Below are 57,671 nucleotides of genomic sequence, written 5' to 3'. Positions count from 1 at the left end.
GACCGTCGGCCACCACCGCGAACCCAGCGGTGCCCGCGAGCTGGCGGCGGACCATCACCAACACGTTCATGCCGTGCGAGGCCAGGAATTCGATACCGGAGAGGTCCACGACAAGCGCGGATGGCTGCTTGTCCAGGACCTCGAAAAGCCGCTGTTCGAGTTGGGGGGCGGTGATCATGTCGATCACGCCGGCGCAGCTCACCACCACGGTCGATGCATCCCAGTGCTCTGTGACCAGACAGCTGGGGACGTCGTTGTAGGGGGCTGCGGTGTACGGGGTTGCTGTGTCATCGGGACTGTTCACGAAATACCTCGCGGTCCGTACTAGGTGGTCAGCGCATCGACTGGCAGGCGGGGGCTGAGCCAAGCAAGCGATCACGCAAACGACAACATCAGCCTAGCCCCCGGTCGTGTGTCTTGGTAGCCAACCGCAGTCCTTGCAGCTCACCGACGCTTGCGGGCCTTGAGGTAGTCGCCCACCACCGCGGCGCCCAGACCGTCGAGGTCCGGCACCACCACTCGGCCCTGCACCCGGCGGGCCACCTGGTCGATGAATCGTGCCAGCCCGGGATCGCTGCCGAGCCGGAAGATCGTCACCTGCGCATCCAGGCGGGCGATCTCGTCGAGGCCCTTCACCGTGTGCGCGATGGTGCGCGGATGCGGCGGGTAATCGAAGAAGACCTCGACATCGCCTCCGTCCCCCCACTTCTCCAGGTGCGCCGTCGGCTCCCCGTCGGTGACCACCAACACCACCGGCTGGGCGTTGGGGTGCCGGCGCAGGTGCCGCGCGGCCAGCGCCAACGCATGGTGCAGGTTGGTGCCCTGCTCGTAGACGCCGTCGAGGCCGGTCAACTCGGCGGCGGTGACGGTACGCGCGTAGCGGCCGAACGCGATGATCTGCAGCGCATCGGAGCGAAACCGGGTGCTCACCAAATGGTTCAGCGCCAAGGCCGTGCGCTTCATCGGCAGCCACCGGTTCTCCATCACCATCGAGAACGAGGTGTCCACCAGCAGCGCCACCGCAGCCTGGGTGCGGGTCTCGGTTTCGGAGATCTCGACGTCATCGACGCTGATCCGCAGCGGCCCCTCGTCCCGCTCGGCGACCGGAGTTCCAGCGCGTCGCAGCACCGAATTCGTGAGTGTCCGGGTGACGTTCCACGGCTCGGTGTCCCCGAACTCCCACGGCCGGGTCGCACCGGTGAGCTCCCCGGCGGCCCCGGCGCGACGCGTCTCCCGCTCCCCGTTCCGGGACGAGAGCTGTTGGGAGACATCACGTAATGCCGCCTGCCCGAGTTGCCGCATCGCTTTCGGCGACAGCCGCCAGCTGCCGTCGGAACTGCGGTCGAGGAAGCCCTGATTCATCATGGCTTTCTCCAGCTCTGACAGGGTGCGTGCATCTACGGCCGCATCCTCACCGAGCTGGCGGGCCAGCATCTCGAGGTCGACATCCTCCATGGAGGCACCCGCGTACCCCTGCGACAACTGCTCGGCGAGCTGTTCGAGCTCCCCGATGTCGGCAAGCGCCTGCGTGGCCTCCCCCATTCCCATCGGCTGGTCGCCGGAGAACTTCTCCGAGCCGTTCCAGTCTTCCCCGGGTCTTGCGCTCTGCAGGTGAGCGTCGAGCCGGTTCAGAGCATTCATCAGCGACGGCGACCCGAAGGCCTGCTGTGCCAGGGTATCCAGTTCGGCCCGCTGATCGGCGCTGAGACTGTTGCGGAACCGTTGCGCGGCCGCGGACCGCTTGGCCAGGGAGTCCAGCAATTCGTCGATGTTGCGCGGGTTCTCCGGGAAGAACTCCCCGTGGGCCTTCATGAAGTCCTGGAAGTCCTGCGGCGTGTCCTGGCCCTGAGCGTGCTTGTCCAGCAGGTTGTTCAAGTCGTCGAGCATGTCGTTGACCCGCTGGCGGTCCTCGTCGCCGGCGTTCTGCAGCGCCTGTTTCATTCCGGCGAAGCGTTGGTCGAGCATCTCGCGGCCCAACAGGTCGCGGATCTGGTCGTACTTCTGGCGGGCCTCCGGCGAGCGCCACCCGTAGTCGGCGAGCTCCTCGACGGCCTTGGCCGGCGACGGAGACAGCGCATCGAGTTGCAGTTCACCGAATCGGGCGTCATCGTCGAGAGCCCGCGCCAGCTCCTTGCGCTCTGCCAGCACCGCTTCGTCGAGCAGCTTCTTGACCTCCTGCAGGGTTCCGTCAAGGTTGTTGCGGCTCAATAGTTGTCGGCGACGACGGTTGGCCTCGGCGGCCAGTTTGTCGGCACCACGCATCCCCGGGGTACCACGACGGAGCAGCTCGGACAGCGCCCGCCGCGGCGAGGTGCCCTCCATGACGTCCTGGCCGATCTGTTCGAGGGCTTCTCGCAGATCAACCGGAGGCGCCAGCGGATCCGGTCCGCCGGAGTAGCGCAAATACCTCGAGGTGCGTTTAGCCATAGACGGTTTCGCCTTCTCCGGACACCTTGTCGATCCGCTTGGCCAGATACAGCGCCTCCAGCGCAAGTTCGACGGCGGCGGCACGCTGCCCATCGGACTCGGCACCGAGGCGCTCCGAGATGTCTTCGATCACCGGAAGATCCGGCAGCGCGGCCAGCACGTCCTTGGCCGACACCCGTTCCCCGGTGGTCACCGGGGAACCGGATTCGACGGCGGCGACCAGTGCCCCGACATCCAGCCCACCGAGGAGCCGCTGTGCGGTGTCGGCGGTGGCTCGGCGCAGCAGGTGTTCGAGAACCGCCTGCTCACGACCTTCCTCACCGGATTCGAACTCCAGCTTGCCGCGCAGCACGTCGACGATGGTGGCCAGGTCGACCACCCGCGCCACGGGATCCTGTTCGCCCAGGATCGCCGACCGGTGCCGGGCCGAGGCGGCAACCGTCTCCGCGGCCGCGATCGCAAATCGGGCCGACACCCCGGAACGCTGATCCACCGACGTGGATTCGCGTAGGTGCCGGGCGAACCGGGCGATGATCTGCAGCAGGTGATCCGGCACCTCCGCCGACAGGTGCGCCTCCTGTGCGATCACACCGACCTCGGCATCGAGTTCCAGTGGGTAGTGGGTGCGGATCTCGGCGCCGAAGCGGTCCTTGAGCGGGGTGATGATGCGGCCGCGGTTGGTGTAGTCCTCCGGGTTGGCGCTGGCCACCACCACCACATCCAGTGGTAGCCGCAGGGTGTACCCGCGGACCTGGATATCGCGCTCCTCCATCACGTTGAGCATCGCCACCTGGATACGTTCGGCGAGGTCGGGCAGTTCGTTGATCGCCACGACACCGCGGTGCGCACGCGGTACCAGTCCGTAGGCAATGGTCTCCGGGTCCCCCAGGCTGCGGCCCTCGGCCACCTTGACCGGGTCGATGTCACCCACCAGGTCGGCGACGCTGGTGTCCGGGGTGGCGAGCTTCTCGGTGTAGCGCTCGTCGCGGTGCCGCCAGCTGATCGGCAGGTCGTCACCGGATTCGGCGGCCCGCCGGATCGACTCCGGGGTGATGGGCGAATACGGGTGCTCACCGAGCTCCGAACCGGCGATCACCGGGGTCCATTCGTCGAGCAGGCCCGTCAACGACCGCAGCAGCCGCGTCTTGCCCTGGCCGCGCTCACCCAACAACACAAAATCGTGTCCGGCGATCAGTGCCCGCTCGACCTGCGGTAACACCGTGTCGTCGAACCCGACGATGCCCGGCCACACCGTCTCGGCGGTGTCACCGGCGGCCAGGCGCGCCAGCAGGTTCTCGCGGATCTCCTGTTTGACACCGCGTTCCTGATGACCGGAAGCGCGTAGCTCGCCGAGGGTGCGGGGCAGATCGTTGGGTGATGTCACAGCCTCCACGCTACGACTGCGGTGTCGAACCGGCAGGGCTCCCTGCAACAAATCGGCACCGATACGCGTCGGGCTGAACCGGGAATGCGGGGTCGGGGCTGCATTAGAATCCCGGCAAGGGTTTGCTGGAGGGGGGACGCCGTGCCGAAGAACCTGCGGGTGGACATTCCGGGGCTGCACCCGGCCAGTGCTGGTGTCAGCGACGAGCAGTCGACGTTGACGGCACAGCACGGCAGGGTCGTCAGTGCGCTCCAGTGCGCCCACTCCGGTTGGATCGGCTCGTCGGCGGCCGCGTTGACGGAGCTGACCAGCAGTTGGGAGCGCGCCTCTTCCCGGCAGGGCACCCGGATCCGACGGCATGCCGGCGATATCGGGGTCGCAGCGCAGCTGTTCAGCTACCTGGAGCAGCGGCACGCGGCGAGGTTACGTGCGGTATACGAACAGGCCCAGCAGCACAGCCGGTGAGTCGTCTCAGCCTGGATGACATCGATCGCTGGGACCCCGGCGCCATCGATCAGGTCTTCGGCGAGGCGATGCGGCGCGCCACCGAAACCCGGCGCTCCGGTGCCCAGATCGGCCGGCTGACCACATTCGCCGACTGGGACGGTGATGCCGCCGATGCCGCCAGGGACTCTGCACACCGGATCGTGCTGGACCTGTCCGCACACGCCGATGCTTGCGAAGCCGTTGCCGCCGCGGCAGAGTCGGCGGTCGGCAAAGTGCAGACGGTCAAGTCTCGCCTGGCGCAGATCCGTTCCGAGCTGCAGTTCGGCATCACCATCGACAACACCACCAATGCCGTTGCGCCGCCCCCCGATGTGGCGTCGCGACCGAACGCCCGAGTCATCCAGCTGCTGGTCGACGATCTGCAGCGGATGGTGGATCAGCTGATCGACGACGCCGAGCTGGCCGATGACGACCTGGCCGCCGCCATCCGCGCCGCCACCGGCACCGTGTCCCCCGAGCAGGTCACCGACCAGCTCGACGGGGGCCCGGTTTCGGTGCCGTTTCCGCCTGCTTCCGGCGACCCGACAGTGGTGAACCAGTGGTGGGATTCGATGAGTCCGCAGCAGCAGGCCACCGCGGTGGACAAGTTCGGTTCGCTGCTGGGCAATGTCGACGGGATCCCCGCCGCGGTGCGCTCCGACATCAACATCGGCCGGCTCGAGAGTGAGATCGCCAAGCAAGAAGCCCTGGCGGCGGCGCGAAAGTTCGCGCCCAGCGGCCTTCCCGACGCGCAGACCGCCCTGCAGGTGCAACGGGCACGCGGGCGGCTCGAGGATCTGCGGGCTGTCCAGGCGGCGCTGAGCACCAGCCCGGATACCGGTCTGTTGCTGCTGGATCTCACCTCCAACGACAAACGGGTGCTGGCGGCGACGTATGTGGGCGATGTGGACAACGCCGAGCACGTCAGCGTCACCGCACCGGGGATGAACTCGACGGTGCGGGGATCCATCGTGGGGATGACCGAGGAGGCGGCCGCGTTACGCGGACAGGCCATGGACCTCAACGGCGGGCAGGAGGTCGCCAGCATTGCCTGGATCGGTTATGAGACTCCGGGATTGAATCTCGACGTCGCCGATGACGACCTCGCCACGGCGGGTGCACTGGATCTCAACCAGCTCTATCGTGGCTTGAACGCCACCACCAATGTCGGCGATCAGCACCTGACGGCCCTCGGCCATTCCTATGGTTCGCTGACCACCAGCCTGGCTCTGCAGCACGGCCAGGCGGGTGTCGACGACGTGGTGTTGTACGGCTCCCCGGGCGGTTTCCTGGACAACGCCGCCGAATTGGGGGTGGCACCGGGACACGGGTACTTCATGGTCGCCGAAGACGACGTGGTTGCCATCGAGATCGCCGCCCTGGGTCGGTTCGGTGGTCAACTGCAGGACGTGCCGGGGCTGGTACCGCTGTCCACCGAGGGCGCTTTCGAAGTGGCTGTCGACCCGGAAACCGGTGTGTCCCGCCAGATCTGGCACGAAGGTGCCACCGGCCATTCCGAGTACCCGCGGTTCGGCAGCAACGGCGAATTACGCACCCCGGGGCACAACATGGCCGCCGTGGTGGGCGGTGTGCCCGCAGCGGTCATCGGCGGTCCGCCCGAGCCGCAGACCATCGACGGGCCGTACGGGCCCATCCGCAATCCGAACTACCACTCATGAGAGGACTTGCTGCCATGCTGCAACGGACCGTGACCCTGGCTGTTGTTCTCGGGGTCACACTCGGCGCTGCCGGTTGTCTCGACGCCCGCGATGTCGACCCTGCCGCCCGGCCGGACGAGTCCGAGCTCAACCGGCTGCAGGAGATCGTCAACGCCCGCCCCGACATGGAGACGGTGCAGGCGCACCTGCGGGACATCCAGGCCCGGGTGCAACAGGCGATCACCCGCGTCGCTCCGGCGGTGATGCTGCCCGCGACACCGCGTGACGATCCGGCACAGCCACCGCCGGGTCGGCTGGAGAAATGTGTCGATCCGTTCACCCACAGCATCGGCCGTCGCTACCGCTCCGGCGAATTCGTCAGTATCGGAGGCGGTTTCACCGATGCACAGTGGCAACAGCTGGTGGCCGAACTGACAGTGACATTCGAAGCCGCCGGCTTCATCTACGACTCGGCGAGGTATGCGCCTCCCGCACCCGATCATCGCAACGCTTCACAATTCCGCGAGGACGGTGTCCGGATCGAATTGCTCGGGTCACTGCGCCCCGACGGGCCTGTTGTGTTCGGCTACGAGATCGAATGCAATCTTCCTGGCGCGTGGCGCACCAGCACTCCGCCGGAAGAGCTCCGGCTGAATCTGGGCCCCGGTTCGCACTACCCGTATCTCTATGGCGACGGCCGCACCGACGCGTGACCGGTCCCCCTGAGTTGTCCCGGACTGTCAGCCCCCGGCGGGGGCCAGCATCTGGAATCCACCGAGGATCTGCTCGGTGTCACTTTGATACTGGGCGTCGAGAGGATCATCGGTCTGGCTGGTGACCGTCACGGCGTAGGTGCGACCCGAGGCGTGCATGACCGCGATCAGAACCTGCGCCGGCAACGGGCCCAGGTTGCCCATCTGCGGAGTGGTGTACCGGATCAACTCGGCCGGCAGCCCGCACTGCAATTGCTGGGTGACGGTCAGATCGGTGGCGCCGAAGCCCATCTCGAGCGACTCTCGCTGCGCCTCGAAGACCACTGTCGGGTCCTCCATCCCGGCCTTGCTCTCCAGGGTGACCACCACGGTGGGGGCAAATTCTTCGCTGGCCAGGTCGATGTTTGTCATCGTGAAGCGAAACAGGTCGCTGTCCATCTCGGTGAACCGATCCCACCCGTCGGGCTGCGGGATCCGAAGCACCGGCTCGTCGTCGTCGACGGGTTCGATCTCGACCAGTGGTGCACCCACCGGCGTGCAGTTGGAGGCGTCGGCGCCGGCGGCCACGTCGGACTGCCCGGCGATCAACTCGGCGGAGGCCACCGGCTCCGCCTCGACGTACCGGGTGCACGACACGGTGAGTGCGCACGCTGTCAGCAGGAGTGCCACGCGGGCCGCGATCAACACGACTCAACCTTAGCGGTCCAGTGCTGCGTCACGGACGGTCACTCCGCGTCGGCCCCGGTTTTCTCCGATGTTCGGATGTCGTCGACGACGGCGTGTCGCCATGATCCGGGCACATGGGCGTCGTTGCACCCGGGCGCCACACGAGCCGAACCGAAGTCCGCTACGCGGGCACGGCCGCAAGACGGCCGCAAGTCGGTTGGCGGCTGCAGCGCTGCCGGTCCGTCATTGCAGGCAGACTCACGGCCGGACCGCCAGTGCCTCGATCTCCACCAGCGCCTCTTCCTCCACCAGACCGCCGATGATCAGCAGGGTGTTCGGTGGGTACACACCGGACGGGTAGATTTCGGCGAACTTGTCGATACGCCCCTTCATGAACTCCGGGATCATCTCACGGCCAACAACATACGTCCGGAATCCGATGACATGCTCGAAGCCCAGACCGGCGGCGGCCAGCGCCACACCCAGATTGTCGAACGCGATCTCGACCTGCTCGGCACCGTCGGAGGTGGTGAAGGCGCCGGCGCTGTCGGCACCCATCTGTCCGGCGACCACCACGATTTCACCGGGCGTCCCGATTCCCAGGGTGGAGTAGTTCCCGAACTTGGGCAGCGGGGCATCCTGGTAGCTGATCACAATGACTTCCTCTACTTGCTGGTGGTTTTCGAAGTTCAGACGGCGTAGCGGACAGCGCCGGTGCCGCAGATCCGCGTGTGCGATACCGAAAGTTCATCCACCACAGTCAGTTTCATACTTCTGTCTTGATCGTGTTGGACAGTAGCCCCACGCCGGCGATCTCGACCTCGACGACGTCGCCGTCGGTCAGGAACTGCGGCGGTGTCCGTTTGAAACCGACACCCGCGGGCGTGCCGCTGACAATGATGTCGCCCGGCAGCAGCGGGGTGACCGCCGAGATCTCCTCGATCAACTGCGGGATGTCGAAGATCAGATCGCGCGTGAACGCGTGCTGCTTCACCACACCGTTGACCCGGCAGGTGAGCTCGATATCGGGGTCGACGCCGATGGTGTCGCGATCGACGATGCCGGGTCCGATGGGAGTCGAGGCCGGTGCATTCTTACCGAGAGTCCACTGGACGTGCCGCACCTGGCGGTCACGTACCGAGATGTCGTTGACGACGGTGTAGCCGGCCACCACGTCCCAGGCCTCCTTCCGGGAGATTGTTCGAGCCGGCGCGCCGATCACGACGCCGAGCTCTGCTTCCCAGTCGAACTCCGTCGACAGCGACTGCGGCAGCAGCAGAACGTCATTCGGGCCGGTGATGGTGCTCAGATCCTTGAGGAACACCACGGGCGCCTCCGGCACATCGGCCAGGAAGACGTCCTTGGATTCCTGCTGATGATCGAGGTAGTTGATGCCGATGCAGAAGATCCGGCTCGACGGCAGCACCGGCGGCAGCAGAGTGATCTCACTGCTGGACAGCCTGCCGACATGGGCATCGGTGATGCGCTCGGCCAGGCCGGCCGCCAGCAGGACGAGGGCGTCGCGCAGCGACCAGTCCAGCCCGACGATCTCCTCATCATCCAGATAGCCGCACCTCGTCGTGCCTTGATGGACGTACTGGACCAACTGCACCGACCCCTCCTTCACGCTTGTCTACTGGTCGAAAAACTTCTCCTCGCCGACCACCTGCACAGGGCCAACCAATCTGCAACCAATCCCGGCCAATCGGGCTGGAAGGGTTCAGTCTCGCCCGGAAGCCAATCACGCATGTTCGCGTGGGACCATCGATCGCTGCTGTTGACTTAGTTACCCAGTTACATGGGACAGCCGGACACGGCGCGACGCCGCTTCCTGGGCCGCCAGCACGCACGCCCGAGCCATGATCTCCTGCTTTGCCGCGGCCGCCGAGCGCCCCCGCAGCGGCGCCGAGTCCACAGCGTGCCGCACCGGCATCGCCCCGACCGCCACCGTCACTGTCGCGGCCAGCCGTTGCCGCAACTCCTCACTGGACCCGTCGTGCGGAGGGCACAACACCACAGCCGTGGCACCCACCGACTCGACGAGTTCGGGTGCGGCGCCCGGATCGAGTTCACAGCCAAGCAGCGCGCCGGTGCCCGCGTCCCGGACCAGCCACCCAAAAGCCGTTCCATAGTGGAGTTTCTGCAGGTAGACGCGAGAGGTATTGCGCTCGCCGCGAGCCGCGCGGAGCAGCTCACCGAGCAGCACTTCGAAGGGCTCAACGCCGAGGCGGGCCCGCGCGCGAGTGACCGCACCCCGGGACGGCAGCTGACGAGCCAGGCCCCGCCCGGTAGCCGCTGGCAGCGTCGCCCACAACAATGCCGTCACCTCGTCATAACCTGCCGAGGGATCCATCGCGGCGGCCAGAACGTGGTAGCAGGTGACCCACGGGGGCAGGCTGCGGACCCGCTGCCCGGTTCGCTCGCAGCGGTGCAACACATCTTCGACCATTGACACCGGCACAACGTCCACCAGCGCCGCCATGGCCAGCCGCTGGACCAGGGTTGCACCCACGGACTGCTCCTTAAGTCACCAGAGAGACTGCGCTGTCAGAGCAGATTTTACGCACGCGTTACCGGGTCCACATTGGTTGCGATTGGTTGCTCACGGTCCACACTTCGGTCACTACGCCCGATGGGTCGCGATTGGTTACATTGAGGCGCGAACAGATCGATCTTGTTCTCCAGGGGGGCCTCCGTTGCACGAAGGATCCGCGCAACCCGTCGGCGACCGGGATCTGCGACGTCTCATCGATGAGTACGTCCTGGTGGCTGCATCTCAGGACGGCGGACGCGTTCCCGCTGAGCGGCACATCGCCGAGCAACTCGGACGTTCACGTACCCAGGTGCGTCGCATCATGGCGCAGCTCGAGACTGAAGGCCGCGTCACCAGGGAAGTCGGCCGCGGGACGTTCGTGACATCGGCCAGCACCTCGGCCGACCGTTTCGGCGCCTCGTTCACCCCGGCGGCGATCATGACCGCATCCATGGTGTTCGAACCCGAAGTCGTCTCGCTGGCGGCGCTGGCGGCCACCGAAGAGGATTTTGCCGAGCTGCACCGTTGCCTCGAACGCGGCGAGACTGCTTCCGATTACGAATCCTTCGAGCAGTGGGACATCTCGCTGCATCGTGCTTTCGCCAGGGCCACTCACAACAGTCAGATCCTGGCGATGGTCGACGTACTGAACTCCACCCGCAACAACCCGGTGTGGGGCCGGCTCAAGAAAGACGGGTTCACACCGGAGAACCGAGAGATCATCCAGCGTGAGCACCACGAGATCGTCGCCGCGCTCGTCGACCGCGACCGGCGCCGGGCGGCCACCGCGATGACCGAGCACTTACGTTTTGTCCGCACGGTGGTGACGGGGCAATGACGACCGCAGTCGAAAGGTACCTCCAGGAGCAGATCTCCTCGGGCGAGCTGGCACCGGGCAGCCAGGTGCCGACCGAACGCGCGCTGGCCACCCTGTTGGGGCGCAGCCGCTACGACGTGCGTAGGCAGCTCGGCGCCCTGGAAAGCCAGGGCCGGGTCACCAGAGAGGTGGGCCGCGGCACGTTCCTCACCGGATCCTCCGCTGCACCGCCAGGTGGAGCCATCCGTGGCCCGGCCAACCTGAGCCCGCTGGACCTCATCGCCGCCAGGGCCGCCTGGGAGCCGAACCTGATGACATTGGTGGCCGTGGCGGCCACCACCGACGATTTCACCGAGATCCGCCGCTGTCTGCAAGCCGGTGAGGCCGCCCACACTCCCGAGGAGTTCCAGCTCTGGGACATGGCATTTCACCGCGCGCTGGCATTGGCCGCGCACAATGCCGTGGTCGCGGCGCTCAACGACATGGTGGAGAGCGGCCGACGCCAACTCGCGGGCAGCGGCCTCGACAAGCGCCACCACACCATCGAGAATCGCGCCACCTGCCAGGTTGAGCACCGCGAGATCGCCGACGCCATCTTCGACCGCGATCCCGTGCGTAGCCAGGCCGCCATGCGCACTCATCTCCAGACGGTGCGCAGGCAGCTGCTACCCGAAGTGTCCTAGTGGGCGAAATGCCTTGCGCCGGTGAGGTACAGCGTGATGCCGGCCTTCGCCGCCGCCTCGGTCACGAGGTCGTCTCGCATCGAACCGCCCGGGTGCACGATCGCCCGCACCCCGGCGGCCGTCAGCGTCTCCAGTCCGTCCGGGAAGGGGAAGAACGCGTCGGAGGCGGCCACCGCTCCCTGAACCTTCTCACCGCCGCGTTCGACGGCCAGCCGGGCGGCATCCACGCGATTCACCTGGCCCATACCAACTCCCACGGTGGCGCCGTCTTTGGCGACCACGATGGCATTGGACTTGACGGCCCGGCAGGCCCGCCACGCGAACGCCAGATCGGCCAGGGTGGCAGCATCGGCGGCGTCGCCGGTGGCCAGCGTCCAGTTGGCCGGATTGTCCCCTTCGGCGTTCAGCGCGTCCCGCTGCTGCACCAACAGGCCACCACTGATCTGCCGGAACTCGGTACCACCGGCCCCCGGTTCGGAAGCCACCAGCACCCGGATGTTCTTCTTACGCGAAAGCACCTCCACCGCACCTTCTTCGAAGGCCGGGGCGATGATGACCTCGGTGAAGATGTCGGCCACGGTCTCTGCCATCTCCACGCTGACCGTGGTGTTGGTCGCGATCACCCCGCCGAAAGCGCTGAGCGGGTCACATTCGTGGGCCTTGCGGTGCGCGTCGGCCACCGACACTGCGGAGATGGCGATACCGCACGGGTTGGCATGTTTGATGATCGCCACACAGATCTCGTCGTGGTCGAAGGCCGCCCGCCACGCCGCATCGGCATCGGTGAAGTTGTTGTAGGACATCTCTTTACCGTGCAACTGGTCGGCCTGCGCCAGACCGGGCCAACCGCCGTCGTCCAGGTACAGCGCCGCCTGCTGGTGCGGGTTCTCCCCGTAGCGCAGCACTGACTTACGCCGCCAGGTGCCGCCGTACCACTGCGGTAGCGCGGCCTGCTCGGCATCGCTTTCGGGCGCCAGCACATCGCCCATCCAGGTGGCCACCGCGACGTCGTACTCAGCGGTGTGCCGGAAAGCCAACGACGCCAGCGTTTTCCGCTCAGCCAAGGTAAAGCCGCCGGATCGCACCGCTGCCAGCACTCCGTCATATCCCAGCGGGTTGACCACCACTGCGACGCTGGGATGGTTCTTGGCTGCGGCGCGCACCATCGACGGTCCGCCGATGTCGATCTGCTCGACACATTCGTCCTCGCTCGCGCCGGAGGAGACCGTCTCACTGAACGGGTAGAGGTTGACCACCACCAGCTCGAACGCCTCGACGCCGAGTTCCTGCAGTGCCGCAACGTGTTCGGGTTTGCGCAGGTCGGCGAGCAAGCCGGCATGCACCCGCGGGTGCAGTGTCTTGACGCGGCCGTCGAGCACCTCCGGGAAGCCGGTGACTTCCTCCACAGGGGTGACGGGGATACCGGCAGCCGCAATGGTCTTTGCTGTGGAGCCGGTGGAGACGATGGCGACGCCCGCCTCGTGTAGCCCACGAGCCAGGTCAGCCAGTCCGGTCTTGTCGTACACACTGATCAACGCCCGCCGGATCGGCTTACGCTCGCTCATGGGTGGTTCATCTCCTTCATCCGAAGGTGGCCGTGCGGCCACTCCAGGTCATACCGCGGGTAGCTGCCGCGGCCAGCACATCGACGAGCAAGCGTCGTTCGACGACCTTGATTCGTTCGTGCAGGGTCTGTTCGGTGTCATCGTCGGTGACGGTGACGGCCTCCTGGGCCAGGATCGGGCCGGTATCCATGCCCGCGTCGACAACGTGCACCGTGCACCCGGTCACGCGCACCCCGTACTCGAGGGCGTCGGGCACGGCGTGTGCGCCGGGGAACGACGGCAGCAGCGCCGGGTGGGTGTTGACCACCCGCCCCGGGAAACGGGCCAGGAACCGGGGTCCCAGGATCTTCATGAATCCGGCCGACACCACCAGGTCAGGCGAGTGGGCCGTGGTGGCAGCGGTGATCGCCGCATCCCAGGCGGCCCGATCCGGATGGTCTCGCAATGGCACCAGGTAGGCGGGGATCCCGGCAGCTGCGGCGATCTCGGCGGCGCGACAGTCACGGTCCACTCCGACGGCCACGACCCTTGCCGGATAGTCGCCGACGGCTGCGTCGAGCAACGATGCCAGCAGCGACCCGGTTCCAGAAGCCAGCACGACCAGTCGGGCCGGTGCGCTGGGTGGCACGTGAAGGGGTTGCTGCACGCGACGAGCTTAGTCGGTCTCAGTCGGTCGGTTTGCGCTGCGCGTCCCCACCGTAGACATCGTTGTCGGCGTCCAGGAGATCCTCGGCATCTGGAAGCTCCGCCAGTGCTTCGTAGTCCACCTCGATGGGTTCGTAAGCGGGTTCGGGTTCGTAAGCGGGTTCGGGCTCGGGTTGCCGGGGCTCACCGAGTCCAGGTTCGGCGGTCACCTTGGTTTCGGGCACCGAACCGGGTTCGGGTTCGGGCAGGATCAGCGGAGCTGTCGGCGACTCCGCGATCTCGTCGCTGGGTTCGGCCAGGGTGCCCCCCTCCGGCACGACATCTCCTACCGGCTCGGGATCGTCCACCGGTGTGGCAACAGCCTTGACCGGTTTGGGCGGTCGCAGCACGCCGCCGGTCATCACCACCGTCACCCCGCCGACAGTCACGAACCACAGGAAAACCGCAGGCCCGAACGTCGTCTGATCCACACCGACGGCGCCGAAGTTGCCCAGCCGTCCGCCGCCGGCTTCCCCCAGCAGCGCCATGACTGCGGCCGCCAGCAAGGAGGCCGCCACCAGTCGCGTCATTGCGGGCCGTAACGGCAGTGGCATGCGCGCGCACTGCTGACCGACCACCACCGCCGCGGTGGCGCCGATGATCAGCAGCGCCACCCACACCGGCCCCAGTGGGGGTGTCGGCGCCGCGGCCAGGATGGGCACGGCCGGGATGTCCCCGCCGAACACGGTGAACGAGCTGAAGGTGGCGAATCCGACATGTGCACTGGAGCCCACCGCCATGGCGCAGGCCCCGACAATCACGTTCGGCACGTACAGGATCGACAGCACCGCCAAGCTCAGCTGCCCGAACATCGAATCGGTGATGCCGAACAGCTCGTGCATGGTGCCCCAGTTGACCACCAGCGCCACGGCGGTCGCTGCAGCCGACAGCCCGAACAGGGTCAGTATGCCCGCAGCCGCGGCACGTACCGATCCGGCCAACCAGTCCGGTAGCGGTGACCGCGCCAGTACCCGGCGACCGGCCTTGGAGCCGACGCCCACGACGGCGCCGACGGCATGCACCACCAGCACATTCAGGAAGGCATGGCCCGCGCTCGGGGTCTGCAGCTGGGTCAGCACCGAGGCGGCGTCGTGCACCACCGCCAGCGCCAGCGCGGCGATCAGCAGCGGACCGCCGATCGCCGACGCAATCACCCAGCGGATGACAAAAAACGAGGCGCGTGGCGAGGTGGCCCGCGCCGTGGTGCGTGCGGTCCCCCAGACCATCAGGAGTGCGGGCAGCAACGGCAGGACGCCGAGTTCTCGTCCGCCGATGAGAATCGGCACCTGGTGTACACCCAGCCAGATACTGGCGATGGCGCCGAAGGCGCCGGTCATATCGCTGTTGGCGATCAGGAGCTGGACGAGCACCACCGCCGCGATGATGACCAGTGCGACCAGCGCCGGACCGAATGCGACCCTGATCAGGTCACGTGCTTGGCGTGCTCCCGCCGTGCGGTTGTCCTGCATTCACGTCAGCCCACCGCAGCGTTGTATCCCGGCTGCGGCGGTACCGGACTCAGGACTGAGTCGAACCGGACGAGGGATCCGACTGCTGGGTCTGCGGCTGCTGACCCGGCGTCGGCGCGGAGTGTTGTCCCGATGATCCGACCGCGGGAGGCGGACTGAAGCTCGGGAACCCGGTCGGGGGCGTCGGCGGGCCGCTCTCCTGGCCGAAGCCACCCACGGGTCCGGTCGGGTAGGACCCGTACTGCGAGGGGTAGCCGGGGCGGGGTCCCAGCGGGCCTTGGCTGCCTTGCGGGCCGACCGGCTGCTGCGGAGCCTGCTGGTAGTAGCCCCCGGGAGGGCCGTACTGACCGAACTGCGGCTGGTCGTACTTGGGCCGCGGAGCGGGTGCGCTGAGCACGCCGGACTCCAGCAGTAGTGCACCGATGGCGACAATGGCCTGCAGCACGGCGAAGGCCAGCACCAACCAGGCGGCCCAGCCGGTGGTCACGTAATTGGACGTGTTGAACAGCTGGCTCACGACCACCAGCACACCCAACACCGAGAGGATCGCCACGACGGCGAGGTACCCCTTGGCTTTGGGCAGCAGGCCGACAGCCGCCAGCAGCGCCGCCAACAGTGTGGCCAGGGTGAGGAACACCCCGCCGCCGCTGGTGGCTTCGATACTGATCGGGCCCAGCTCGGCGCTGGAGGTGAAGACCGGTCCGAAACTCGACAGGTAGGCAAGCAGCCCCAGCACCACCACCGCGGCCGACAGATACTGCGGCAGCCTGCTCGGTCCCGGGTCGGACACCTGAGCGAACGACTGGGTGGGAGATCCGTAGGAACCGGGCGGCGGCGCGGACGGGAAACCGCCGGCGCCGGGTGCATTACCGGGTGGGTTGCCTGGGGGGTAGGTCATGACCTCTCCTGTGTCGTTGGGCGCCACAGCGGTGGCGCTTACGTCGGACCCCCTGTGGGTCCCCGCTTCATGGACTAGGCCGACGAACACCTGCCTCGGATTCCGAGACGCGGATTCGTGTCATCCACGCTAGCGCACCCAGCTGCGCACTCGCGTCAGGCGCCGACGGACACGAGGGCCGGCGGTCCGCTCACCTCGCTGTCTGCGGCTTCGATCTCCCGAACCAGCGGCAGTACCCGCGCCCCGAAGTACTCGATCTCCTCCTGGAAGTGCAGGAACCCACCGAGGATGAGGTCGACGCCACGCTTGCGATAGGCGGCGATCCGCTCGGCGATCTGCTCCGGTGTGCCGATCAGTTGGGTGCGGAAACCGTCGTTGTACTGGACCAGATCCTCGAATGTGGAATCGGCCCACATTCCCACCTTGTCTCCGGTGGATGCCCCGGCCTGCCGCACGGCGCCGGCGAAGCCCTCCACTGCCGGCCGGTTTGCCTTTTCGATGATCTCGCGGAGAACGTCCTTCGCCTCTTTTTCGGTGTCGCGGGCAATGATGAATCCATTGAGGCCGATCTTGACCTCGCGGCCCACCGTCCGGGCGTGGTCGCGGACATCGGTGATCTGCTCGGTGATGCCGTCGAAGTCCTTGCCGTTGGAGAAGTACCAGTCCGAGTACAGGCCACCGTTGCGGCGGGCCGCCGTGGAATTGCCGCCCTGGAAGATCTCCGGGTTGGGCCGCGCCGCGGTGTTCACCGGCTTCGGTTTGAGGGTGAAGTCGTGGATCCGGTAGAAGTCGCCCCGGAAGTCGACGTCGTCCTCGGTCCAGATCTTGCGCAGCACCTGGAGGAACTCGGCGCTGCGGCGGTACCTCTCATCGTGTTCGAGCCAAGGCTCGCCGAGGTGGGTGAACTCGTCTTTGAACCAGCCTGAGACCACATTGACGGCAAACCTGCCGTTACTGAGCTGGTCGGCCGTCGCGCCGAGTTTGGCCAGGACCGCCGGCTGCCACAGCCCCGGGTGCACTGCGGCGATGACCTTGAGTTTCTCGGTGGCCAACAGCAGCGCCAGGGAGAAACTGGTGGACTCGTGCTGGTATTCGGCGCCGTAGCTGGCCTCGTAGCGGACCTGACTGAGGGCGTATTCAAAGCCGTTGTTCTCCGCGGTCTGCGCCAGTTTCTTGTTGTACTCGTAGTTCCAGTCGGTGCGCTGGTCGATATCGCTGGTCACCAGGCCGCCGCTGACATTGGGCACCCAGTAGGCGAACGACACGTTCCGGGCGATGTGTTCAGTCGTCATGGGCCGATCACACCGCCGACGGCCGTGCTGGTCACTGGTTTAACTCGCGATGCTTTCTTTGTCGGGCCGCCGGTTCGACCGGCACCTCGGATCGGGTGCCTCCCTTGCCCTCGCGACTAGAACACGTTCTAATTCCATGTATGGACTTCGGGCTAGTACTTTTCACCAGCGATCGTGGCATCTCCCCCGCGGCGGCAGCCAAGCTCGCCGATGACCACGGCTTCACCACCTTCTACGTACCCGAACACACCCACATCCCCATCAAGAGGCAAGCCGCCCACCCCACCACCGGCGACGAGTCGCTGCCTGATGACCGCTATATGCGCACCCTGGATCCGTGGGTGTCGCTGGGCGCCGCCAGCGCCGTTACCAGTCGGGTGCGGTTGTCGACGGCGGTGGCGCTGCCGGTCGAGCACGACCCGATCACCCTGGCCAAGTCGATCGCCACCCTCGATCACCTGTCCGGTGGGCGTGTCAGCCTGGGCGTCGGATTCGGTTGGAACACCGACGAACTCGCCGACCACAACGTACCGCCGGGCCGGCGACGGACCATGTTGCGCGAGTACCTCGAAGCGATGCGGGCGTTGTGGACGCAGGAGGAAGCCGAATTCGACGGCGAGTTCGTGAAGTTCGGGCCCAGCTGGGCCTGGCCCAAGCCGGTGCAGTCACACATCCCGGTGCTCGTCGGCGCGGCGGGCACCGAGAAGAACTTCAAGTGGATCGCCCGCAGCGCGGACGGCTGGATCACCACGCCCCGCGACTTCGACATCGACGAGCCCGTCAAGCTGCTGCAGGACACCTGGGCGGCAGCCGATCGCGACGGGGCCCCGCAGATCGTGGCGCTGGACTTCAAACCGGTACCCGAGAAGCTGGCGCACTGGCGCGAGCTCGGCGTCACCGAGGTGCTGTTCGGCCTGCCCGACAAGCCCGAAGCCGAAGTCGGCGCCTACGTGGAGCGCCTGGCCGGAAAGCTCAGCACTCTGGTCTAGATACCTTCGCCGAGCGAGCGCGTCTGTACGCCGCCACGCCGGGTTGTGCGTACAGATCTGTGCGCTCGCCGGGTTTGCGAATGCTCGCCCGTCGCCGAATGCAACAATCCGCCACCGCCCTAGGCGGTCGCGGCACTCAACACCGCTCGGTTGCCATTCCCGGTGGACCGCACGGCAATACGCGCACCCAGCGGGTCGCCGTCACTCATCAACGCCACCAACGCCTGATCCTCGGTGGTGGCCATGAACCGCGATCCGTCGGACTCCAACCGGCCGACGATGATCCCGGTCCGCACCGGCCAGTCGTAGCGCACCGAGTAGGTCTCGACGACTCCGAGCCCGTCGACGACCTTGGTCACCGGCACCTCGGGCAATTCGGTGATCTGCGTGTTGAGTTCGTCGCTACGGCTGGTACGCCACTCGACCGGCGAGGTGGAGTAGATGCCCACCGAGTACTTGCTCATGATGCCGCCGTTGGCGCCGATGAACCCGAATTGCCCAGGCTTGTCGCGCATCTCGGCCACCGTTTCCGCAATGCCGTGCAGCGAGTAGCTGTTACCCGGGCCGCCGAAGTAGGGCAGACCGCCGGTGAGCGTCAGTCCACGCGGGTCGTCGCCGGCGATTCCCAGGGCATCGCAGATCACGAACACCGGGAACGGGAAGCAGCTGTACAGGTCGAAGGTGGAGATGTCGTCGACGCCGATACCCGCCACTCGCAGACCCTCCTGCGCCGCGAGTACCGCGGCCGGACTGGCCCCGAGATCGGCCCGCGACAGCAACGCCTGTTCCACCAGGTCGGCGTGCCCGTGCAGGTACACCCACCTCTCCTCGGGCACACCGAGCCTGCGGGCTGCACCCACCGACATCAGTACCGTGGCGGCGCCCTGATTCACGGTGTCCCGGGCAACCAGCAGTCGCGGGTACGGATCGCAGACCATCCGATTCTCGGGCGTCACCGTCTCGATCTCGGCAACAGACCGCTCCACCGGCGATGACGAGAACGGGTTCTTGGCAGCCACTTTCGACATCGGCGCGAACAGCTCGGCCATCTGGTGCCGGTAGTCGGCGACACCGAGGCCCAGCCGCGCGCGGCGGGCGTTGTCCAGCAGTCCGTACTGCACCGACGCCCCGGTCAAGCCGTGCGTCACGGTGTATTCGTCGATATAGCGGTGGATCTGGTGGCCGCGGTCCTCGAGTTGCCCGTCGATGTGCTCGGTGAAGTCCGGTTTGTCGTCGCGCCCGGCGAAATAGCGTGCGGTGGATCCGGGTTCGGAGCCGATCACCATGGCGACGTCGATCTCGCCGGCCGCGATGGCCGAGGCGAACTCGGTGACCACCTTCTGCGATCCATGACCCCCCACGGGCTCGAGGACCACGCGGGCCGGGTCGGCACCCAGGCGGCGCATCACCGAGCGTGGATAGTTGTTGGATTTGCCCAGCACGGCGGGCATGGGCCCGGAGATCTCGAACTGCCGTAACCCCACGACCACGTCCACCGCGCGGGCCACGTCGCTCACCGACGCCCCGGTGTCGGCCAGTGCGGCCCGCGCCGCCTCGGTTGCCAGGTCCACCGCCGACATCCCCCGGTATCCGGGGTCATCGATGCGCTCGGTGAACTGGCCGACGCCAACGATGACGGGGGTGCGCGGGTCGACCGGCATGCATGCCTCCTGAGGTAACTACTTTGAGAGGCTAATAGAACGCGTTCTCGTTTGGCCAACCGAACTGCCAGGCTGACGTACACGGCACATGACGTACATCGATATTGACGTACATCAGATCTGGCGTACGGTTGGGATGTGGCCTGGCCGGTACGTCCCATGTCCCTGGTGGTGGGCGGCATCGTCAAACCCGACGACGTCGTAGGCCGCTACCGCGACGCAGCGGCCGTGCTGGCGGCGCTACCGCACAGCGGCGCCGTCCTGATCGGCGACCGTCGCCACGGCAAGACCTCCCTGGCCCGCATGGTGGCCCACCAGGTGCGCAACACCGGCGCATTGGTGGGTGCGGCCAGTGCGGAACGCGGCACCTATGCCGACTTCGTGTCGGCGCTGGCGGCCGAACTGGCCCGATTCGAACCCAGCTGGAGCCAGGAACTGGCCAAACTCCGCGTCTCGCTCAATGCGGGACCGATGACCATCGAACGGGAAGCCCGCGCCGCCACCGCCTTGGACGAGTTGCTGCGCCAGGCCGTGGACCGCGCAAACGGACGCCAGGTCGTCTTGTTCATCGACGAGGTGACGGTGCTGGCCCGCAGGCTCGAACGGGTGCAGAGCGGAACCGGCGACGACTTCCTGCGCACCCTGCGCCGCTTCCGTCAGGAGTACGGCGGCAGCGTTGCCACGGTGCTCTCCGGATCCATCGGCTTCCATCACGTCTCCGTCGACGCGCCCAGCACCGTCAATGACATCCGGAAGATCACCGTGGGCCCCATCCGAGCGGATCACGCCGCCTTCCTGGCCGAATGCCTGCTGCTGGGAATCGGCGTCTACCCACCGGAGGCCCACCGGGTGGCACCGGCAGTCGCCGAATCCGCCGAAGGCGTTCCCTACTACATCCAGCATCTGGTGCTTGCCCTACAGGACCACTACCTGCGCGACGGCCGCCTGCCACCGGCCGACCAGATCCCCGACCTGGTGACCGCCGCCGTCGAGGACCTCAACGACCCCTGGGACCTCCGGCATTACCGGGACCGGCTGCACAACTACTACGGGCCGGACGCCGACGCCATCGCAGGCGTGCTCGACATCTATGCCCACGCCGTTGCGCCGCTGACCGTCGACAACACCTTGATGCTGCTGAGCAACGAAGGCAGCCCCATCCGCGATCGTCATCAGTTGGTCTATCTGATCGAACGCCTGGAACTCGACCACTATCTGGTGCGCGACGGCCTGCCGAACGGGGGAGCCGATCACTTTGCCTCCCCGCTGATCCAACGCGCCTGGCGAGCGATGCGGCGATGACAACGCCGGTGTTCACACCCGCGGCGCTGACCCCTGCGGAACTCGACGCCCTCACGGTCGGACGCGAGGCGCTGTTCACGAAGTTGGTGCGCCGGATCGTCGGCGCCGCCCGGGACGGCTCCCGACCGCACACCCTGCTCGTTGCACCCAGAGGTGGCGGCAAGACCCACACGCTGCACGTCGCGGTGAACCGCGCACTCGCCGATCCCGAAACCGCCAAAAATGTTCTGCCGGTGTTCATTCCCGAAGATGCTCTGGCAATCGGCTCTTACCTGGACATGCTGGTCGAGATCGCCAGGGTGATCGGCATCGCGCAGCCCGCCCAGGCGATGCGCCGCGACAAGGACGCCATCGGCATCGAGCAAGCCATCCTGGCCGTTGCCGCAGATCGCATGGTGCTGCTGGCGATCGAGAACCTGGACCGGGTGTTCGACAGCTTGGGCTCCGACGGTCAGGGCAATCTGCGAGCCTGGGTCGAAACATCAACGTCGGTGACACTTTTGGCCAGCAGCCCGGCTCTGTTCCCGGGAGTGTCATCGCGGTCGTTCCCGTGGTACGGGTCATTCATGGTGGAGACGCTGCCCGACCTCGAACTGCCCGACGCCGTGGCCATTGTCGCGGCCGCTGCCCGCAGGCGTGGCGCCAACGATCTCGCGGCATATATCGAATCACCCACCGGCGCACGCTCTCTGGATGCCATCCGGAGAATCGTTGGCGGCGTACCACGCCAATGGCACCAGCTGGCGCAGTTCGCCGACGTCGCCACACTCGAGGCGGTCACGCCCGCCGTCGACGCACTACTGGACAGCCTGGTCCCGAACTACCAGCGTCAACTGGGAGAGCTGTCGCCCGGCGAGCAGCGCCTGGTCGTGGAGCTCTCCCGCACGGATCGGCCCCGCACCGTCAGCGATCTGGCGGCCGCCGTCGGGGTCTCGAATCAGTCGGCGGCAACAGCGCTGGGCAGGCTCTCCGCATCGCGATGGGTGACGTCGGCGAAGAACGCCAACGACCGCCGCTCCACCTGGTATGACCTCACCGATCCGCTCCTGCGGCAGGTGTTGAAGCACCGCGACCGCTGAGTCGGCGCCCACCGCCGCTTGACGCATTTGTCACTCAGTGACACAGTGGAATTGTCACTGAGTGACACCAGACAACGCGCAACCGCCCACCCGGCCCCCGATGCCGAAAGGCCCCTGTGTCCACCACCACCAACAGCGCCATCACTGCACCCCAACGTATTTCTGTCGAAGAGTTCTTCAATCCGCCCGAGCGGGCGGGCGCCACCATCTCCGCGGACGGCACCCGGATCGCGTACCTGGCCCCGTGGCGCAACCGCCTCAACATCTGGGTTCAAGATGTAGACGGAAAGACCGAACCGCACTGTGTCACCGCCGACGAGACCCGCAGCGTGTACATCTACAGCTGGACCCACGACTCACGCCACCTGCTCTACATGCAGGACAGTGGCGGCGACGAGCACTATCACGTCTACCGCGTCGACCTCGACGACCCGGATGCCACCGCCGTCGACCTCACGCCGTTCCCCAACACCCGCGCATCCTATGAACTACTCACTGCGCGCCCCGGCAAGGCCGTCGTGCAGCACAACGCCCGCAACGAAGAACTGTTCGACGCATTCGAACTCGACATCGCCTCGGGCGAACTGACGTTGCTTGCCGAGAACCCGGGCAACGTCCTCAATTGGATCGCCGGTCCGGGTGGCCACTTGTTCACCAATACGCTGACGGCCGCCGGGGATGTCGAGATCTCCCAATGGGATCCGGCCACCAAGTCGACACGCCCCATCAAGGCGTACGACGGGCGCGACTACCCACTGGGCATCCATCCGGTCGTCCCCACCCCCGACGGCACCGGAATCTGGCTGGGCTCCTACGACGGCAGCGACCGCCTCCGGCTGGTACGCCTAGATGTGGCGACCGGCACCGAGACCGAGGTGGACAGCCATCCCACCTTCGACCTGGCCGCGCAGATCATGCTGCCGTCTCCGTTCATCGTCAGCGAGCAGACCGGCGAACTGATCGGCGCCCGCTATTACGGTGAGCGACAGGTGATTCACCCACTGGCCCCCGATTTCGCGGCCGTGCTGGCCGCACTGACCAACCTGTCCGATGGTGACCTGTCCACGATCTCCACCGATGAGAGCGGACAGCGCTGGGTCGTCAGCTTCAACCACGACCGCGAACCCGGCGTCACGTACTTCTACGACCACGCGACGGGTACCAGCAGGCTACTGTTCCGGCCGTACCCGAATCTGGATCCGGCGACGCTGGCCTCGATGACCCCGGTGACCTTCGAGTCACGCGACGGCCTGGACCTGCACGGCTATCTGACACTGCCGATCGGACAGGAGCCGGCCGGCCTGCCGCTGGTGCTCCTGGTCCACGGTGGGCCGTGGGCTCGCGATTGCTGGGGCTACCAGCCCGAGGTTCAGTTGCTGGCCAACCGCGGATATGCGGTGCTACAGGTCAACTTTCGCGGGTCCACCGGCTACGGCAAGGCCTTCACGAAGGCGGCGATCGGTGAGTTCGCCGGCAAGATGCATGACGACCTGATCGACGCGACAGACTGGGCCGTCGAGCAGGGGTACGCCGACCGCGGCCGGGTGGCCATTTTCGGCGGCTCCTACGGTGGTTACGCCGCACTCGTCGGCGTCACGTTCACCCCGGACGTCTTCGCCGCCGCCATCGACTACGTCGGGGTCTCCAGCCTGCCCAACTTCATGCGCACGCTGCCGAATGTGGGCCGCCGATTCCTGGCCACCAACTGGCATCTCTACGTCGGCGACCCGGAAGATCCGGCACAGGAAGCCGACATGCTGGCCCGCTCCCCCATCACGAAGGTCGACCAGATCCGCACGCCGCTGTTGGTTGTCCAGGGCGCCAACGACTCTCGGGTGGTACAGGCCGAATCCGACAACATGGTCGCGGCGCTGCGCGCCCGCGGCGTCGAGGTCGAGTACCTGGTGAAAGAAGACGAGGGCCACGGATTCGTCAACCCGGACAACAGCATCGACATGTACCACACTGTCGAACGCTTCCTGGCCCAGCACCTCTGATCCCCAAACGCGAAAAGCCCCTGGAATCGCAGTGATCCCAGGGGGCTTTCGTGCGCTTGGAGTTACAAGCCCGCGAGCAGCTCGCGCGCCTTGGCAGCGGTCTCGGAAGGCGTCTTACCGACGGCCACCCCGGCCGCTTCGAGGGCCTCCTGCTTGCCCGCGGCGGTGCCCGCACCGTCGGAGACGATGGCGCCGGCGTGGCCCATGGTCTTGCCTTCGGGAGCGGTGAAGCCCGCGACGTAGCCGACGACCGGCTTGGTGACGTTGGCCTTGATGTAGGCCGCGGCCTTCTCCTCGGCGTCGCCACCGATCTCACCGATCATCACGATCAGCTTGGTCTCGGGATCCTTCTCGAACGCCTCGATGGCGTCGATGTGGGTGGTGCCGATGACCGGGTCGCCGCCGATGCCGATGGCGGTGGAGAAGCCGAGATCGCGCAGCTCGTACATCATCTGGTAGGTCAGGGTGCCGGACTTGGAGACCAGACCGATCGGGCCCTTGCCGGTGATGTTGTTCGGCGTGATGCCGACCAGTGATTCACCGGGGGTGATGATGCCGGGGCAGTTCGGGCCGATGATGCGGGTCTTCTCGCCCTTTTCGACGTTGTAGGCCCACGCAAACGCGCTGTCCTGCACCGGGATTCCCTCGGTGATGACTACCAGCAGCGGGATTTCGGCGTCGATGGCCTCGATGATGGCGTCCTTGGAGAACGCCGGCGGCACGAAGGCGATCGACACGTCGGCGCCGGTTTCCTTCATGGCCTCGGCCACGCTGGCGAACACCGGCAGTTCGACGTCGTTGCCGTCCTTGTCTTTGTGCGAGACGGTGGTGCCGGCCTTGCGGGCGTTCACGCCGCCGACGACCTGGGTGCCGGCCTTGAGCATCAGCGCGGTGTGCTTGGTGCCTTCACCGCCGGTGATGCCCTGGACGATGACCTTGCTGTCCTTGTTCAGGAAGATAGACATTTGTGTTGGCTCCCTTACTTGTTGGCCAGCTCGGCGGCCTTGTCGGCCCCGGAGTCCATGGTTTCGGCCTGTACGACCAGTGGATGGTTGGCCTCGGCCAGGATGCGACGGCCTTCTTCGACGTTGTTGCCGTCGAGTCGCACCACCAGCGGCTTGTTGGCCTCGTCGCCGAGGATCTGCAGCGCCTTGACGATGCCGTTGGCCACTGCGTCGCAGGAGGTGATGCCGCCGAAGACGTTGACGAACACGCTCTTGACCTGGCTGTCGTTCAGGATCACGTCCAGCCCGTTGGCCATCACCTCGGCCGATGCGCCGCCGCCGATGTCCAGGAAGTTGGCGGGCTTGACGCCGCCGTGCTTCTCACCGGCGTAGGCTACGACGTCCAGCGTGGACATGACCAGACCGGCGCCGTTACCGATGATGCCGACCTCGCCGTCGAGCTTGACGTAGTTGAGGTCGTTCTCCTTGGCTTTGAGCTCCAGAGGATCGGTGGCGTCCTTGTCCTCGAACTCCTCGTGGCCCGGCTGACGGAAGTCGGCGTTGGCATCGAGGGTGACCTTGCCGTCGAGAGCCAAGATCTGGTCATCGGGCGTACGGACCAGCGGGTTGACCTCCACCAGGGTGGCGTCCTCGCCGATGAACACCTCCCACAGCTTCTGGATGGTGACCGCGGCGGCGTCGAGCACCTCGGCGGGCAGATGGCCCTGCTCGGCGATCTCACGGGCGAAGGCCAGGTCGACACCCTTGACGGCGTCGACGGGGACCTTGGCGAGACGCTCGGGCTTGGTGGCGGCCACTTCTTCGATCTCCATGCCGCCCTCGACCGAGCACATCGCCAGGTAGGTGCGGTTGGAGCGGTCGAGCAGGAAGGAGATGTAGTACTCCTCGGCGATGTCGCTGGCTTCAGCGACGAGAAGCTTCTTGACGACGTGGCCCTTGATGTCGAGGCCCAGGATGTTCTGCGCGTGGGTGAACGCGTCTTCGGGGGTGGCCGCGTATTTCACGCCGCCGGCCTTACCGCGCCCGCCGACCTTCACCTGCGCCTTGACCATCACAGGTTTGCCGATTTCCTCGGCGATGGCCTTGGCATCCTCGGCGGAGTCGGTCACCCGTCCGGGGGTGGTCGGCACGTTGTGCTTGGCGAACAGCTCTTTCGCTTGATACTCGAAAAGATCCATGTGGCTCACTGTCTATCTGCCGGAAGTGGCGGCGTCGTATTTTCACAACACTGGTCGGTTTCTCAGGTCACGCCCGGGGGCGACTTTATCCACCCGAATGGCCCGTGTTACCACCGCATGCCGATCATGTGGCAGATGTCACCGATGGGCTCCGGGTGATACAACTCACAATCTGAGATGGATTCCGCGGTTGGGTTGCCACTTGTATTGGAATTTGGTTAACGTCTCCTGGTCCAGGTAACGCTTTGGTCACGACTAGAGGGACGTTTCAGGTTGGCGCGACACCGCTCGGCAGCATCTCCCATCAGCGGAGAGCCGACAAGCGACCGCGAGTTCTCTCGTTTCTCACGCCGTTCCGGTGATGAGTTCGGGAACGCCAACGAGGTCACCGATATCGTTCCCTTCAATGAATTCGGTAGCCTCGACGCCTTGGACTTCAAGAGCAGTGCGTTCGACGATCCGTTCAGTGCCGAGGCCGATGTGCTGTACGCACCCGAACTCGACGATCTGCACGACATCGACGACATCACGCCGGTCCGGCTGGCACGGCGCACCGACCTCGACGACGTAGAGCTGGCACAGCTCGCGCACCAGGTCGATTCGGTGTACGACCCCGACATCACCGAGGTCATCCCGCGCGCCGGTCAGCACCGCAAGCCGGCGGCCAGCGCACTCAAGGGCCGGGTGATGATCGCCGCGATGGCCGCAGGCGCCGCCGCGGCCGCCGCACACTCGGCGGTGAACCCGTCGGAAACCAGTTCCACCGAAGCAGTGCTGGCCGCAGACCAATCTGCGCTCAACGGCGGCCTGAACAATGCGCCGCAGGGCATGCAGGTGGTCAGCGTCAATCCGCTCGCCCGCACGTCGGCACACTCCGAGGAACTCGCCAAGGGTGCCGCCTTCGCCCAGGAGCGCGCCGAGCGTGAAGCTCGCCTGCAGCGCCCACTGTTCGTCAAACCCACTCAGGGCATTTTCACCTCCGGTTACGGCTACCGCTGGGGCGCGCTGCACGGTGGTGTCGACATCGCCAACGCCATCGGCACTCCGATCTATGCCGTCTCCGACGGTGTGGTGGTCGAGGTCGGCCCCACCGCGGGTTACGGCGCGCTGGTCAAGCTGCGGCACTTCGACGGCACCGTCACCCTGTACGGCCACATCAACAGCTGGAATGTCAGCGTCGGTCAGCGGGTGTTCGCCGGGGACCAGATCGCCACCATCGGCAACCGCGGCAACTCGACCGGCCCGCACCTGCATCTCGAGGTTCTGCTCAACGGCACCGACCGGATCGATCCGGTGCCGTGGCTGGCCACCCGCGGTATCAGCGTCGGCGCCTACTCCGGCTGACCTGGTGTCAGGTCAGGACCCCTCGCAAGACTCATCCGAGCACACCCGGATCATCCGGCGCGCACCTGCAACACCCTCTCGGCCGACGGCTCCGCCCGCCGAGGACACCCGCACCGGCATCATCAGGCGCACTCCCACGGGGTCGATCCCCATCCAGCACGATCCCCGCACCACCCATATCCCGACTCCGGCGGAGGCGCCGACGGGTTTCATCCCGGCACCTGCCGCACCACCTCCGCCTCCGACTAGCCCACGGCCCGCGGCGCCTGCGACTCCCCCCGAAGCACCACCCGCCGAGGCCCCCACCGGGCTCATAGCGGCGGCACCGGCCGCTGCGGCGGGCTCCTCGGCGCACAGTGCCATCGCGGCCTGTGTGGTCGCCATCCTCAGCGGGTGGGCCGTGTCGGTGGTGGCCACCAACCTGATCACCGGGTGGTGGCAGACGGACCGGTTGTTCTGCCTCGGCGTCGGCTTCCTGACGTTTGTGTTCGCCGCCTCGACCGTCGCCGGGGTGATCACCATGCTGCTGCGCCGCGCCGTCGGCCGCTATCTGATCGCCACCGGCGCCGTGGTGGCCCTGCTGACGTTCGGGGCGGTGTTCATCGCCGGCGCGAAGATCCCGTGGCCGGTGTATCTGATCCCGGCGCTGCCGGTGGCCAGTGTCTTGTTAGCATTCCTGCCGGCCACGCGGCGCTGGACCCGCCTGCCCTGAGGCACCGACGCGTGCCTCGTCGCGGATATCTGCACTCGCGGAGAAATCTCCGCCCGGACGGCGAGGTGGCAGTGTGCTCACAGCGTTGTTCGGCAGGACGTCCAGCATTTTGGACCGGGAAGCCCTGCTGGAGCTGCTGCTCCCCTGCCTCGGCTTCGGTCTCGCCGCCGGCGCCCTGCTGGTCTCGTCGCACGGATGGGCGCAAACGCGTGACTCGCGGCGTCCCTACCCTCGTCCGACTGGGGGCTGGCAGCCGCCGCCTACATCCTTTTTGTCGTCGTCTTCGGCACGCAGGTCAGCAATCTCGTCAAGCTCTGGGAAGGCTACTGGTGGCCGCGGCGTCTGCGTGATCGCGGCGTCCGGCGTGAACTGCGGCGCCGCGCATCGATCCTGGCGAATCCCGCGGACGGCCCCACCCGCGCGGCGCACGAATTCCCCACTCGCGACGCCGATTTCCTCTCGACCCGATTCGGCAACGCCCTGCGGCAGCCGCCACCTACGGCCGCGAGCAGTACAGGTTCCAGAACACCGTGTTCTGGGTGCGGCTCTACCTGACGTTGCCCGAGGCCACCCGCGCCATCATCGACGGAGCCCGTCGTACCATCGACCATTTTGTCGTCATCGCCACGCTGTCGACGTTGACGTCGGTGTTTGCGGTGGCACTGGCGATATTCGGCTCCCTCGGCCCGGCCGTGTGGATTCCGACGGCGTGCGGGTTCGCACTGTTGGCGTTCATCACCTACCGCTCCGGTGTGTCCGCCGCGCTCACCGTCGGCGACCTGGTTCGCTCGGCGATCGACCTGCACCGGCGCAAACTGCTGACCGAGTTGCATCTGGTGTTGCCTCCGAGCACCGCCGACGAGAAGGAGGTCTGGGACCTGCTCGCCAAGCATCAGCTCGGGCATTCGCCGTCCGCCGCGGAGTACGTAGTGCTCCGCTTTGACAGTGATCCCGGCGCGAGCTGACGAACAGCACGGCAGCAGCGCGACCGGGACTCGACCCGGCGCTGCGGCCCAGGCGTCGCAGCCCACCGGTGACTTTAGGCACCGGAGAAACCAACTTAGGCCCCTTGCGTCTGAGGACGGCGTAATCCCTCCGACCCTCGCGAGGAAACAGAACGAAACACGTGCCTGGTTTTATCGTTCTTCTTCGGTTGGACAATCATCAGAGCGAGGTCGAACGATTTCCGTACCAGCACCACCCCCAGGGATCCGTCCTGAGACGCTTTTCCAGCGTCGCCGGCAAACTCCGACGCGGGCCAACAATTCGCTGCGCCGGACCTATGACCTGCTCCGCTCCTCGTTGCAGTCCAGCAACGGCAGCGTCGCTTTGGTCGAGGGTGAACTCACTGACGCTTTGTCGGCGAGCCGCAACACCGTGCGAGCAGCCCTGCAGCAACTGGCCAGGGACGGGCTGGTGACCCGCAGCCCGAAACGCGGGACCTATTCCGCGGAGCAGATGGTGATCGCGGTCAACGAGCTGCTACCGGTCAGCGAGTTCAGTTCTGATACCAGCATCCCCACCGAACTGCGGATGCTGGAGCAGCAGATCATCACCTGCCCCCCGATGGTAGGACGGCGGTTGAGCCTGCTCGCCGACGAATGGGTGCTGATGATCGAGGCACTGGTGTTGCAGGCAGACGTACCGCTGGGGCTGATGGTGACCTACATTCCGGTCGGCCCGGACCGGCCCGACGAGATCGTGGTCGACGAGGCCGACCCCATCGTGTATCTGGAGAAGCGCCTCGGGGTGCGCATCGCGAGCAGTGACCTGACGATCGGAGCAACGGCCGCCGACAAACAGTCCGCGCAGCTGATCGGGGTCGACCCGGGATCGCCCATGATGTATGTCGAAGAACTTGTCCGAGATGCCCAGGGCAGCGCACTGGCGCTGGACCAGTTCAGGTTTCGCAGCGATCGCGTGGCTTTCCGGGCCGACGCGCAGCGGTCGGCCTGAAATTCACACCGAGACCCGCGGATCGGCGACTGCCTGTACCACATCCACCATCAAGTTGGCCACCACATACATCACCCCGACCACCATCGTCACACCTGCAATGGTGTTGAAATCACCCTTGGTGATGGCCTGGGCAAAGTACGCGCCAATGCCCGGGCGGGCGAAGATCATCTCCACCAGGATGCTGCTACCGACAAGGCCGGCAAGTTGCAGACCCATCAGCGCCAGCACCGGGCTCAACGAGTTGCGCAGGCAGTGCCGGAACAGGATGCTCTTCTCTCCCAGCCCTTTGACCCGTGCAGTTCGGGTGTGGTCAGCGGCCATGGTCGTCTCCAGACTGCTGCGCAACACCCGGCCGATGGCCGCGGCCGGTGCTAACGCCACGCAGAACGCCGGCAGCACCAAATGCCGGAGATCGTCGAAGAAGACGTCCAGACGACCGGCCAGCAGGCTGTCGATCAGCAGAAAGCCGGTGGGACCGGTCGGAGGATCGTAGAACGCCGTCTGCCCAGCCACCGGGAGCACACCCAACCACCGGTAGAAGACCAACATCGCCAGCAGACACGCCAGGTACACCGGTAGCGACGCGCCGCTCATCATCAGCACCCGCAGCACGCCAGAACCGCGCCAGCGCGCGGCAGTGGCCAGACCCATCAGAAACCCCAGGGCGACCATGATCACCACGGCCACTGCCATCAGTTCCAATGTCACGGGGAGGAATCGGCCGATGTCGGCCGCGACGGGGGTGCGAGTGACTGTGGACTCACCCAGATCGCCGCGCAGAGCCCTACCCAGATAGTCCAGGAACTGGACGGGCAGCGGCTTGTCCAGGCCGAGTTGCTGGCGGGCAGCCTCGTACACTTCCGGAGTTGCCTTGCCGCCCACATATGCAGCCACCGGGTCCACCGGCGACACCTTCTGCAGCACAAAAACCGCAAGAACCAGGGTCAGCAGTACCGGAACAGCGCCGGCGAGGCGACGCCCGAACGTCAAGAACATCTGTCAGTCTCCTCTGCGAATCAACGATCGCGAATCTGGTCCCGCAGCGCGTCCCCGGCGAAATTGCTCACCAGGGCGATGAGCGTGACCGCCAGCGCCGGCAGAATCGAAATCCACCATGCGGAAAAGACATTCGTGAGCCCTTGCGCACTCATGGCACCGAGCTCCGGTGCCGGCTGCGGCGCACCCAACCCCAAAAACGACAGAATCGCCACCATCAGCACCACCGCCGCCACGTCGAGGCTGGCGGCGACGATGGCGACGGGAAACGCGCCGGGGAGCAGGTGCCGGCGCAGCCGCCGGCAGAACCCGACGCCGGCGAGCCTGGCGGCGTCCACGTGCGGCGAGGCCCGCAGCCGCCGGACCTCTGCACGTACGATTCGCGCGTAGAACGGCCACCAGACGATCGCGACCCCGATCAACGTGTGCCCGTAGGACGGGCCGAGGGCGGCCACCACCGCGATCGCGAGGATGGGTCCCGGCAACGCCAGGAACACGTCGGTGATCCGCATCAGAACGCTGTCGACGAACCCACCAACGGCTCCAGCCACCAGCCCCACCAAGCCGCCGATGACGAGTCCCGAGGCCACCACCGCAACCGCACCCCACCACGTCGAGGTCATGCCCACCAGGACGCGACTGAAGACGTCGCGACCCACGGTGTCGGTGCCGAACCAGTTGACGGCGTTCGGCGGGGTCAGCGGGGTGCCCGCCGGAGTCAGTGGATCGAACGGCGCTAGCCAGGGCGCCGCCGACGCAATCACGACCAGCAGGCCCAGCGAGCTGAACGCAATCGCACTCGGCAACGACGCCGAGCGCACGCACACGCCGGGCCGCAGACGCGATCCCGGCAAAGCGGCGGCTCTCAGATACGGTTCGGCGACGGCCATGTCCTAGAACTCGCGCAGGTTGTCACGCAGCGTGGATTGGGTGTATTCGGTGCGAACCAGTCCCCGTCGCTGCAGCTCCGGAACCAGACCATCGGTGATCGAGCTGATGTAGCGCCGGTTGAGATCCCACCCCGATTTCATGATCAGGAAGCCGTCGCCACCGATCTGCTCAGCCGCGACAGCCATCTTCTCCGCGACTTGCTCGGCGGTACCGATGATTTCGATACCCGTTCTGGCGAAGGCCACTGCCAGCTCTCGCAGGGTCTTGCGCCCGGGCGTGCCGTCACCGCGCATGAAGTGTTCGAGGGACCCCCGTTCGCCGTTTGTGGTGAGGTCTTCAGGCAGCGGCTCGTCCCAGTTGAACTGCTTGAAGTCGATTTCGGTGTTGGAGGACATGTTCACCAGTGTCTTTTCGATATAGGCGTCGGTGCTGATCAGCCGATCGAACTCGGCATGCGCCTCGGCCTCGGTGGAACCGATCACCGGGGAGACGCAGAACATCAGTTTGATGTCATCGGGGTTTCGGCCCAGGGCCGCCGCCCGGGCCCGGATATCGTCACGATAGCCCTTCATGCCTTCGACGCCGGTGCCCATCGCCACGATCGCGTCTGCGGCGCCGGCGGCGAACTCCCGGCCGCGGGGTGAGGCCCCGGCCTGCAGGATCGTCGGGCGATGCTGAGGGGACGGAATCGTGTTGAGTGGGCCGCGGGACTTGAAGTACTTGCCCACGAAATCGATGGTGTGCACCTTCTTGTAGTCCACATAGGTGTGCGAGTCACGGTCGAAGACAACGGAATCCGGCTCCCAGGAATCCCAGAGCGAGGTGACGAGGTCGAAGTACTCGTCGGCCCGGTCGTAACGCTCGTCGTGCTCGTGCAGCTTGTCCATGCCGAAGTTCTGCGCCGCGCGGTCCTCTGCGGAGGACACGATGTTCCAGCCGAACCTGCCACCCGACATCGAGTCCACCGTGGAGGCCAGCCGGGCCAGCAGGTATGGCGGGTAAAAGCTGGTCGACATGGTGGCCACCACACCGAGGTTCTTGGTGTGTGATGCGACCTTGATGGCCAACGGCACCGGGTCGTGCTTCGGCGCGAACGCGGAGTTCTTCAGAGACCCTTCCATGGTGCCGCCATAGGCATCGGCCACCATCACAGTGTCCTCAATCATCATGAAGTCGAAGCAGGCCCGCTCCATGCTCTTGGCCATATCCACGTAAAAGTCACCGGTTGCCCAGGTCCGATGATCGGGCGATGTCCATTCCGTATCCCATTCCGGAGGTGTGAAATTCATGAACCAGCCGAGATGAAACTTTTTTGCCATTACTTCTCCACTCCTTTGTCTTTTCCAGAACTCATATCGATCTCGTCCCGCGGAATTGCGGTTCCGGTCGTCCAGAGCGCCAACTCCGGAACCGCCGCCAGCAGCGATCGGGTGTATTCGTGCTGTGGAGCGGTGATAACAGCTTCGGTATCGCCGGATTCGATGATTTGGCCCTGACGCATCACCGCGATCCGATCGGAGAGAAAGCGAGCGGCTGCCAAGTCGTGTGTGACAAACATGATCGCCATGCCGAGGCGCCGGCGCAGGTCCTGCAGCAGGTTGAGGACCGACGCCGCCAAAGGCGCATCGAGGGCCGAGGTGGGCTCGTCACAGAGCAGCAGCTGCGGGGGCACCACGATAGCGCGTGCGATGCCAACCCGCTGCCGCTGCCCACCCGAGAGGACACCGGCCCTGATGTCGGCGACATCAGGTGGCAGACCCACCAGACGTAGTGTCTCGACTACCTTTTCGCGTCGCTCGGACCTCCCCGAGATCCCGGCCAGACGTTCGCCCACCAGTTCTCCGACCGTCAACCAGGGGGTCAGTGACGCACCGGCGTCCTGGAACACCATCTGAGGTCCGGGCCCACGGTCGATGTCACCGTGGTCCGGTGCCATCAGCCCGGCCACCACCCGCAGCAGCGTCGACTTGCCCGAACCCGATTCCCCCACCACAGCCAGTGCGGAACCCTGGGCGATGTCGAGGATGATGTTGTCCAGCGCCCGCAGTGACTGCTTCTTGAACCATCCGGTGGCGAGGGAGAACTCTTTGTCTACGCTGTTCACTCGCAGCGCCGGCCGACTCGGCTTCACATCAAGAAGTGGGGCGAAGCCGCCACCGGGACCGTCGTTGCGCACTTCTGACACCGCATCCGGTATCACGCAGGCGGCCAGCCGGTCCGGTTCACCGGCCGACACCAGTGCCGGCACAGCATGGTCGCAGGCGTCCCCCGCAGCCGTGCACCGCGGCGCGAACGCGCAGCCCGCCGGTTCCGCTCGAGGATCCGGCGGCGAGCCTCGAAGGGTCGGGATACGTTGGCCCCTCGGAAGATCCAGACGCAGCCTGGCGCCGAGTAGGCCGGCTGTGTAGGGATGCGCGGGTGCGCCCACCACCGCAGCGGCAGGACCGATTTCGACCAGCCGTCCGCCGTACATGACCGCCACCCGATCGGCGATCTGGGAGGCCACGCCGATGTCGTGTGTGACCAGGATGAACGACGTCTTCAGTTCGTCGCACAGAGCCCGGATCAGCGCCAGTACCTGCGCCTGCACCGTCACGTCGAGAGCGGTCGTTGGCTCGTCGGCGATCACCAGGTCCGGCGTCCCGGCCACCGCCATCGCGATCATCACCCGCTGGCGCAGACCGCCCGAGAGTTCATGCGGATACGCACCCATCCGGCTGGCCGGGTCCGGCACGCCGGCCAACTCGAGCAGCCGCAGCGCCTGCTCCCTCGAGCCCGCCGCCTCGACCACCTGGCGACCTACCCGCATCGTCGGATTCAGCGAAGTCATCGGATCCTGGAACACCGCTCCCAGGTGAGCCTTCCGGGTGGCACGCCGAACGTGGTCAGGGGCTGACACCATGTCGATGCCGCATACCTCGGCCCGGCCCGTGATCTTGGGCATCGGGTCGCCGGAAAGCAGACCTAACAACGCCATACCGAGAACGCTCTTGCCCGAGCCCGACTCGCCTACCACGGCCAGGATCTCCCCAGTACCCACGTCCAGCGACACTCCCCGCAGCGAGTGCACCGACTGTCCGCCCCGTTCGAAAGTCACTGTCAGACCTTCTATCCGGACACGTGGATGCTCCTCCGGTACCGCCACTGTCGGAGGCGCGCTAGGCGCCGGCAGCATCGGCTGTCGTCAGCTTGCTGGCATCCACGACGATCGGGTAGTACGAGTCCTGCTCGATCCCCGTGATGCTCTTGGCCGCCACGATGGGTGCCGGCGTGGCACACAGCGGAACCCAGATCGCCTCGTCGATGATCCGGCGCGTGATGTCGGCGTACACCGCGTTCATCTCCTCGGGCGTCCGCTGCTGGGTGGCCTTGTCCATCAGCGCATCGATATCGGGGTATGAGTAGCTGAACAGATTCAGCGGCTTGGCGTCGGTGTGCAGGAGGATCCGCAGAAGCGTGTCCAGGTGCAGCGCGTCACCGCCCAGCCAGGCCACCATCATGTCGGGCCTGCTGGCCTGGGGCTGATTCACCAGGTCGAAGACCTGTGCCGTCGGAATCTGTCGCACCGTCGCCTCGAATCCCAATGCTGCCAGCTGAGTCTGGAGCAGTTCAGCCATCTGCATCACCGGCGCGCCACCCTCGGCCACCGCACCGAGGTCGACGTTCTTGTCCGGCAAAGCGGCGACCAGAGCTTTCAGCGGTTCGGTGTCGACGCCGGCGGCCCAGGGGACTTCAACCAGTTCCGGCGGGAACATCTCCTCGTACCACATCGCCTTATACGGCTCCACCAGACCGCCGAAAGCGGTGTCGACGATGGTGGTGCGGTCCACCGCGGACAGGAACGCCTGTCGTAACGCCTTGTCGGCAAAGATCTCTCGGTTCGGGTTGAGCCAGATAGCGTTCCCGCTGCCGCCGACCGTCACGGGCACGTTGAACTGGTCGTTGTCCTGATATGCCAGCACATCCGGAATCAGGAGCCCCTTGGTGACCATCTCGAACGCTCCCTGGTCGAGCTGCAGCTTCTGGCTGGCCACATCGGGGACGATCTGGATCCGGATGGCTTCGAACGTCACCTCTCCGCCCCAGTAGTCGTCGAACCGCTCGAGCAGATAATGGCTGCCCGGCACGAACTCAGAGATCACGTATGGTCCGGTGCCGGCATCGTGGGTCTTGAGCCATTCCTGGGCGAATGGGTCTCCGCCCCCGGCGTTTTCGGTCACAGCCGCCGGGCTGACGGCGAACGGGTGCCACGGACACGCCATGTAGTGCAGGAACGCGTTGTTGGGCGCATCAAGAGTGACAACGAACGTAGTCGGGTCGGGCGCTTCCATATTGACCACGCCGGCCACCATGTAGGCCGGTCCTTCGTTGATCTCCTTGCGACGTTGGAACGACTTCACCCACGCCTCGGCGTCGGCGACGGAGCCGTCATGGAACTTCACGCCCGGCTTGAGCTTGAACGTATAGGTCAGCAAATCCGGCGAGATCTCCCAGGAATCAGCCAGTCTCGGAATGATCTCCGCCGAACCGGGACGGTACTGAGCCAGGCCCTCGTATACCGCATTCATCAGCTGAGCGCCCTCGCCCTCATACATGATGTCGGGATCGGGCACCTGCATATCCGCCAGGAACGGCATCCGCAGTATCAGAGTGTCACCTGAGGCCGACGTGGCGGCATTGCCCCCACAGGCCGCCAGCAGCGAGGTGAGACCGATACCGCCTGCACCCCATGCCGCAGCCTTGAGGAAGGTCCGGCGACTGGCCGTCACCGCTGGAAGAGATGGTGCGGATACTTCATCTGTCACGTCGTGCTCCTGTTGCTCGGCGCCGCGCTGGGGGTAGCTGAGTCACGGCGGCATCGACATGGCTCAAGGAAGTAAATCAGAATGAAAGCAGATTCTCGCGAAACGTGCTGTGCTCGTATCCATCTCGAATGACACCGCGCCGACGCAGCGCAGGCGCCAGTCCGTCGGCGATCTCTGCGATCTTGGTACGGCGAGTCGAGCCGTACACCAGGAACCCATCACCGCCGACCTCCTGCATCAGCTCATCCATCTGCGCTGCGACCGAGTCGCTGGAACCGATCAAGTCATAGCCATACTTGTTGGGGCGAGTCAGCATCTGCCGCAAGGTGATGTCTCCGGCACCTTCGAGCAGAGCCTTCATCGACGTTGTCTCACCGTTGCCGAGGATCTCCGGGATTGGAGCGTCCAGATCATATTTGCCGTAGTCGACCTCTCCTCCACTGACATAACTCATCAACCAGAGTTGACGCACCAGCCCGTCATCGGAGACTCGGACCGCCTCTTCCCTGCGGTGGGTGTCAAAGGCCTGCTCGTCGTCTTCGCCCAGGTACACCTGGCACATGAAGAAGATCTTGAACTTGTCGGGGTCACGCCCGTAGCCGCGCAGCCGCCGGTGCATGTCCTCACGAATTTCTTTCATACCCTCGGGCGTATTCGCCAGGGCCAGCATCATATCGGCGCTTCGAGCTGCCAGGTCCCTACCCGGAACCGAGTTTCCGGCCTGCGCCACCACAGGCCGACGCTGTGGCCCGGGAACCGTGCTCAGCGGCCCCCGTGTCTTGAAGTACTTACCGTCGAAATCGACCGTGTGCACCTTTGTATGGTCGGCGTACATCGGTGTCTGCTCATCGAGGACCAAGGCATCAGGTTCCCAGGACTCCCACAGCGCGCCAACGGCATCGATCCATTCCTCGGCCATCGCGTATCTTTCGGCGTGCGCCATGTGCGCGTCGTAGCCGAAGTTCTGTGCCACCCGATGGCTCACGGACGTCACCATATTGAACCCGAACCGGCCCTCGGTGAGGTGGTCGAGGGTGGCGCCGAGCCGGGCAGCCAGGAAAGGATGGTATTGGATCGTCGAGATGGTCGCGACAACCCCGATGTGCCTGGATTGATGAGTCAACAACGGAACCAATGGCATTGGGTCGTTCTTGGGGGCCATGATGCCGTACTTCAGCGACGCCTCCATGGAGCCGCCCAGGGTGTCCTCGATCATCGCAGTGTCCTCGATGAACAGCGCGTCGAACCCGGCCCGCTCCAGCGACCGCGTCAAGTCGACGTAAAGATCCGGGCGTGCCCACTCCGTCTTGTTGACTCCGGCGTAGTGGCCGTACCAATGCGAGATCGAATAGCCGTTGAGAAACCAAGCTAGGTGGAACATCACACTCCTGAAGACGCCGAGCGACAACGTGCCCGATCCGATGAATGACAATTTCCTGAACACGGTTGCACGAACAGACGGCTGAGACCTCCGTCGCTGGCCAGCCGTCGTGTCCAACGCTTCGGCAGAGCAGATGACGACGTCGACATTCATCGGTCCGCTGAGTTCAATCACCACACTCGTCCGCCTCACGTCCGTCCCCGTGCACCAGTTTTGGTGACGCCTGGCAATGCAAACGCGGAAGTGTTGCGGGCGTGTCTCGTACTCCGCAACACCGCTTTACGCCACGTGCACAATGGAAACCTGCACTTCAGAGGTGGCAGCACAGCCCAGCGCGCCAGCTATGCCGGCTTGCTGGCGGACGGCCGACCTGTCTGCGCCGACGTCAGTGCGCGTTGTTGTCAGCACAACCGGCCCACAAGTCGAAGCAGGCTAGGCAGGGCTCACGGCGATCCATGAAGCGATGAGTGGACGCATAATCTGGACTACTGACCAAATTTGAGCGGAGGGTCAACGGACTCCACCGAGACAGGGGCCGTCTGACAAAGTAACGCGGACCGGCGTTGTCCAATCGGACCAGTCGAAACTCGCTGCTTCAGGTGTCGGAACACACTAGCCGGGCGGCGCAATACGGAGGCCACATCCGGGACAAATTCCAGACATCAATCGGCGCTTGACTTCTCGGTGTTCCATCCACTTTGTGAGAGGAAGGTACTCCGCATGCACGTCATGGTAGTCGCGGGCAATCCCAAGCCGCAGTCACGGACACTGCAGGCGGCCCGGCTCGTTGCCGAGTCGTTGACACCCGAAGCGACGATCACCGAGGTCGATGTGGTGACACTTGGCCCGGGCCTGCTCGGCTGGGGGAATGCCACCGTACGAGCGGCGGTGGACGCAGTATCGGGAACTGACCTGGCGGTCTTTGCCAGTCCAACGTTCAAAGCCACCTACACCGGCATCATGAAACTATTCCTCGACCAGTTTGCAACGGGGGACGGACTGCGTGACGTCGTGGCGGTGCCGCTGATGCTCGGAGCCGGACCTACGCACGCCATGGCGCCCGATCTACTGTTGCGGCCTGTGCTGTCCGAGCTGGGGGCGGTGTGTCCGTCCACCGGACTGTATTTGCAGGAGTCGACATTCACAACCGACGGGAAGATCGGGAAATTCGTCGAACGGTGGGGTGAAGCCCTGCGCCACAACATCCGACGGGTGCGTTCATGACAACACCATCAAGCACAACCATGACCTCTCATGATCTACGAACCGCGTTCGGGCACTTCCCAAGTGGCGTGGTAGCCATCTGCGCAGATGTTGGCGGGTCCCGCACAGGGATGGCTGCGAGTACCTTCATCGCGGTGTCACTGGAACCCGCGCTGGTGGGATTCTGCGTACAGAACACATCGACAACGTGGCCATGCCTGCGGGACGCAAATCGCCTGGGCATCAGCGTCCTCAGCGAACGGCACGACATCGCGGCCCGTACCCTGGCTGCCAAGACAGGTAATCGGTTCGCCGGTATCGAAACGGAGACCACCCTGACCGGTGCGGTGTTCGTGCGCGGCGCGAGTGTCTGGCTGGAAACCTCGATTGCCGACGAGGTGCCCGCCGGCGATCACATGTTCGTCATGATGGCAGTCCACGGCATCACCATTGGCACCGACTGCGAGCCAATTGTGTTTCACCGAAGCTCTTTCCGACGCCTGCTCGCCGAGGGACGGCAATGACGGCCGAGATCGCCCAGGCCTTGACAGCGCTGCGCGAAGGCAGTCCGATTTTGGTCGTCGACGACGCCGACCGCGAGAACGAGGGCGATGTGGTGATGGCCGCGGCTACCACCACGCCCGAGTGGGTGGCGTGGACAATCCGTAACTCCTCGGGGCTGCTGTGCGCACCGGTCACCGCCGCACACACCCAGCGCTTCGCCTTGCCCCAGATGGTGGCCGCCAACCAGGATAGCCGCCGAACGGCCTACACAGTCAGCGTGGACGCAACAGACGGCGTGACGACGGGGATCAGCGCACGCGACCGGAGCACGACGCTGCGGACACTGGCGGACCCGGGGGCAACCGCACAGGACCTGATCCGGCCCGGCCACGTGTTTCCGCTGCTGGCGCGACCGGGCGGGGTCCTGGAGCGACCCGGCCACACCGAGGCTGCGGTGGACCTGTGCCGGCTGGCCGGCGTCGAACCCGTCGCCGCGATCGCGGAGCTGGTCACCGACTCGGGTTCGATGATGCGGAGCCCGGAGATCGTGACCCTCGGACAACGAATGCAGCTGCCGGTGCTACGGATAGACCACCTAATCGGGTACCGACGCACTCATCCGCACCTTCTGCCCGATACGCCGTCGGCGCGCGTTCGCCGATCCGGTGAGAGCACGATCATCACCGCCGCCGGCTCTTTCCACGTGATCGCCTATCTGGATCTGAACACCGGGGCCGAACACCTCGCACTGGTGCGCAACCCCGGCGGATCGCGCAGCACCGAGTCGCCATTAGTCCGGGTTCACTCGGAATGCCTTACCGGCGAATCCTTTCGGTCGTATCGATGTGAATGCGGACCTCAACTCGACGCCGCACTGGCGAAAGTCGCCGCACATGGCGGCGTGGTGGTGTACTTGCGTGGCCACGAAGGCCGTGGCATCGGGTTGCAGAAGAAGATCGCCGCATACCACCTTCAAGATCGGGGCCTAGACACGGTCGAGGCCAATGTGCGACTAGGCGAACCCGTTGACGCCCGCGAATACGGCGCTGCTGCCGCAATTCTCGTCGACCTGGAAATCGATTCAGTGCAGCTGATGACCAACAACCCGGACAAGGTGGCGGGACTCGAGACCGGCGGCGTAAAGGTTGCGCGCCGGCTCCCACTGGTGGTTGGAGCACGACCGGAGAACCTCGAATACCTCGCAGTAAAGCGTGAACGTCTGGGACACCTGTTGCCACGGTGCAGCATCTCGTGAACAGCACGCCAGCGAGTACACGTCCTGGTGATCCAGCGGCGTGGCGTACGGCGTCTTTCTACCGCTGTGTTCTGAGCATGTTTACAGCTTGCTGATCGGGGCGTGGTTGTGCATCAACTTGACCCGGCCGGAACTGCCGAAGTCGATGAGCGACATCGCGGATTCACCGACACCGTTGACCTCTTCGACCCGCCCCAGTCCGTACTTGTCGTGGGTGACGCGGTCCCCGGGTTCCAGCGTGATCAGTTGACGGTTCCGTGCCGGGGCGCCACGACCGGGTGCCGGGCGCGGTGTCCCGAACCGGCCGGCCCCGCTGACCGGCGCGCTCGGCGCCGACGTCGCCTCCGTCCGTCGCCAGTCGATCAGTTCCTGCGGAATCTCCCGCAGGAAGCGTGATTCCGGGTTGAGCATCGGCTGCCCCCATGAGGAACGCACCTTCGCCCGGCTCAGGTACAGCCGCTGCCGGGCGCGGGTGATTCCCACGTAGGCCAGCCGCCGCTCTTCGGACAGTTCGGTCGGATCCCCGAGCGCCCGCATGTGCGGGAACATGCCGTCCTCCCATCCGGTGACGTACACCACCGGGAACTCCAGGCCTTTGGCGGTGTGCAGCGTCATCATCGTGACCACACCCGCGCCCTCTTCCGGGATCTGATCGCTGTCGGCCACCAGGGACACCCGCTCGAGGAACTCGGCGAGCAGCCCGGTTTCGGGAATGTCTTCATCGATGGGCTCGGCGCTGTCATCGGCGGCGCGCTGGGCCGCAGCGTTGGCCCGGTCGATGCTGAATTCGTGTGCGACGCTGACGAGTTCATTCAGGTTGTCCAGGCGTGCCTGATCCTGGGGATCGCTGGAGGCTTCCAGCTCACTGCGGTATCCGGTGCGGTCGAGCACCTGCTCCACCAGGTCACCGAGCTCGTCGCCCAGCTTGGCCCGCAGCCCGCCGAGCAGCTGGATGAACGACGCGATCGCCTTCTCCGAGCGCGTGTTCAGCATCGGGACCTTGCCTTCGGCGGCGGCTTGCAACGAATCGTTGAAGCCGGTGCCGGTGTTCTCGGCGTAGACGGCGACACAGGCTTCAGCGCGATCGCCGATACCTCGGCGTGGGGTGTTGAGGATGCGCCGCATGCTCACCGTGTCTCCCGGATTGTCGAGCACCCTCAGGTAGGCGACGATGTCCCGGATCTCCTTGCGCTCGTAGAAGCGCACTCCCCCAACCACTTTGTACGGAATACCGGCTCGGATGAACACTTCTTCGAGCGCACGGGAGGAGTTGTTGGTGCGGTAGAACACCGCGACGTCGTTGTACGAGATCTCGCCCCGGTCGGCCAGCGAGTCGATCTCCTGCGCGACGAACCGGGCCTCGTCGTGTTCGTTGTCGGCGACATAGCCGACGATCAACTCGCCTTCACCGGAATCCGTCCACAGCCGCTTCTCGCGACGGCCGGCATTACGCGAGATCACCGAGTTGGCCGCGTTCAGGATGGTCTGGGTGGAGCGGTAATTCTGTTCCAGCAGGATCGTCGTGGCGTTCGGGTAGTCGCGCTCGAAGTCCTCGATATTGCGGATGGTCGCGCCGCGGAACGCATAGATCGACTGGTCGGCGTCACCGACCACACAGAGCTCACCGGGGGTGACCCCGTCGCTCTCGGGCAGGTCGTGGCCGACGAGTTCGCGGACCAGCATGTACTGCGCATGGTTGGTGTCCTGGTACTCGTCGACCAGGATGTGCCGGAATCTGCGCCGGTAGTACTGCGCGATCTGCGGGAACGCCTGCAGTACCGCCACCGTCTCGCCGATCAGGTCGTCGAAGTCCAGCGCGTTGGCCGAGCGCAGCCGCCGCTGGTACTCGCCGTACACCGAGGCGACGGTGCGGGTCATGTCGTCGGCCGACTCGTCGAGGGCGGCAACCGCGCTGTCCGGGTCGATCAGCTCGTTCTTCAGGTTGGAGATCGCGGTGGCCAGCAGCCGCGGGGTGTAGCGCTTGGTGTCCAGGCCCATGTCCTTGCCGATCATCATGAGCAGCCGGCGCGAATCGTCGGCGTCATAGATCGAGAAGTTGGAGTTCAGCCCGGGCAGCAGTGACGCCTGATTGCGCAGGATCCGGACGCAGGTGGAGTGGAACGTCGAAACCCACATCGACTTTGCCCGGGGACCGACGAGGTCGACCACCCGCTCCCGCATCTCGGCGGCCGCCTTGTTGGTGAAGGTGATGGCCAGGATCTGTCCGACCCCGACGTCGCGGGCGGCCAGCAGGTAGGCGATTCGGCGGGTCAGCACTGCCGTCTTGCCGGACCCCGCACCGGCGACGATCAGCAGCGGCGTCCCCTCGTGCAGCACCGCCTGGCGTTGCTGCGGGTTGAGGCCATCGAGGAGCTGATCAGTTTCGGTTAGCGTGCTCATATCGTGATCAAACTTACCGCTGGGCGCAGACACTTTGCGCCCGTGTAGCGGTTAGTGGCACACTCGATCCGTGCTCAATGCGTGGCGTCGATTTTTTTACGGGTACCGGATCACGGTGCCCGGCGCTTAGTCATTCCTGAGCCCCGTGGTCCGAATCCGGATCCGGGGCTCTTTTGTTGCGTGAGGCCCGGGAGCGGATGAGACCAGAACCCACCAGCAGCGAGAATGCGGAGCAAGACATGAGTACCGAAACTCGAGTTCAATCCGAGGCCACCGCCGAGGACATCGACGAGCTGCGCCTCGAGATCGACCGTTTGGACGCCGAGATCCTGGCCGCCATCACCCGTCGCACCGAGGTTTCCAAGATCATCGGCAAAGCGCGGATGGCCTCCGGCGGCACCCGCCTGGTGCACAGCCGTGAGATGAAGGTCATCGAGCGTTTCAGCAGCCTCGGCCCCGAGGGCAAAGACCTGGCCATGCTGCTGCTGCGCATGGGCCGCGGCCGCCTCGGTCACTGAACAGTCTGGTCACCGAGCCGTCTGGTCATCGGGGCCGTCTTCTCAGAAGGTCGAGTGGACGCGCCGTCCCAGCCTCATTTCGAGAGCGCCTCGATCAGCCACGGCGCCAGCCATTCGACCGCCTGCGGGGTGGGATGCACCCCGTCGCTGCGCAGCCGGATTCCGTCGACCCGGTTGGTGTACGCGCCGCCCGGCCCCAGCTTCTTGTTCAGGTCCAGCACCGTGACGTTGGGTCGCTTCTCGGCGACCTCACGCAGCAGCGTGTTCCACTGGTTGGTGCGTGCCGGCCGGTCCTCGGGATACAGGCTGCCGTCGGAGCGTTCGGCGCGCCGACTGTAAGGCGCCGTGGTGACGACGACGTGCGCGCCGGTTGATCCCAGGATGTCCAGCGCACGATTGAGTTCGCCGCGCAGGTAGGTGTCGTAATCGTCGTCGCCGACGTGCGTCCACTCCCCGTCGTGCATGCGGTCGACGGTCTCCCAACGGCCGATCATCAACAGCACCGAGTCGGGACGCGAATGCTGGATGCGTTGGGTCCAGCGGCTCGGCCAGGTGTCGCACTCCGGCTTCTGGTTGAGCTCTTGGCCCGTCGCCCGGTAGGGGCCGCCGCGGGCGATTCCGCAACCGATGGTCGTGTAGTCGGCCATCCGCAGCTCAGGTGTCGGCGGGAAGTAGCGCATCAACGTCCAGGCGACCGAATCCCCGAAGACAGCGGTGCTGGGTGTCCCGGGTTCGGCGGCATCGGGTCCCACCACCACCGGAATCTCGGGCATCACCATCGCCGCCGACGCAATGTCCAGGGGTTCGTCGACCGGCACCGGATCCACCCGGACCACTGTCACCGTCACCACGGCCGCCGTCGCCGCTGTCGCCGCCGCGAAGCGCAACATCGGCACCGCAGCGGGGCGCCACCGCTGGACGGGCTGCTCGATCAGCCACCAGGAGGCCGCCGCCAAGGCCAGGGTGACCACGCACCGCACGGTGAACAGTGACCATCCCGTCCAGCCGGTGCGCTCGCCGTTGAGGATGCCGAACACCGGCCAGTGCCAGAGGTACACGCCGTAGGAGATGGTCCCCAACCACACCAGTGGGGGCAATGCCAGCACCCGCGCCACCGGTCCGGCTTGATCGAGTGCCACCGGCACCACCACCAGGATCGCCCCGACCGCCACGATGACCAGCAGCCCGGAGCGGAAGTCGTCGACGCTCCCGCTGGCCCGATGCGCCGCGAAGGCCAGCACCGCGACCCCGGCCAACGACACCCCGCGAGCTGCCCACCGGATCCAACGTGACCGGATCACGTTGCCTCCGGCGGTCACCGACGACCAGTCGCGCACCAGCAGCGCGGCCGCCGCCGCACCGAGCAGCAGGGCCTGCACCCGGGTGTCGGTGCCAAAATAGACGCGGTTCAGAGTTTGTTCGGAGACCAGCAGCACCGCCGCGGTCGCCGAGGCTGCGGCGCCGGTGATCGCGAGCACAAACACCGACAGGCGCACCGCCCGCAGGCTCGGCGCTCCACGGCGGAGCGCCAGCACCGTCAGCGGCACCGCGACGATCAGCAGCGGCCAGACGAGGTAGAACTGTTCCTCCACCCCCAGCGACCACATGTGCTGCAGGGGCGACGCCGGACTGCCCTGCGAGAAGTAGTCGGTGCCCTGGGCGACAAACGCCCAGTTGGCCATCCACAGGAAAGCGGCGACGGCCTCCTCGCGCAGCCCGGTGATTGCGCCGGCCGGGAACAACTGCCGGAAGACCAGTACCGCCGACACCACCACCAGCAGGGCCGGTAACAACCGGCGGAAGCGACGAATCCAGAAGTCACGCAAGCTGATGCGCCCGGTACGTCCAAGTTCGTCGAGCAGCAGCGAGGTGATCAGGAAACCGCTGAGCACAAAGAACATGTCGACGCCGAGGAATCCGCCGGGCACGCCGGGGACGCCGCCGTGTTCGGCGAGCACCAGAACCACCGCGATGGCCCGGATGCCGTCGAGCGCAGGGATGGATCGGCGGCCCGGCATCCGGCGGGACATCCCGGTGGCGACCCATCGGCGAGGCCCACCGACGCGAACAGGCGCCGCAGTCACCTCATGACCTCCCATGTCGATCCGCGCGGGAGTCTATGAGCTCTGCGGCGTCCGATCCGTGAGGCGCGCGGCAGTTCCCCCCGTGCGGGCCGCGGCGAGCGGACACAGTGCGGGCTACCGGCGCGGGCATGGAGGCTAGAGCAGAGCTTCGGCGAGGGCCTGCCAGTGCGGCGCAGCGGAACCCCCAGCGGGAGTCCCTATCACCTGGATTGCTACGTGGTCCGCACCCGCGTCGACGTGGTGACGCAGTTTCTCCACGATGGTGTCCACGTCCCCCCAGAACACGAGGTCGTCGACGAGCCGATCGCTGCCGCCGTGACCGATCTCGTCGTCCGAGTAGCCCAGCCGCCGGAACTTCGCGACGTTGAACGGCTGGTTGAGGTACGGCTGCAGATGTTCCCGCGCGAGCGCGCGGGCTGCATCGGCGTCGGTTTCGAACAGCACGGCGTGCTCCACGCCCAGGAAGCGATCTGGACCGAGAATGTCGCGCGCTTGCGCGGTGTGCGCGGTGTTGACGTGATAGGTGTGCGCGCCCTGTGAGCGTTGCCGTGCCAGGCGCAGCATCTCGGGTCCGTAGGCGGCCAGGATCCGGCGTACCGGAGAGCGGGGGCTCGGGTTCGGGGTGCTCAGGCCGTCGAGCTCGTCGAGGTATTCCCCCATCGCCGCGAGCGGTTTGACCTCGCCGCGCCGGCCACCGCCGTAACCGAGCCCCACCACATGACGGCCGGGGTAGGCGTCGGCCAGAAGCACCGACGCCCCGTGGGTCCACAGAGCGTCGCGGGACCAGATCTGGGCTATCCCATTGACGACGTTGAGACGCCGGGTGGTTGCCAGCAGGAAACCGGCGTGGGTGAAGGCGTCGCGGCCGAGCAGTTCCGGAATCCAGACCGTCTTCCACCCCTGGGCCTCGATCGCTTGAACACTGTCCCGGATAGCGCTGGCCGGCTGAGATTCGAAGTCGAAGGTCCACACCCCGAAGGTCCCGAGATCACGTTCATCGATAACGCCCATGTGTGTTGTCCTTCCTTGCCTCCGGCTGTCAAATCTAAGTATCGCGATTTGTCGATATGTGTCAATCCGGGCGATCGGCGAACTCGGCGTACACGTAGGCGTTGCGCGGCTGCGCGACAAACGGGGATGAAGCCAGCGTCTGCAGAAACGCCTGCCCGAGCGGCGGCCATTCGCTGCGCGTGTAGACCGAGAGTTCGCGCGCCAGAGGCCGTTTGAGCTGACGCACCAGATGTCCGAGATCGCCGGGCACGACGTTGCTGGGCAGGATCGTCGGCCCCAGCCCACACGCGGCGAGGCGGGCCAACGCCTCGATCTGAGAGGTGTGCACTGCCGGCAACGGTGCAAACCCAGCGTCCCGGCAAACACCGTCGACGAGAGGGGCCATGCCCGCGGTGGCGTCGGGCAGCACCCAGCGACGATCTTCCAGAGTTGCCAGATCGACCCGCCCCTCCTGCGCCAGAACCGGGTCATCCTCGGGGAACAGCACGACAAACTCCTCCCATCCCAGCGTCACGATCGGGCCGTCCCACCGGTGGGGCGTCGGCCCGATGGCGAGGTCGGCAACGCCGGCGCGGACCGCATCCTCCATCACCCGACGGTGGCGATACTCGTGCAGGTCGACCAACACGTGCGGGTGTTGCTGGCGCAATGCGCGGATACATCGCGGCAGGAGCCCGATCGCAATGGACAGCAGGGCTGCGATCTCCAACCGCCCGGCCTCGACGTCGTTCGCCATGAGGGCCGCCCGCCGGGCCCGCTCGGCGTTGAGTGTCGTGGCCCTGGCCCCCGGCAGAAACGCCCGGCCCGCGGGCGTCAGACGGACGCCCCGGGGCAATCGTTCGATGAGCGCGCCGCCCAGTTCGGATTCCAGAGCGGCCACCTGCTTGGACAAGCTCGGTTGCGCCACAAACAGACGCTGCGCGGCGCGGGTGAAGCTGCCCTCCTCGACCACGGCAACGAAGTACTGCAATTGGCGAAGGTTCACGACACTCCCATAGATAGCGGCTATGACAAACATGAAAAACAGGTATTGGACAGAATGCCACCTCCGCGGCCAGAGTGATGCACATCTCACAACCGCTAGCCCAGGAGAAGTCCGTGCCCTACATCAATCACGTGGCTCTGCCCGTCGATGACGTCGAGAAAAGCAGTGCGTTCTACGTGGACTGGTTCGATGCGCGGATCATCCCGTCGCCGAAATTCCCGGTTCCCGTCGCCTGGTTACTGGTGGGAAAAATCCAGATACACCTCGTACAGCACGCTTCCACCGCGTCAACGGCATATCACTTCGCGATCACTGTCGACGATCGAGACGCCTTCGAGCGGCTGTACTGGCGAGCAGAACGTGAAGGCCTCATCGACACCGACACGTTCCCGCACCACATCTTCGTGCTGCCTGGTGGCGAAGTGCAGATGTGGATCCGCGATGTGGCCGGCAACGTCATCGAGGTGGACTACCCGCACATCGCCGATCTGGATCCACGGATCGCCGGCACGACACGGCGCTGGGCCCAAGACTGCGAGCTCACCGAGTGGAACCGGCAGGCGTCGCTGTTTCGCCCAGAGCAGGCGGGCATTGCTCTCACCGGCGCGCTCGCGTCGCATTCCGTCGCCGACCACAACGCCGCGCCGGAGAGCTCCACGAGCGCGACGGTGGGGTCGTGATCGCCGGAGGACGCCGCCGGCTGCTGGCGGGCGCGGCGACCGCGGTCCTCACCATCACCGCCACGGCGTGCAGCGGCAGTGATCAGTCAGCCACCGAGACCGGTGACGGCGGCTCCACGAGCGCGGAATATCTGGCGCTGGCCGAACGCATCACGCAGGACGCCACCGCCGGCGTCGTGTACGCGCCGGGAAACGGGTTCACCCCAGGCAGCGAGCTCACCCCGATGCAAACCTGGATGGGGCCGACCGAGACTCCCCCGCTGCCGGCGTCGGCCCACATCGCCTTCGTCTCGTGCGGCGCGACCGTGTGCAACGAGACAGCTCAGGCTGGCGCCAGCCTCGCCGAACATGCCGGATTCGACGCCACCCTGGTCAACATCAACGGGTCGGCGGACATCGCGAACATCAATCAGGCGATGGCGAGCGCGATCGCGCTACGGCCGGACGCCATCATCGCTGTCTGCGTCACCGCGACCCAGGTGTCCGACAAGCTCGAAGCGGCCCGCGCGTCGGGAATCGTGACCGTCTCCACCTGTGATCCCACACCAACCGGCGGTCACGGGCAGTTCGATGCGGCCGCCGACTATGCGAACGGTCTTTCCGCCGAGCTGCTCGGCTGGGGCATTGTCGCCGACACCGAGGGGAAAGCCGACGTCGTTGCGATACGCGACGAGGCGTTTCCCGCGGTTGTGCGCAAGATCGACAACCTCACCCGGGTGATCGAAGACTGCGCCGGTTGCAAGGTCAGCACCGCAACATGGCAGATCACCGACGCGAACAACTCCGCAACTGCCGCAAACATCTTGGGCAGCATCATCAACGCGAACCCGACGATGAACACCTTGGTGCTGCCCTACTCGGTGGGCGCCTTCTCCGCTGTCCAAGCCGTCGCGAGTTCGGGTCGCGACATCAAGATCTATGCCGACGACCTGGATGCCGTGAATCAGCAATTGCTCGCCGATGGCTCACTGACGATGGTGAGCTCGGTCGACCCGAAACTGGCGATGTACCAGAGCGTTGATCAGGTGATTCGGGGATTGGCCGGGACCCCGTATGTCGAACCCGCCGATCTTCCCTACCTGGCCCACCTCTACTCCTCGGAGGATCCACCGACGACGGGCGTGGGCGCATTTCAGAGCTTCTTCGACTACGAATCCGTCTACGCCGACCTGTGGGGCACCCAGTGACCACGGGTCGGTCACCCCTGTCGCTGCCGAGTGCCGTGTCTCCGACCGAGGTTCACCCGGTACTCGAGGTACGAGACCTGCAAAAGGTCTATGGCGGCACCGCCGCGCTCTCGGGTGTGAACCTTCGAATCGCTCCGGGGGAAGTCCACGCTCTACTCGGCGAGAACGGAGCAGGCAAGTCGACCCTGGTGAAGATCCTGGCCGCGGTAGAACACGAGGATGGCGGTGAAATCCTGCTGGGTGGAGCTCACGCCCCCGGCCGCCGCACACCACGGTTCATGACCGATCAGGGCGTAGTGTTCATCCACCAGGATCTGGGGCTCGTGGAAACGATGTCGATCGCGGAGAATATCGCTGCATATGCAGGATATCCGTTGGGCCGCACCGGTATCCGGTGGACCCGGACTCGCGATTTGGCGCGCACCGCGCTGGCTAAACTCGACGTGGACCTCAACCCGGACACTCCGGTCGCAGAGTTGTCGATCGCCGAACAGGCAACCGTCGCCATCGCCCGCGCGCTCGTCCTGGACGCGCGACTCATCGTGTTGGACGAGCCGACCGCCAGCCTTGCCGCCGGGGAAGCCAGCCGGCTGCTGGAGATTCTCCGGACGCTGCGAAACACCGGGCTTTCCTGCCTGCTTGTCACCCATCGCCTAGATGAGGTCCTCTCGCACTGCGACCAGGTCACCGTCCTACGCAACGGAACGTTGGCATGTTCACGCCCGGTCGCCGGACTGACCCAGGCCGCACTCATCGAGATGATCGTCGGCCACGTCCCCGAGATGCCGGCCCGCGCTTCCGGCAAGACCAGTGAGGCCGCCCGTCTGTCGATCGCGAATCTCAGCGGTCCGGGTTTCAACGACGTCACTTTTGATGTCTCTCATGGGGAGATCGTCGCCGTCACCGGCTTCGCCGACGGTGGCCACCTGGCGGTTCTCGCCAGTCTCTACGGCGCCCAGCACCACAACAGCGGTCGGATTTCACTCGACAACCGTGACTACACGCCAGTGAGCCCAACATCGGCACTGGAGCGCGGAATTCACTACGTCCCGCCCGACCGAAACAGGGAAGGCCTCGCCGGGAGCCTGACCATCCGAGAGAACATGTTCCCGAACCCGCCTGCTCGATTCCGGCCGATGGACCGCCGAGGAGAACGGGACCTCACCGCAAAGTCGATGAGCGCGTTCGACGTTCGGCCCCGGGACTGTGAGGCAGCCGTGGCGGTACTCAGCGGCGGTAACGCGCAGAAGATCCTCATCGCCCGGGCGTTGGCACAGCAGCCGCGGTTGCTACTGCTGTGCGAGCCGACGTCGGGGGTTGACATCGGAGCCCGCACCACGATCTACCAAAAACTCCGCGAGGCGTCCGCCGCAGGGATGCCCATCGTGGTCGCCAGTTCAGATTTTCAGGAGGTCGCCGACCTGGCCGACCGCGCCGTTGTGCTGTGCCGCGGCGCCATCACAAGGGTATTGGCCGGCGCCGACCTGACCGTCGCCTCACTCACAGGAGCTTCCTATGGAACGTGACTCCACCTCGACCCTTCCGGGCCGGGACGGAACCAGCTGGGTCGCACGCAGTGGCCTCGGGGCCATTCTGTTGGTCTTGATCGTCGGCTTTTCGGTGGCTATGCCTTCGAGCTTCGCCACCGTCGACAATTACCGCGCCATTCTGAACAACCAAGCTGTCATCGTGCTCCTGGCGTTGGCTGCGATGATGCCACTCATCGTCGGCGAATTCGATCTCTCCGTCGCGGGCACTCTGGGCGCTGCGCAGGCTCTTGTCACCGGACTCTGTGTCCTGCAAGGACTTCCACCCGCAGTAGCAGTGGTGCTGTCGATCATCGCCGGGGCACTCATCGGGCTCGTCAACGGCTTGGTCATCGTCAAATTCAGGATCAACGCGTTCGTCACCACCCTGGCGAACAGCACAGTGATAGGAGGTTTGGTCGTCTGGTACACCGGCGGTGCCCCCATCTATGCCGGTGTGCCGCAGTCGTTGACCAGGTTGGCGCGAGGGGACCTATTCGGGATTCCGCTTCCGGTCCTGTACGTCGCCATCGTCACCGCAGCACTGTGGTTCGTATTGGCGCGCCTTCCCATCGGCCGCCGACTGTATGCCGTCGGCGGCAACCGCCGCGCTGCCGAACTCACCGGAATCAGAGCCGACCGAATCGTGATCGGCAGCTTCATCGCCTCGGGTGTTCTGGCCGCAACTGCCGGCTGCATCCTCGGCAGCCAGCTCGGATCCGCGGTCCCGGGCGGCGAGGCAACCTATCTGCTACCCGCATTCGCCGGTGCATTCTTGGGCGCTACGGCCATTACGCCCGGGCGGTTCAATCCCATCGGCACGGTGCTGGCCGCCTACACCCTGTCGGTCGCCGTCGCGGGGCTTCAGCAACTGGGAGCGCCGTTCTGGGTACAGCCGGTATTCAACGGCATGGTGTTGATTGTCGCGGTCGGATTGTCGGGATACGCCGCCCGAGCCAAGGCTGCCCGAGCCAAGACCCGACAACTGGCCCGCATCCAACACGAGGCAATCGCTACGCCGCCCAACGCGGCCGACACTGCACGCCAACGGATTTAGAACATCGAGGAAGGAAGTACACCATGTCCGAGATCATCGTGGTCGCATCATTCATCGCGAAGCCTGGTAAGGAACGTGAAGCCGAAGAGTTCCTGGCAGACCTCCTGGATGAAACACACAACGAGGACGGATGCCTGCTGTATGCCCTCAATCGGGGCCTCGAGGATCCCCGTCGCCTCGTCTACGTCGAGCGGTGGGAAAACCGCCCGCTACTCGACAAGCACCTCAACAGCGCGCACATCCAGACTGCCTTGTCGCGCGTCGGCGAGTTCTTCTCCGCAACACCTGACATCGTCTATTACGAAGAGCGACCCGGCGGCCACCCTGACAAGGGGTCGATCTCCGGTCACGCCGTCGGCGTGTGAACCGATGAGGCCGTCAGCGTGTCGCCCAAGAGCCGGATGAACGCGCTGACGGCCTCATCGTCGCGGCGGTAATGCGTCCATTTACCCACCCGCGTCGAGGTGACCAATCCGGCTCGCTGCATGTCGGTCATGTAGGCCGACACCGTCGACTGGGCCAGTTGCGTCTTGGCCTGGATATGGCTGACGCACACCCCGGCCTCAGCTCGGGCGGCAATGGGCTCCCATTCACTGAAATGCGTGTCCGGATCACCCAACCACTCGAGAATCCTCAACCGAACCGGGTTCGCCAACACTCGGAGCACCTCGGTCATCGCGTCGAGGTCCTTGATCGCGATCGCGGGACTCGCCATGGCGTCAGTCTAGATCGACTCGTTGGGCACCGCCGCCCCGCGCGATCGGATACCCGAGTCGGCGAGGCGCGCGGCACAACCCCGCGAGAGACTCAGGGGGTCAAGGCGATGTACTTCGTGTCGAGGTACTCCTCGATGCCCTCGGAGCCGCCTTCCCGACCGAAACCGGATTCCTTGACCCCACCGAACGGTGCGGCCGCATCGGAGATCACGCCGCGGTTCACGCCGACCATGCCGGATTCGAGAGCCTCGGCCACCCGCAGCGCACGGTCGAGGGATTGGGTGTAGACGTAGGCCGCCAACCCGTACTCGGTGTCATTGGCGGCCTTGATGCCGTCCTCTTCGGAGTCGAAGCCGGTGATCGGGGCCACCGGTCCGAACACTTCCTCCTTGAGGATGCGGGCATCGGAGGGAACATCGGTCAGCACCGTGGCCGGGTAGAAGTTGCCCGGGCCGGCGGGGGCTTCGCCACCGACCGCCACCGTGGCGCCGCGCTCGACCGCGTCGGAGACCAATTCCTGAACGGTGGCCACCTGTTTCGGGTTGATCAGCGGACCCAGTTTCGACGACTCGTCGAGGCCATTGCCCAGGGTGAACTCGCCCATCCGCTTCACCAGCTTCTCGGTGAATTCCTCGCGGACCGAGTTGGCGACGTGGAAGCGGTTGGCCGCGGTGCAGGCCTCACCGCCGTTGCGCATCTTGGCGAGGATGGCGCCGTCGACTGCGGCGTCGACGTCGGCATCGTCGAAAACGATGAAGGGGGCGTTGCCGCCGAGCTCCATCGATGTCCGCAGCAACTTGTCCGACGACTGCTTCACCAGGGCCTTGCCCACCCCGGTGGAACCGGTGAAGGTGAGCTTGCGCAGCCGGCCGTCGTCGATGAGTGCGGTGGTGACCTCACGCGGCTGGGTGGTCGGCAGCACCGACAGCACCCCTTTGGGCAGCCCGGCTTCGCCGATGAGCTTGGCCAGCAGCAGCATTGTCAGTGGGGTTTCCTGCGCGGGCTTGACCAGCATCGTGCAGCCGGCCGCCAGCGCCGGGCCGATCTTGCGGGTGCCCATGGCCAGCGGGAAGTTCCATGGCGTGATCGCGTAACACGGGCCGACGGGCGCCTTTGTCACGATGATGCGGCCGGTGCCGGCCGGGCTCGGGGTGTAACGGCCGCCGATACGGACGGCTTCCTCGGCGAACCAGCGGAAGAACTCCGCACCGTAGGTGACTTCGCCTTTGCTCTCGGCGTACACCTTGCCCATTTCGAGGGTCATCAGGGCGGCGATGTCGTCGGCACGCGCGGTGATGGTCTCGAACACCGAACGCAGGATCTCACCGCGCTGGCGCGCCGGTGTTGCGGCCCAGTCGGCCTGCACCGCCGCAGCGGCATCCAGCGCCGCCAGCGCGTCGGCAGCGGTTGCATCGGCGACCTTGATCAAAACCTCGTCGGTAGCGGGGTTCAGGACGTCGAAAGTGGACGTCCCCTGACGTTCCTCACCCCCGATCCACAGTCCGGTTGGAACGGATGACAGCAGCTTGGCGGTGTCCATACATCAATCATCTACCCCCGCGTCGCATCCTCAGCATTAGGGTTTGGGAATGACCGAAATCGCGGATATCTCCCAGACGTCAGCTTGGATCGCTCTGCAACGGCACCATGATGAGATCGGCAAGAAGCATCTCCGTGAGTTCTTTGCCGAAGACCCCGACCGGGGCCGCGAGCTGACGTTGACCGTCGGTGATCTCTACATCGATTACAGCAAGCACCGGGTCACCCGCGAGACCCTGGATCTGCTGATCGAGCTGGCCAAAACCGCCGGCCTGGAGGCCCACCGCGCCGCGATGTTTGCCGGCGAACACATCAACACCTCTGAGGACCGGGCCGTTCTGCACACCGCGCTGCGCTTGCCGCGCGACGCGTCCCTGACGGTCGACGGCCAGGACGTGGTGGCCGACGTGCATGCCGTGCTGGATTCGATGGGTGAGTTCACCGACCGGCTGCGCAGCGGCGAGTGGACCGGCGCCACCGGTGAACGCATCAAGACGGTCGTCAACATCGGTATCGGCGGCTCCGACCTGGGGCCGGTGATGGTGTATCAAGCACTGCGCCACTACGCCGACGCGGGCATCTCCGCCCGGTTCGTGTCCAATGTGGATCCCGCGGACCTGGTAGCCACCCTCGCCGACCTCGATCCGGCGACAACGCTGTTCATCGTCGCGTCCAAGACCTTCTCGACGCTGGAGACACTGACCAATGCCACCGCGGCTCGGCGGTGGCTCACCGACGCCTTGGGCGATGCGGCGGTCAGCAAGCACTTCGTGGCGGTGTCGACCAACAAACGGCTGGTCGACGAGTTCGGGATCAACACCGACAACATGTTCGGCTTCTGGGATTGGGTGGGCGGCCGCTACTCGGTGGACTCGGCGATCGGGTTGTCGGTGATGGCCGTGATCGGCAAGGAGGCGTTTGCCGACTTCCTGGCCGGTTTCCACCTCGTCGACGAGCATTTCCGCACTGCGCCACTGGAATCCAATGCGCCGGCACTGCTGGGCTTGATCGGACTGTGGTATTCGGATTTCTTCGGCGCGCAATCACGGGCGGTCTTGCCTTACTCCAACGATCTGGCCCGGTTTGCGGCCTACCTGCAGCAGCTCACCATGGAGTCCAACGGTAAGTCGGTGCGCGCCAACGGAACCCCGGCTACCACGGACACCGGAGAAATCTTCTGGGGCGAGCCGGGCACCAACGGCCAGCATGCGTTCTATCAGCTGTTGCACCAGGGGACTCGCCTCGTCCCTGCAGATTTCCTCGGATTCTCGCAGCCGACGGATGACCTGCCCACCGCCGACGGTACCGGCAGCATGCACGACTTGCTGATGAGCAACTTCTTCGCCCAGACCCAGGTGCTGGCCTTCGGCAAGACTGCCGAGGAGATCGCTGCCGAGGGAACTCCCGCAGAGGTGGTGCCACACAAGGTGATGCCGGGCAACCGGCCGTCCACCTCGATCCTGGCCACCAAGCTCACCCCGTCGGTGGTGGGGCAGCTGATCGCGCTCTACGAGCACCAGGTCTTCACCGAAGGAGTCGTGTGGGGTATCGACTCCTTCGATCAGTGGGGCGTGGAGCTGGGCAAGACGCAGGCGAAAGCCTTGCTGCCCATCATCATCGGCGACGACTCTCCCGCACCCCAGTCGGACAGCTCCACCGATGCGCTGGTGCGTCACTACCGTGAGGGGCGCGGCCGGGCGGTCTGAGCCGCCAGGCGAAGACCGTTCCCGACCCACCAACACCGCCGGGCGGTCTGAGCCGAGTCGTTGATTAGTTGGCAGTAGTTCCCGATGCCAGCGAGGATTTGGGCCGCGGGCGTGATCCGTAGGTAGGGGCACGGGTTGGTGTTCCAAGCGTCGATCCAGCTGCGGCCGTTGTTGTCGAGTTGGTGCACCGAGGTTTGGCTGCCGCGGCGCAGTTTCCTTGGTGGCCAGCTCGGCGAACCAACGCTCGACGAGAGTGAGCCAGGATCAGCTAGCTAGCTGGTGGTGGTTGTGGTTGGAATGGTTGGTACCACCACCAGTTGGCGTGTTCGCCGGTGGGTCCGGGGCAGGGTGGGACATCGGGTGGGGGTGTGGTCGGGGGTCGGGCCAAGGAACCGGATTCAAGCTTTCGGCCCGACGCGTCGGTGACCACCAGGTGTTCGGCGGGTCCGGTCAGACTGATGCCGCCGCGGTGATGCAGCCGGTGGTGGAACGGACACACCAGCACCAGATTCGACAGGTCGGTGGGGCCGCCGTCCTCCCAATGCTGCAGGTGATGAGCATGCAACCCGCGGGTAGCCCCACAGCCGGGAACCACACAGCAGCGATCCCGATATTCCAGGGCGCGGCGGAGTCGACGGCTGATGGTGCGGGTTTCCCGCCCGGCCCCGATGGGTTGGCCGGCCCGTTCGAACCACACCTCGCAGGTGGCATCACAGGTCAAATACTGCCGGTCCTCGTCGGTGAGCACGGGACCCAGATGCAGGGC

General features: G+C 65.7%; 51 protein-coding genes (1 of these 51 running past the window's edge). 23 read left to right on the top strand and 28 right to left on the bottom strand.

Annotated features, from left to right (window positions below; all coding sequences use genetic code 11):
- The 3 genes from WBB07_RS21565 to WBB07_RS21555 form a co-directional block, all read right to left on the bottom strand.
- Positions 1–304: the 5' portion of an STAS domain-containing protein gene (locus WBB07_RS21565; protein ID WP_526310407.1), read on the bottom strand. 110 nt of this gene lie to the left of the window's left edge; the window shows 304 of its 414 coding nt (coding positions 1–304); it begins with the start codon at positions 302–304; its stop codon lies beyond the left edge, outside the window.
- A gap of 140 nt (positions 305–444) precedes the next feature.
- Positions 445–2,427: a vWA domain-containing protein gene (locus WBB07_RS21560; protein WP_526310406.1), complete on the bottom strand. Its 1,983-nt coding sequence runs from the start codon at positions 2,425–2,427 to the stop codon at positions 445–447.
- The gene (locus tag WBB07_RS21555; RefSeq protein ID WP_526310405.1) at positions 2,420–3,811 is read right to left on the bottom strand and encodes a sigma 54-interacting transcriptional regulator; all 1,392 of its coding nucleotides are present in this window, start codon (positions 3,809–3,811) and stop codon (positions 2,420–2,422) included. Before WBB07_RS21555 ends, WBB07_RS21560 begins: the two co-directional genes overlap by 8 nt.
- Before the next feature lie 141 nt (positions 3,812–3,952).
- Here WBB07_RS21555 and WBB07_RS21550 point away from each other — a divergent pair, with 141 nt between their 5' ends.
- The 3 genes from WBB07_RS21550 to WBB07_RS21540 are packed head-to-tail and all read left to right on the top strand — an operon-like array spanning position 3,953 to position 6,668.
- Positions 3,953–4,276: a hypothetical protein gene (locus WBB07_RS21550; RefSeq protein ID WP_526310404.1), complete on the top strand. Its 324-nt coding sequence runs from the start codon at positions 3,953–3,955 to the stop codon at positions 4,274–4,276.
- Entirely contained in the window at positions 4,273–5,976 is a 1,704-nt protein-coding gene (locus WBB07_RS21545) for an alpha/beta hydrolase (RefSeq protein WP_526310403.1), read from the top strand. The genes WBB07_RS21550 and WBB07_RS21545 overlap by 4 nt, the downstream gene beginning before the upstream one ends.
- Positions 5,977–5,990: 14 nt before the next feature.
- The gene (locus WBB07_RS21540; protein ID WP_526310402.1) at positions 5,991–6,668 is read left to right on the top strand and encodes an LppA family lipoprotein; all 678 of its coding nucleotides are present in this window, start codon (positions 5,991–5,993) and stop codon (positions 6,666–6,668) included.
- Between the two features lie 27 nt (positions 6,669–6,695).
- Here WBB07_RS21540 and WBB07_RS21535 read toward each other — a convergent pair whose 3' ends face one another.
- The 4 genes from WBB07_RS21535 to WBB07_RS21520 form a co-directional block, all read right to left on the bottom strand.
- On the bottom strand, positions 6,696–7,355 hold the full coding sequence (locus WBB07_RS21535) for an LpqN/LpqT family lipoprotein (protein ID WP_526310401.1): 660 nt from the start codon (positions 7,353–7,355) through the stop codon (positions 6,696–6,698).
- A 237-nt stretch (positions 7,356–7,592) separates the two neighbouring features.
- Positions 7,593–7,988 carry a RidA family protein gene (locus tag WBB07_RS21530; RefSeq protein ID WP_526310400.1) on the bottom strand — a complete coding sequence of 132 codons (396 nt, stop codon included), beginning with the start codon at positions 7,986–7,988 and terminating at the stop codon, positions 7,593–7,595.
- Positions 7,989–8,100: 112 nt separating this feature from the next.
- Entirely contained in the window at positions 8,101–8,946 is an 846-nt protein-coding gene (locus WBB07_RS21525; RefSeq protein WP_526310399.1) for a fumarylacetoacetate hydrolase family protein, read from the bottom strand.
- A gap of 174 nt (positions 8,947–9,120) precedes the next feature.
- Positions 9,121–9,846, bottom strand: a complete 726-nt coding sequence (locus WBB07_RS21520; protein ID WP_526310398.1) for a transposase domain-containing protein — start codon at positions 9,844–9,846, stop codon at positions 9,121–9,123.
- A gap of 184 nt (positions 9,847–10,030) precedes the next feature.
- Here WBB07_RS21520 and WBB07_RS21515 point away from each other — a divergent pair, with 184 nt between their 5' ends.
- Both WBB07_RS21515 and WBB07_RS21510 read left to right on the top strand, forming a co-directional pair.
- The gene (locus WBB07_RS21515; protein WP_526310397.1) at positions 10,031–10,705 is read left to right on the top strand and encodes a FadR/GntR family transcriptional regulator; all 675 of its coding nucleotides are present in this window, start codon (positions 10,031–10,033) and stop codon (positions 10,703–10,705) included.
- The gene (locus WBB07_RS21510) at positions 10,702–11,367 is read left to right on the top strand and encodes a FadR/GntR family transcriptional regulator (RefSeq protein ID WP_526310396.1); all 666 of its coding nucleotides are present in this window, start codon (positions 10,702–10,704) and stop codon (positions 11,365–11,367) included. Before WBB07_RS21515 ends, WBB07_RS21510 begins: the two co-directional genes overlap by 4 nt.
- Here WBB07_RS21510 and purH read toward each other — a convergent pair.
- The 5 genes from purH to sfnG all read right to left on the bottom strand — a co-directional run bounded on the left by purH (position 11,364) and on the right by sfnG (position 17,275).
- The gene (purH, locus tag WBB07_RS21505) at positions 11,364–12,932 is read right to left on the bottom strand and encodes a bifunctional phosphoribosylaminoimidazolecarboxamide formyltransferase/IMP cyclohydrolase (protein WP_526310395.1); all 1,569 of its coding nucleotides are present in this window, start codon (positions 12,930–12,932) and stop codon (positions 11,364–11,366) included. The genes WBB07_RS21510 and purH overlap by 4 nt on opposite strands.
- Positions 12,933–12,948: 16 nt before the next feature.
- Complete coding sequence (gene purN / locus WBB07_RS21500) at positions 12,949–13,578, bottom strand: phosphoribosylglycinamide formyltransferase (RefSeq protein ID WP_526310394.1); 630 nt, start codon at positions 13,576–13,578, stop codon at positions 12,949–12,951.
- 19 nt (positions 13,579–13,597) lie between these two features.
- Entirely contained in the window at positions 13,598–15,085 is a 1,488-nt protein-coding gene (locus WBB07_RS21495; protein WP_526310393.1) for a cell division protein PerM, read from the bottom strand.
- 49 nt (positions 15,086–15,134) lie between these two features.
- Positions 15,135–15,983, bottom strand: a complete 849-nt coding sequence (locus tag WBB07_RS21490; RefSeq protein WP_526310392.1) for a DUF5336 domain-containing protein — start codon at positions 15,981–15,983, stop codon at positions 15,135–15,137.
- Between the two features lie 155 nt (positions 15,984–16,138).
- Positions 16,139–17,275: a dimethylsulfone monooxygenase SfnG gene (gene sfnG, locus WBB07_RS21485; RefSeq protein WP_526310391.1), complete on the bottom strand. Its 1,137-nt coding sequence runs from the start codon at positions 17,273–17,275 to the stop codon at positions 16,139–16,141.
- Between the two features lie 140 nt (positions 17,276–17,415).
- Here sfnG and WBB07_RS21480 point away from each other — a divergent pair, with 140 nt between their 5' ends.
- Positions 17,416–18,264 carry an LLM class F420-dependent oxidoreductase gene (locus tag WBB07_RS21480; protein ID WP_526310390.1) on the top strand — a complete coding sequence of 283 codons (849 nt, stop codon included), beginning with the start codon at positions 17,416–17,418 and terminating at the stop codon, positions 18,262–18,264.
- A gap of 119 nt (positions 18,265–18,383) precedes the next feature.
- Here the strand turns inward: WBB07_RS21480 and WBB07_RS21475 are convergent, their stop codons facing one another.
- A complete protein-coding gene (locus tag WBB07_RS21475; protein WP_526310389.1) occupies positions 18,384–19,925 on the bottom strand; it encodes an acetyl-CoA acetyltransferase in 1,542 nt (513 codons plus the stop codon).
- 138 nt (positions 19,926–20,063) lie between these two features.
- Here WBB07_RS21475 and WBB07_RS21470 point away from each other — a divergent pair, with 138 nt between their 5' ends.
- From WBB07_RS21470 to WBB07_RS21460, 3 genes are all read left to right on the top strand, one after another.
- The gene (locus tag WBB07_RS21470; RefSeq protein ID WP_526310388.1) at positions 20,064–21,227 is read left to right on the top strand and encodes an AAA family ATPase; all 1,164 of its coding nucleotides are present in this window, start codon (positions 20,064–20,066) and stop codon (positions 21,225–21,227) included.
- Positions 21,224–22,306: a MarR family transcriptional regulator gene (locus WBB07_RS21465; protein ID WP_526310387.1), complete on the top strand. Its 1,083-nt coding sequence runs from the start codon at positions 21,224–21,226 to the stop codon at positions 22,304–22,306. Before WBB07_RS21470 ends, WBB07_RS21465 begins: the two co-directional genes overlap by 4 nt.
- Positions 22,307–22,446: 140 nt before the next feature.
- Positions 22,447–24,303 carry a S9 family peptidase gene (locus WBB07_RS21460; protein WP_526310412.1) on the top strand — a complete coding sequence of 619 codons (1,857 nt, stop codon included), beginning with the start codon at positions 22,447–22,449 and terminating at the stop codon, positions 24,301–24,303.
- A 62-nt stretch (positions 24,304–24,365) separates the two neighbouring features.
- Here WBB07_RS21460 and sucD read toward each other — a convergent pair whose 3' ends face one another.
- Both sucD and sucC read right to left on the bottom strand, forming a co-directional pair.
- On the bottom strand, positions 24,366–25,268 hold the full coding sequence (sucD, locus tag WBB07_RS21455) for a succinate--CoA ligase subunit alpha (protein ID WP_526310386.1): 903 nt from the start codon (positions 25,266–25,268) through the stop codon (positions 24,366–24,368).
- Positions 25,269–25,282: 14 nt separating this feature from the next.
- Positions 25,283–26,446 carry an ADP-forming succinate--CoA ligase subunit beta gene (gene sucC, locus WBB07_RS21450; protein WP_526310385.1) on the bottom strand — a complete coding sequence of 388 codons (1,164 nt, stop codon included), beginning with the start codon at positions 26,444–26,446 and terminating at the stop codon, positions 25,283–25,285.
- 273 nt (positions 26,447–26,719) lie between these two features.
- Between sucC and WBB07_RS21445 the strand changes: the two genes are divergently transcribed.
- The 4 genes from WBB07_RS21445 to WBB07_RS21430 all read left to right on the top strand — a co-directional run bounded on the left by WBB07_RS21445 (position 26,720) and on the right by WBB07_RS21430 (position 30,458).
- Positions 26,720–27,790, top strand: coding sequence for a M23 family metallopeptidase (locus WBB07_RS21445; RefSeq protein WP_526310384.1), 1,071 nt, complete (start codon positions 26,720–26,722; stop codon positions 27,788–27,790).
- Positions 27,791–27,794: 4 nt separating this feature from the next.
- Positions 27,795–28,502 carry a hypothetical protein gene (locus WBB07_RS21440; RefSeq protein ID WP_526310383.1) on the top strand — a complete coding sequence of 236 codons (708 nt, stop codon included), beginning with the start codon at positions 27,795–27,797 and terminating at the stop codon, positions 28,500–28,502.
- Between the two features lie 539 nt (positions 28,503–29,041).
- A complete protein-coding gene (locus WBB07_RS21435) occupies positions 29,042–29,467 on the top strand; it encodes a hypothetical protein (protein ID WP_526310382.1) in 426 nt (141 codons plus the stop codon).
- Complete coding sequence (locus tag WBB07_RS21430) at positions 29,448–30,458, top strand: GntR family transcriptional regulator (protein WP_526310381.1); 1,011 nt, start codon at positions 29,448–29,450, stop codon at positions 30,456–30,458. The genes WBB07_RS21435 and WBB07_RS21430 overlap by 20 nt, the downstream gene beginning before the upstream one ends.
- Positions 30,459–30,461: 3 nt before the next feature.
- Here WBB07_RS21430 and WBB07_RS21425 read toward each other — a convergent pair whose 3' ends face one another.
- The 6 genes from WBB07_RS21425 to WBB07_RS21400 all read right to left on the bottom strand — a co-directional run bounded on the left by WBB07_RS21425 (position 30,462) and on the right by WBB07_RS21400 (position 38,534).
- Positions 30,462–31,457: an ABC transporter permease gene (locus WBB07_RS21425; RefSeq protein ID WP_526310380.1), complete on the bottom strand. Its 996-nt coding sequence runs from the start codon at positions 31,455–31,457 to the stop codon at positions 30,462–30,464.
- 20 nt (positions 31,458–31,477) lie between these two features.
- Positions 31,478–32,347: an ABC transporter permease gene (locus WBB07_RS21420; RefSeq protein ID WP_526310379.1), complete on the bottom strand. Its 870-nt coding sequence runs from the start codon at positions 32,345–32,347 to the stop codon at positions 31,478–31,480.
- Between the two features lie 3 nt (positions 32,348–32,350).
- The gene (locus tag WBB07_RS21415) at positions 32,351–33,667 is read right to left on the bottom strand and encodes an NtaA/DmoA family FMN-dependent monooxygenase (protein WP_526310378.1); all 1,317 of its coding nucleotides are present in this window, start codon (positions 33,665–33,667) and stop codon (positions 32,351–32,353) included.
- The gene (locus WBB07_RS21410; protein ID WP_526310377.1) at positions 33,667–35,523 is read right to left on the bottom strand and encodes a dipeptide ABC transporter ATP-binding protein; all 1,857 of its coding nucleotides are present in this window, start codon (positions 35,521–35,523) and stop codon (positions 33,667–33,669) included. Before WBB07_RS21410 ends, WBB07_RS21415 begins: the two co-directional genes overlap by 1 nt.
- Entirely contained in the window at positions 35,507–37,153 is a 1,647-nt protein-coding gene (locus WBB07_RS21405) for an ABC transporter substrate-binding protein (protein WP_526310376.1), read from the bottom strand. The genes WBB07_RS21410 and WBB07_RS21405 overlap by 17 nt, the downstream gene beginning before the upstream one ends.
- Before the next feature lie 76 nt (positions 37,154–37,229).
- Complete coding sequence (locus tag WBB07_RS21400; protein ID WP_526310375.1) at positions 37,230–38,534, bottom strand: NtaA/DmoA family FMN-dependent monooxygenase; 1,305 nt, start codon at positions 38,532–38,534, stop codon at positions 37,230–37,232.
- 720 nt (positions 38,535–39,254) lie between these two features.
- On the opposite strand from WBB07_RS21400, the gene WBB07_RS21395 reads away from it, so the two are divergent.
- From WBB07_RS21395 to ribB, 3 genes are read left to right on the top strand one after another with little or no spacing between them, the layout of a single operon-like run.
- Positions 39,255–39,758, top strand: coding sequence for an NADPH-dependent FMN reductase (locus WBB07_RS21395; protein ID WP_526310374.1), 504 nt, complete (start codon positions 39,255–39,257; stop codon positions 39,756–39,758).
- The gene (locus WBB07_RS21390; protein WP_526310373.1) at positions 39,755–40,261 is read left to right on the top strand and encodes a flavin reductase family protein; all 507 of its coding nucleotides are present in this window, start codon (positions 39,755–39,757) and stop codon (positions 40,259–40,261) included. Before WBB07_RS21395 ends, WBB07_RS21390 begins: the two co-directional genes overlap by 4 nt.
- Complete coding sequence (gene ribB, locus WBB07_RS21385; protein ID WP_526310372.1) at positions 40,258–41,496, top strand: 3,4-dihydroxy-2-butanone-4-phosphate synthase; 1,239 nt, start codon at positions 40,258–40,260, stop codon at positions 41,494–41,496. Before WBB07_RS21390 ends, ribB begins: the two co-directional genes overlap by 4 nt.
- A gap of 81 nt (positions 41,497–41,577) precedes the next feature.
- Here ribB and pcrA read toward each other — a convergent pair whose 3' ends face one another.
- The gene (pcrA, locus tag WBB07_RS21380) at positions 41,578–43,896 is read right to left on the bottom strand and encodes a DNA helicase PcrA (protein ID WP_526310371.1); all 2,319 of its coding nucleotides are present in this window, start codon (positions 43,894–43,896) and stop codon (positions 41,578–41,580) included.
- Positions 43,897–44,093: 197 nt separating this feature from the next.
- On the opposite strand from pcrA, the gene WBB07_RS21375 reads away from it, so the two are divergent.
- Positions 44,094–44,414 (top strand): chorismate mutase, encoded by a 321-nt coding sequence (locus WBB07_RS21375; RefSeq protein ID WP_526310370.1) that lies wholly within the window; start codon positions 44,094–44,096, stop codon positions 44,412–44,414.
- A 74-nt stretch (positions 44,415–44,488) separates the two neighbouring features.
- Here the strand turns inward: WBB07_RS21375 and WBB07_RS21370 are convergent, their stop codons facing one another.
- The 3 genes from WBB07_RS21370 to WBB07_RS21360 all read right to left on the bottom strand — a co-directional run bounded on the left by WBB07_RS21370 (position 44,489) and on the right by WBB07_RS21360 (position 48,494).
- Positions 44,489–46,513, bottom strand: a complete 2,025-nt coding sequence (locus WBB07_RS21370; RefSeq protein WP_526310369.1) for an SGNH/GDSL hydrolase family protein — start codon at positions 46,511–46,513, stop codon at positions 44,489–44,491.
- 120 nt (positions 46,514–46,633) lie between these two features.
- The gene (locus WBB07_RS21365; protein WP_526310368.1) at positions 46,634–47,509 is read right to left on the bottom strand and encodes a TIGR03620 family F420-dependent LLM class oxidoreductase; all 876 of its coding nucleotides are present in this window, start codon (positions 47,507–47,509) and stop codon (positions 46,634–46,636) included.
- 61 nt (positions 47,510–47,570) lie between these two features.
- Positions 47,571–48,494 (bottom strand): LysR family transcriptional regulator, encoded by a 924-nt coding sequence (locus WBB07_RS21360; protein ID WP_526310367.1) that lies wholly within the window; start codon positions 48,492–48,494, stop codon positions 47,571–47,573.
- A gap of 113 nt (positions 48,495–48,607) precedes the next feature.
- On the opposite strand from WBB07_RS21360, the gene WBB07_RS21355 reads away from it, so the two are divergent.
- From WBB07_RS21355 to WBB07_RS21335, 5 genes are read left to right on the top strand one after another with little or no spacing between them, the layout of a single operon-like run.
- Positions 48,608–49,174, top strand: a complete 567-nt coding sequence (locus WBB07_RS21355) for a VOC family protein (protein WP_526310366.1) — start codon at positions 48,608–48,610, stop codon at positions 49,172–49,174.
- Positions 49,171–50,361 carry a sugar ABC transporter substrate-binding protein gene (locus WBB07_RS21350; protein WP_526310365.1) on the top strand — a complete coding sequence of 397 codons (1,191 nt, stop codon included), beginning with the start codon at positions 49,171–49,173 and terminating at the stop codon, positions 50,359–50,361. Before WBB07_RS21355 ends, WBB07_RS21350 begins: the two co-directional genes overlap by 4 nt.
- On the top strand, positions 50,358–51,887 hold the full coding sequence (locus tag WBB07_RS21345) for a sugar ABC transporter ATP-binding protein (protein ID WP_526310364.1): 1,530 nt from the start codon (positions 50,358–50,360) through the stop codon (positions 51,885–51,887). Before WBB07_RS21350 ends, WBB07_RS21345 begins: the two co-directional genes overlap by 4 nt.
- Entirely contained in the window at positions 51,877–52,944 is a 1,068-nt protein-coding gene (locus WBB07_RS21340; RefSeq protein WP_526310363.1) for an ABC transporter permease, read from the top strand. The genes WBB07_RS21345 and WBB07_RS21340 overlap by 11 nt, the downstream gene beginning before the upstream one ends.
- Before the next feature lie 23 nt (positions 52,945–52,967).
- On the top strand, positions 52,968–53,309 hold the full coding sequence (locus WBB07_RS21335; protein WP_526310362.1) for a putative quinol monooxygenase: 342 nt from the start codon (positions 52,968–52,970) through the stop codon (positions 53,307–53,309).
- Here the strand turns inward: WBB07_RS21335 and WBB07_RS21330 are convergent.
- A complete protein-coding gene (locus tag WBB07_RS21330; protein WP_526310361.1) occupies positions 53,291–53,659 on the bottom strand; it encodes an ArsR/SmtB family transcription factor in 369 nt (122 codons plus the stop codon). The genes WBB07_RS21335 and WBB07_RS21330 overlap by 19 nt on opposite strands.
- Before the next feature lie 92 nt (positions 53,660–53,751).
- Complete coding sequence (locus tag WBB07_RS21325) at positions 53,752–55,200, bottom strand: NAD-dependent succinate-semialdehyde dehydrogenase (RefSeq protein WP_526310360.1); 1,449 nt, start codon at positions 55,198–55,200, stop codon at positions 53,752–53,754.
- 49 nt (positions 55,201–55,249) lie between these two features.
- On the opposite strand from WBB07_RS21325, the gene pgi reads away from it, so the two are divergent.
- On the top strand, positions 55,250–56,905 hold the full coding sequence (gene pgi / locus WBB07_RS21320; RefSeq protein WP_526310359.1) for a glucose-6-phosphate isomerase: 1,656 nt from the start codon (positions 55,250–55,252) through the stop codon (positions 56,903–56,905).
- Positions 56,906–57,173: 268 nt separating this feature from the next.
- On the opposite strand, the gene WBB07_RS21315 is transcribed toward pgi, so the two are convergent.
- A partial coding sequence (locus tag WBB07_RS21315) for an HNH endonuclease signature motif containing protein (RefSeq protein WP_526310358.1) occupies positions 57,174–57,671 on the bottom strand: 498 nt, incomplete at its 5' end.

The organism is Mycobacterium sp. (genome assembly GCF_049647605.1).
Classification (GTDB): domain Bacteria; phylum Actinomycetota; class Actinomycetes; order Mycobacteriales; family Mycobacteriaceae; genus Mycobacterium.
This window is presented reverse-complemented; position numbering and strand designations above follow the sequence as displayed.

Coding starts and splice junctions, on each gene's coding strand:
- WBB07_RS21540 (WP_526310402.1), top strand. CDS start 5,991: ATGCTGCAACGGACCGTGACCCTGGCTGTTGTTCTCGGGGTCACACTC.
- WBB07_RS21425 (WP_526310380.1), bottom strand. CDS start 31,457: ATGTTCTTGACGTTCGGGCGTCGCCTCGCCGGCGCTGTTCCGGTACTG.
- WBB07_RS21510 (WP_526310396.1), top strand. CDS start 10,702: ATGACGACCGCAGTCGAAAGGTACCTCCAGGAGCAGATCTCCTCGGGC.
- WBB07_RS21330 (WP_526310361.1), bottom strand. CDS start 53,659: ATGGCGAGTCCCGCGATCGCGATCAAGGACCTCGACGCGATGACCGAG.
- purH (WP_526310395.1), bottom strand. CDS start 12,932: ATGAGCGAGCGTAAGCCGATCCGGCGGGCGTTGATCAGTGTGTACGAC.
- ribB (WP_526310372.1), top strand. CDS start 40,258: ATGACGGCCGAGATCGCCCAGGCCTTGACAGCGCTGCGCGAAGGCAGT.
- WBB07_RS21490 (WP_526310392.1), bottom strand. CDS start 15,983: ATGACCTACCCCCCAGGCAACCCACCCGGTAATGCACCCGGCGCCGGC.
- WBB07_RS21370 (WP_526310369.1), bottom strand. CDS start 46,513: ATGGGAGGTCATGAGGTGACTGCGGCGCCTGTTCGCGTCGGTGGGCCT.
- pgi (WP_526310359.1), top strand. CDS start 55,250: ATGACCGAAATCGCGGATATCTCCCAGACGTCAGCTTGGATCGCTCTG.
- WBB07_RS21375 (WP_526310370.1), top strand. CDS start 44,094: ATGAGACCAGAACCCACCAGCAGCGAGAATGCGGAGCAAGACATGAGT.
- WBB07_RS21475 (WP_526310389.1), bottom strand. CDS start 19,925: ATGCCGGTCGACCCGCGCACCCCCGTCATCGTTGGCGTCGGCCAGTTC.
- WBB07_RS21480 (WP_526310390.1), top strand. CDS start 17,416: ATGGACTTCGGGCTAGTACTTTTCACCAGCGATCGTGGCATCTCCCCC.
- WBB07_RS21415 (WP_526310378.1), bottom strand. CDS start 33,667: ATGGCAAAAAAGTTTCATCTCGGCTGGTTCATGAATTTCACACCTCCG.
- WBB07_RS21390 (WP_526310373.1), top strand. CDS start 39,755: ATGACAACACCATCAAGCACAACCATGACCTCTCATGATCTACGAACC.
- WBB07_RS21410 (WP_526310377.1), bottom strand. CDS start 35,523: ATGCTGCCGGCGCCTAGCGCGCCTCCGACAGTGGCGGTACCGGAGGAG.
- WBB07_RS21365 (WP_526310368.1), bottom strand. CDS start 47,509: ATGGGCGTTATCGATGAACGTGATCTCGGGACCTTCGGGGTGTGGACC.
- sucC (WP_526310385.1), bottom strand. CDS start 26,446: ATGGATCTTTTCGAGTATCAAGCGAAAGAGCTGTTCGCCAAGCACAAC.
- WBB07_RS21495 (WP_526310393.1), bottom strand. CDS start 15,085: ATGCAGGACAACCGCACGGCGGGAGCACGCCAAGCACGTGACCTGATC.
- WBB07_RS21465 (WP_526310387.1), top strand. CDS start 21,224: ATGACAACGCCGGTGTTCACACCCGCGGCGCTGACCCCTGCGGAACTC.
- WBB07_RS21395 (WP_526310374.1), top strand. CDS start 39,255: ATGCACGTCATGGTAGTCGCGGGCAATCCCAAGCCGCAGTCACGGACA.
- WBB07_RS21340 (WP_526310363.1), top strand. CDS start 51,877: ATGGAACGTGACTCCACCTCGACCCTTCCGGGCCGGGACGGAACCAGC.
- WBB07_RS21325 (WP_526310360.1), bottom strand. CDS start 55,200: ATGGACACCGCCAAGCTGCTGTCATCCGTTCCAACCGGACTGTGGATC.
- sfnG (WP_526310391.1), bottom strand. CDS start 17,275: ATGACGACTGAACACATCGCCCGGAACGTGTCGTTCGCCTACTGGGTG.
- pcrA (WP_526310371.1), bottom strand. CDS start 43,896: ATGAGCACGCTAACCGAAACTGATCAGCTCCTCGATGGCCTCAACCCG.
- sucD (WP_526310386.1), bottom strand. CDS start 25,268: ATGTCTATCTTCCTGAACAAGGACAGCAAGGTCATCGTCCAGGGCATC.
- WBB07_RS21400 (WP_526310375.1), bottom strand. CDS start 38,534: ATGTTCCACCTAGCTTGGTTTCTCAACGGCTATTCGATCTCGCATTGG.
- WBB07_RS21335 (WP_526310362.1), top strand. CDS start 52,968: ATGTCCGAGATCATCGTGGTCGCATCATTCATCGCGAAGCCTGGTAAG.
- WBB07_RS21560 (WP_526310406.1), bottom strand. CDS start 2,427: ATGGCTAAACGCACCTCGAGGTATTTGCGCTACTCCGGCGGACCGGAT.
- WBB07_RS21420 (WP_526310379.1), bottom strand. CDS start 32,347: ATGGCCGTCGCCGAACCGTATCTGAGAGCCGCCGCTTTGCCGGGATCG.